The sequence below is a fragment of the Candidatus Saganbacteria bacterium genome, from assembly GCA_026387835.1.
Classification (GTDB): Bacteria; Margulisbacteria; WOR-1; order JAKLHX01; family JAKLHX01; genus JAPLKZ01.
The window spans coordinates 1-57,671 of sequence record JAPLKZ010000006.1 but is presented as its reverse complement, the minus strand read 5'-3'; the positions used below and the strand labels follow the sequence as shown (position 1 = coordinate 57,671).

The window sequence follows — 57,671 nt, the reverse complement described above, 5'->3', positions numbered from 1 at the left end:
AAATGGATCACATCTTCCGAAAATACCAGGATCGCGTTCTTTGCCGGAGTCGCGTCATTTACAAAATAGATCCCGTTCTTGAGGTCCATCCCTTTCGGCCGGCCGTATGTCTCCCTCCACTCATCGGGGATAAAACCGCCGCTTTTCTTTTTTCCCTTCTTAGGGATCGACGGCCCGAGGTTATACATTATCATTGTTTTTGTGCTTTCGTTTTTATTATACCATGCGTTAAAAAACCGTTGACAAACGACGGCCATCTGATAGAATTCGGACAGAAAGCTGCAAGGGAGGTGAGAAGCATGAACTGGATTTGGTGGGTAGTGATCGCCATAGTCATTATCGCTCTCATTTGGTGGTGGGCGGCGTCTTCTAAGTCTTAGGACATTTATATACGACAAATTGTACAATTTTTTGAATGAACAGACTCCCGGTCAAGCTTACCGGGAGTTTTTTTGTGATATAATTTTTTTACGCCATGAACATCAAGATCATCGTCAATCCCCGTGCGGGAGACGGAAAAGCGCGCGAGACGGGTTTCGAGGTCGAGAAATATTTCTGCGATAACGGCATGGAATACAGCCTCGACTCCACTTACAGGCCCCTTGGAGCCGTTTCACTTGCCAAAAAAGCGGCCCGCGAAGGTTTTAACCTTATCATCGCCGTCGGCGGGGACGGGACTGTCAACGAAGTTGTCAACGGCATGGCGGGATCCGCGTCAAGCCTGGCCGTCATACCTGCGGGAAAAAAGAATAATTTCTCGAGGATGCTCGGGCTGAACCCGCTTGATATCGGGGAATGCTGCGAGATCGCCGTCGGCAGCAATTCAAAAAAGATAGATCTCGGAAAGATCAACGGAAGGTATTTCCTGAACGGGATCGGCGTCGGGCTGAACGCCGACATGTCGGAGAAAAAACAGAGAGGCGGTATTGCAGCAAGGCTCCTGTCCGCTTTGAAGGATCTCAGGCCAGCGAAACTTAATATCAAGATCGGCGACCTCAATTTAAGCTCAAAGATGGCCGTTTTGAAAGTCGCCAACGGAATGTTCGACCTGTGCGTATTGAACGATATAGGGAAGCTGGGAATGCTTCTAAATCTGCCGAGGATCGCCTTTGGAAATCTTCCCGGTTCGCGGCATTACAAGATATACAGGGGATCGCATTTTATCATCGATTCTCCCGATCCGTTAAAAGCCGTGTATGACGGCGAAAATATCGGTGAAAGCGCTCCTTACCATATCAAAGTGGCCGAAGAAAAACTTCTGGTAAAAACCAAGTGAACCTATTTGAAAGGGAAAAAGAACTTCCTCTCGCCGCCAGGATGAGGCCTGTTTCGCTTGACGAATTTGTCGGCCAGCAGCACCTCACCGGCAAAGACTCTCTTCTCACAAGGGCCATAAAAGCCGACAAGATATTTTCGCTGATACTTTTCGGCCCTCCCGGATGCGGAAAAACCGCTCTCGCCCATATAGTCGCCTGCCAGACGAATTCCCATTTTGAGAAGATGAACGCCGTGACGGCAGGCGTTCCGGAGATACGCAAACTTATCGCCGAGGCAAAAGAAAGATGGGACCTTTCCGGCAAAAGGACCATAGCTTTCATCGACGAGATCCACAGGTTCAACAAGATCCAGCAGGACGCTCTCCTTTCCGACGTGGAAGACGGCACAATAATCCTTATCGGAGCCACGACGCACAACCCGTTCTTTTCCGTGATACCGGCCCTTGTCTCGAGATCGCAGATATTTGAACTGAAAGACCTGTCCGAAAAAGACCTTAAAACACTTCTTGACCGCGCGCTTAAAGATAAAGTGAAAGGCCTCGGACGTTTCAAGGTCAGGATCGATAAGGATGCCGAGGATTATCTTTTAAAAATATCCAACGGTGACGCGAGACGGCTTTTGAACGCTCTCGAGGTCGGGGCCCTGACCACCGATCCTGACAAGACCGGTAACATCGCCTTCACGCTTGATACCGCGAAAGAATCGATACAAAAAAGAACACTGGTATATGACAAGGACGAGGACGGCCATTACGATACTATTTCCGCTTTTATAAAAAGCATGCGCGGATCGAATCCCGACGCCGCGCTCTTCTGGCTCGCGAAGATGATCTACAGCGGGGAAGACCCGAGGTTCATCGCGAGGCGGATAGTGATCTGCGCGAGCGAGGACGTGGGCAATGCCGACCCTCTCGCGCTTGTGATAGCGAACTCCGCGATGCAGGCGGTAGAGCTTATAGGCATGCCCGAAGGAAGGATAATCCTGTCCCAGGCTGCGGTGTATGTTGCCTCCGCGCCGAAAAGCAACGCGTCTTACATGGGGATAGAAAGCGCGCTGTCCGATATCAAAAGCGGAAAAAGCACGGAAGTCCCCCTTCATCTCAGGAACGCCGTCTATGAAGGCGAAAAAAAGATGGGCAAAGGCAAAGGATATAAATACGCTCATTCCTATGACGGCGCCGTAGTAGAGCAGGAATACATGCCGCACCGGGGGAAGTATTACACCCCAACGGATAGAGGTTTTGAGAAAAAAATAAAACAAAGATTGGATGAGAATGAAAGCAAGACTAAAGAGTAAAGCGGAAAATGGATAAAAACAGGATAGAAAATATTTTAAGGGGCGTCAGGTCCGGAAAGATTCAGGTCAATGAGGCATTCTCGCAATTAAAATCTCTCCCTTACGAAGACATAGGTTTTGCCAAGATCGACCACCACAGGTCAATAAGGAAAGGTTTTCCAGAGGTCGTTTTCTGCCAGGGAAAGACGAGGCAGCAGATATCCGCGATACTAAAAAAGCTCCTTGCAAAAAATAAAGCCATCCTCGCCACAAGGGCGGACAAGGCCGTATTTGATCATGTAAAAAGAGAAATACCGGCGGCAAAGTATCATGAGATGGCAAGAATAATAACGATCACAAAAACAAAAGAAGCAAAGAACAAAAAGGGAAAAGGATATATTGCCGTTATCACCGCGGGGACAGCGGATATGCCTGTGGCGGAGGAAGCATGCGTGACCGCAGAGTTCCTCGGCAGTAATGTTAAGAGGACCTATGATGTCGGCGTTGCCGGTATCCACAGGCTGGTATCTAATATGAAAGATATATTAAAAGCCCGTGTCGTGATAGTCGCGGCCGGGATGGAAGGCGCGCTTGCAAGTGTCGTGGCGGGACTTGTCGAAGCGCCGGTCATCGCGGTGCCGACAAGTGTAGGCTACGGCGCGAGTTTTAAAGGCCTTGCCGCACTCCTCGCGATGCTCAACAGCTGCGCTCCTGGTGTTGCCGTAGTAAACATTGATAACGGTTTCGGAGCAGGATGTCTCGCGCATACGATAATGAATTCGACGGCAAAAAAATGAAAATAGCATATTTTGACTGTTTTTCCGGCATTTCAGGGAATATGATCCTGGGGGCTTTGATAGACGCGGGACTAAATCTCAATGAGCTTGAAAAACAATTAAAAAGTTTACGGCTTACAGGTTATAGATTGCAGCTAAAAAAGACAAAGAAGAACGGTATTTCCGCCGCATATTTTGATGTCAATGGCGGCAAAGACCAGCCTCACAGGAACCTTGACGATATAAAGAGGATCATCAATGGCTCAAAACTATCTAAAGAGGTAAAGAAAAGATCGGTCGGGATATTTACCAGGCTTGCAAAAGCGGAAGCCAAAGTCCACGGCACAAATACTGATAACATACATTTTCATGAAGTAGGTGCTATCGATGCGATCATTGATATAGTCGGGTGCGCTGTAGCTCTAGAAATGATGGGGATCAGGGAAGTATATTCCTCCCCTCTTCCGTTAAGCCGCGGTTTTGTAAAGACCTCTCACGGAAAGCTTCCGGTACCCGCACCGGCTACTATCGAACTTTTAAAAGGTATACCGGTTTATGACACCGGTATAAAAGGCGAACTTGTCACTCCTACCGGCGCTGCTGTCATTACTTCGATCGCAAGTTCCTTTGGCCTTCTTCCCGCGATGGACATCGGCGCCGTTGGATACGGCGCGGGAAAATATGACTACGGCCATCCCAACGTACTCAGGGTGATGATAGGAGAAAAAGCCAGGCAGCCAGGCAAAGAGACCGTTTTTTTAATTGAAACAAATATTGATGACATGAACCCGCAGTTCTATGATCATGTTATAGAAAGACTTCTAAAAGCTAAAGCTCTCGATGTCTGGCTTGAAAACATCCAGATGAAGAAGAACCGCCCGGGCATCAAGCTAAGCGTCCTTTTAAATAAAAAGGACCTTGATCCTATCAGCAGGATAATCCTCTCCGAAACGACTACTCTCGGTTTCCGTATCCGCGAAGTTGCCCGGATGACCGTTGAGAGAAAATTTAAGACTATCAAGACAAAATATGGAAATATCCGCGTAAAGGTTTCGTCCTTTAAAGATTTTCCAAAAAAAACCTCACCGGAATATGAAGACTGCAAAAAAGCAGCAAAGAAATTCAATGTCCCGTTAAAAGAGGTTTTTAAAATCGCCCTTACTCCCGCCCCATCCCATTCCCATTTACCCCTCAAGAGAGCAGACCGAATGTCTGGGGTGAGGGTTTAGGAGAGATCATGTTAACGGTCAACATCGACGGCGCGTCAAGAGGTAATCCCGGTGAATCGGGTATCGGGATTGTCATAAAGAAAAGCGGCCGTGTCATAAAAAAGATCAGCGAATACATCGGCAATACCACGAACAATGTCGCAGAATACACTGCCCTGGTCCGGGGGCTTGAAGAAGTGCTTCTTCTCGGCCATAAAGAAGCGGAGTTCATCTCTGACAGCGAGCTCGTCGTGCGGCAGATGAACGGAGCGTACAGGGTAAAGGACGAGGACCTAAAACTCCTTTTCAACCACGCCAAGGTCCTAATAGCCAAGTTCAAGCATTTTAGTATTAAACACGTCCTCCGCGACTTAAACCTTGAGGCTGACGCACTGGCCAACAACGGGATCGATTCAAAATAAGCTTTATTCCCAATCTTTTTTATTCTGCTATAATTAACTCTAGGGCAAGCCGGATGGTCGCCCCTTTGATTCATGCGCTTCGAGGGCTTGTCCCGAGCGAGCGCAGCGAGTCGAGGGAGAGGAAAGTCCGGGCTGCGCAAGGCAACGGTGGCCGATAACGTCGGCTGGGGAAAACCCTAAGGAAAGTGTCACAGAAAACATATGGCCGAATCCCGCTCTAAAGGCGGGATGGCAAAATTGAAATCGTGAGGTAAGAGCTCACGCTCTCTTATGGAGACATAAGGGAAGGCAAACCCCACCTGCAGCAAGGTTGAACAGAGGAAAGTCCTGCCTTGGACGTCATGATCCTCGAACAAACCGCATAGTCAAGAAATTGACTTTAGGTGGCGGGCAATCGTCATCACAGACAGATGATCATACAAATACAGAACCCGGCTTACAGGCTTGCCCTTTATTGTCCCTTCTTTTCCTGCCTTAAATTGGTCTTTTCTTGAATATACTGTTGCCGCTTTTGCTCCGTATCAGCCTTTAGCTGGTCTGCTTTGGCTTTGGAATCATCCAGCTGCTGCTGTGAAGGAACGACGTTGTTTATAATATATGTAGGGCTGTTCCAGGGCTGGTAGATGGCGCTGTCCCAGCTTTGTGGACTATAAAACGACTGCATCTGCCTTACATGGTCCATAAGAAGCTGGTTCTCGGCGTCAAGCAGGCTTTTCTGCCGCTCGTAAGCGATCTCTTCGGTCGTCATCCTCGTTTCCCTGCCAAATACCGGCCAGTCGATGGCAAGCATAATCGAGGCGGTCAGACCTCCAAAATTAGCCTGGTAATAATAGGTGGAATTGACCGGATCGATGAACGTCTGGCGGATTTCCGCCCTTAAGATCGTATCCCGCGTGAAATAGATGTCCGCCCCTGCGAAGATATGTTTTCCAAACTTTGTCGCTGTAAGATAATTAAAATCCGGATCGCTCTCGTTGATAAAATATTCTCCCACACCCGCTCCGAAATACGGGGATAATGTGCTGCCTTTAAAGAGATGGTAAGAAACCGAGGCCGTTATAGGGATAATGGTAAGGGTCGTGCCGGGCACGGCAGTGGAAGACATGTTTCCTTCTGAATAATAACTTATATCAAGGCCTGCTGAAAGCCCGCTCTCTGCAAGGAGTTCCAGAAAAGCTTTGTATGCCATTCCTCTGTGGTAATAATTCTGTATCTGGATATCTTTAGGGTACAGATAATAATAACCCGCGCCGATACCGCTTATCATGTCCAGCGAACGCTCCGCCGCCGCGGAAGAACATGGGATAGCGGCGAGAATGGCAGCAATTAATAAAAGGCTCAATATTGATTTATTCATTATATTTGATTTGATCGAAACTTCTATTTATTCGAACCGGGAGCCTTTGCTTCTCCCGCCTCCCCTTCCTCCGGCTTTTGCAGGAATGTAGTGAGTTTTTGCCTTTGCTCAGCGGTCAATTGCTCTCTTGTCCATAAAATATAGGATATCTTCTTTTGCTGTATCACCGTCATCTTTCCCGAAACGCTTTCTATCAATCTGTTGACCTTTGCCTTATCCGGATTTTCCGACGATAATTCCTTATTGAGCTCAGACCTTAGGTCCTGGATGGACTGCTTTAGCGGGAGAATATCCTTTTCCATTTCTTTCTCTTTAGCAGTTATCTTAGACTGCTGGTCCGCTGTAAGGCCAAGCCCCTGTACGATACCGGCACCGCTCATACTCCTGCCCTGATTTCCGAGCGCACTTGAAAATGACAAGATCACCGCCGCGCAGATCAAAACAGCCGTTACTGCCGATATTTTTTTCATTCTGATCTCCTTTACATAGAATTAGACAAAATTATAGCAGAAAAGTTCCGTTTTGATGTGATATTTACATTTTTGCAAGTTTTACTGATATTTCTTTGATTTTTTTACGATAAGTAAACAGATGGTAAAGGGATTTTTATCTATATGGATATTGTAAACAGAGAACATGTCAGGGCTATTCTTAGCTCGCCGGTCCGTATCCCTGGAACAAACAGAACCATACCTAATAGGATTGTCTATCAGGCCACGGGACTCAACTCAGGAACTGCATCCGGGGGAATATCCGAGAGGGATCTTTTCAACATGGAAAGGCAGTTCCGCGGGAAGCCCGGAATAAACTGGCTGCAATCGACCGTATTTATGCCTGAAGGAAGATGTAGATCGGACCAGTGGTGCCTTTCAGCTGAGTCGGCTCCGGACTTCCGGAAAATTACAGAGATGCACCGCGAGCTGAACCCGGACGGGCTGTTAATTGCCCAGATCACGCATTCCGGAAAATATTCTCTCAAACCAGTATCCCCATATCCAGTAAATATTCCTGGTGTCAGGCTTCTCACTGACGATGACGCAGCTGTCATGCAGAAAATGATAGTCGGTTCTTTTATTCAGGCAGAATACCTAGGTTTTCACGGTGCCGAGCTGAAGATATGCCATGGATATCTTATGGAACACATGTTGAGCAGGCTTAATGTCCGCAGGGATAATTGGTCCTATGGCGGAGCATCGTTCAGGGAAAGGGCAAGGTTTTACACTGAAACGATGGGATTGATCAGAAGAGCGCTGATACATCCTGACAGTTTCATTCTTGCGCTGAGGCTTTCCATGTTCAACGGACTTAAGGACGAGTTCGGTACACTTCCGGGGACAGATGAAGAAGATCGTTCATACAAAGAGCAGAGACAGCTTGTGGAACTGGCTTTAGCGCTCGGAGTAAAGCTCCTCAATGTAACCGCCGGGGATAACGACAGGACGGTGCATCTTATCAGTCCAAAGCCCGGAAACTGCTCAGGCATCTTTGATCATTTCCGATGGACAGAGGAAGTCAAAAGATGGGCCGGTGACAGGGCAATCGTGACGGGCTCCGCTTATTCATTGCTTGGCGACGGCGATAATCCGCTCCCCGGGGATGACGCTTTCAAAAAAAGTTTTTTATACTGGGCCACATATAACATCGCAAACGGCAAGGCCGACCTTGCCGGCATAAGCAGGCAGATGATCGCGGACCCGGAGACTGCCAGGAAGATAGTCGAGGGAAAGCTTGATGACATAGCCTGGTGCAAGATGTGCGGGAACTGTTCTTTCCTGGGGAATCACAAACAGCATATCGGGTGTGTCACGTACGATCCGTACGCGCAAAGAATCTTCGCAGCTATCAAAGATTAACCGTTTCTGAGTTCTTGGCTTTTTTCAACGACTTTTCTTGCGTGTGTTGTTTTATTGCCTGATACATCCTTTACCGTCTCGAAAACTGTCCTTGTTGTGCTGTACGGCACATAACCTACCTGCGCTGCGAGTTTCCTTAGGGTCAAATTCATCGCCAGGTTGGCACCGTGCTTTCCTCTTTGCATCGGATCGATCCTTCCGGCTCCGCCCGTAGAACTTAGAGCTCCCGCGGACACGGCAAACAAGGCAGCTTCAATAGGGTTCATGCGTTTTCCGATCGCCACGGCAAGCGCTCCTGCTTCGACAACTCGGACACCGTGTTCAAACATAGGTCGGCCGAAAGAAGCAATATGTTCCGACCATGGGATTATGAACGGGGACCCGAAATATTTTTTCGCCTGCCCCTGTAGAGGAGCAAATACCTTTGGGTCGGAAGCGTACATCAATCCGCCTCGGAGTCCCAGGGAAACGAAAAAGTTCCTGAACATGCCCCGCAGGGCTCTGACCCCACGACCATTTACGGTACGGAAAGACTCCTCTCCCGCCCCGGTAAGCAAAGCGGCATCCCTGAGATCAAGCACCGCCATATCGGTGTTATTAACGGCTTTTTCGGACATCCTGTAATATTTTGACGGATCATATCCTGTCGTCAGTACCGTAAAAGCTCCGCTCCGCTTTGCCGCTTCGAGTATCAAAGGCCATGTATCTTTCATGCCGCCCATCATGAACGGACCTCCGAGTGAAACCACATTCCTTCCGGATCTTCTGAAAGCAAGTCTTCCTGCTGCCAGATCGTGTATCGTCAGCTTGTCCAACGCTCCGGGATCAAAAAGGGTGGTCCTGACATAATCGTTCCCGCTTCCGGGGATTTTTTCCTGTATCACAAATCCGTAAGGGGTATGCAATGGCCTGGAAAATCTGATAAGATGCCTGGTATCGATCCCCAGCCCCCTCAGTTCCCTTATAAGCCATCCGGCAAAGTATTTGCCGTTTATCACCGCGTCAATTATTTGCTCCTGTTGAGGGTAATATTTTGAACTGAGGTCAAGGTCTGAGTCCATGTGCTCAAAGAAATTAGCCGTGGGCATCCCCCTTGCAATATAGTGTTTTCTTGTAAGGAGATGCAAAAGTTGCATCGCCCATCCTTTCCTTTCAGCGTACGCCATATCTTTATCCATAGGAGAAGCACAGACCAGGTCCTGCCATTCTATTCTGGTATCAGGCCCGATCGGCATCCTCAGTATCACCGAATCTTTTTCCCCCATGAGCTGGAACGCGGCAATGGCAGAGGGAAGCGCGTAGCCTCCTATATCCAACTTTAGTTCTGACATGTTTGAATTATTTCGATACAACAACTCGGCTATCCGCCTGCCGTGATCGCCCAGCAATGAATTTTCGATCTTGACGCCGCCTCTTTCGGCACCCTGTACCCCTGCCACTCTGTTTCTTGACAGCGCAAAACTTTTTTCGCTTGTCACAGGCATACTCCATTTCAAGTTAACGCTTCCGGAACCGCAGAAATAATATTTCACGCCCTGACTAGACATTATCTTCTCCTTTTTTTAAATAAAAAGTCTCTGATTATGTATCGAAATATATTCGAGGGAATTTCAGTTCTTTGGAGGAATGCAGTTAAGATAACTGTCGAGCAGAACTCTTCCGTTGTAGCCTGCTATGACTTTGAACATCGTCGGCACTTTTCTCAGCAGACCCGGAGCAAGAGCTCCTTCCCCTTGTTCATAATAATCAAGGTCGGTCGCGATATTGTGCGCCATTATACCAAGGCCCTTTATAAAACCGGCCCCAAGCCATCTTCTGGAATTTTCGACCGCTTCTCTGCTGTTCCAGAAGTGACGATAATAAGACTGTTCTCCTTCGACCATGGTAGGTCCGTATGTATGGACTGCTGGCAGTCCTTTCAGGCACCCCGCTCCTCCGTCATCCGGTCCCAATATCCAGACACCGTTGACAGAGGACTTGATATAACTTGGTCCAAAGGCCTCTGTCCCCTGAGACCTGCTGTCTGTCGGGTTCGTTGCTCCTATCCAGCAGCCCCTTTTTGCCAGTCCCTGGAAAAGCCACGCGGCTTTGTCATAATCATGGTTAAGAAGGAACTCCCCGGACAGCTTTCCTTTCTCCCCGTTGATACCGAATAAGAAGACCAGAAGATCTTTCAGTGCGTTCTTTGCGTTCCCGTCTTTGTGATGGGCTATACCACCCAACAGATATATTATCGGCCTGTTCTCTCTTCCGGCAATAGAATTTATCATGTCTCTTTTGTTAAGGAATTCCGTAAGCAGTTTTATTTTATATTCGCTTGCTCTTCTTAAAGAGGCAATAATGATCGCATCATCCGGTATCTCGGTACCGAACCTTCTGCCGAATTTCTGCAGAAGCTGGAAGAAAAAATTGTCTTGAGCATCAAATGCCTCTGCAAGATCGCCGAGGAATACGGAATTCCTTAATGCACTGTTTATCAGCCTGTCAGTACCTAGCATCTGCGGGTTCTGCCTCCATTCCGGAAAATGCTTGTCAAGCACGGCTTTGGTGCCGAGACCAAGCCAGTCATCCATGTCTATGGTATCCGTAAATATTTTTAGACCATCTACGACTTCCCTTGTAGGAGCAAGAGCGATAGATTCTTGTACTCCGTTTTGCAGGTCTGCCATCTCAGCTTTGACGACTTCCAGGTGTAAGGGTGAAACGACTCCGCTGTGTCTTGAAAGTTTTTCGGCTGCAGCTTTTGCATTGGTGGGTTTCCCCGGGTCCCAGCCGAATGAACCCCAGTCCCTGTCGTCTTCTTCACTGTAATGCTGCCTGAAATTTTCCCCTCTTGTCCTGGCCACAGTGCCCGCCTGCGGCGCATGATCGGTCGAGGCGCAAAGGTCCTGCGTGTCCCTCATGGCTTCGGTATGATCGCCGTTGTGCAATCTCTTGAACCAAAGATAAAGATTGAAATTGAACAATGCCGTATGCCCTTCATGACCGATGAAAAGATCGGCTATTGATTTTTGACTTTCGATAATAACCTGTCTTACAGGTCCGCGTTCATTTACGAATTCTTCGTCAAGTGTCAGGTCTTCCGGAGAGAAAATATCAAACACTTTTGAATGTTCGATGTTCCCCTGTGTGTCAGAGATTCCAAGTCTTATCAGATTATCCAAAAGTCTTTGCCGCTTTGCGCCGTCTCCGTATACGGACCTGAAGCTGTCGGCATTCATTTTCCCTGCCCCGCATCCGATGAGGCCGAGCTTTTGTGAAAGCCGGAACCCGCCCTGTCCGAGGACCTGCATCTGAGCAAGTATTTCCGGTGATGTGCAGTCCGGATAGAGCTCTCCAGTTACGCTGGGCACCGAAAATTTTATGGCGGGCACGAACCTTGCCGGGTCAAATCTATTCTGGTCGGAAAAACCTGTGAACATCCATGTATCTACGGGTCTTGGCTGACCATAAAGGTTTACTTCGATCATTTGGCCAAGGTAATGATAGTAATCGGCACCTGGAGCGTCCGGAGGCACATCAATAAAATCCAGATGCTGCATGAACCCTCCCCAGTCGACCGGGGTCTGGTGTTCAGGAAAAGACTGAACCCTTCTCTGCGTGTGCAAAAGACTCATATTGAATAGTCCGTATCCGTCGGCTTGTCCGTATCTCTGCGCGGTCCTGTTTATCGCGTGGCTGATGATACCAAGCCCTCCGTGTCCTCCTGGAGGATTGTTCTGGAGACGCATTATCTCATTGAACACCGCGTCGGGATTTGCATTCCTAAGCCCTGACGGCGATGCTAATATTTCTCTGCAAGTTTCGCTTCGGGAGCGTGCAAAAAAACGCTTTCCATGTCAGCATCAATCAGTACCCGGTACTGCCTTGCGCCTGGTGTGAGGCCCTTCATTGTCCGCTGGTGCATCACCCATGCTTTCAGCATGGTCCTGCCGGCCTGGCTTATCTGTGGCATAGTAATTCTCTTCCTAATATATAATCGTTGGTTTTTTTGCGAAATTTCACTAAATATATTTTTGGCTTTATATCATAAAATGGAGAGGGATAGGCTGATCAAGGCTCGAGGAATTGGACTCCGCTGTTAACAGTGTGAACCAAGCAAGATTTTGGGTATTTACTATCAATCGTTTTTAGAATATTTTTACCGCTCTTCTCATCCTCTACAGTCCCGAACACCGCCGACCCGCTTCCGGTCATTTGGGAATACGAACAACCTGCTTTGATCAAGTCTGTTTTGATCTTTTCTATGATGGGATATTTTGAAATTACCACAGTCTCAAGATCATTTTGAGATTTTGAATTTTGTTTATCCCATTCCTCATACGCCCATTTTGTCGGGATGGAAACATCGGGTTTGATTATTACATAATATTGAACTTTAGGGTCCGGTATCTTCTCAATGATCTCCCCTCTCCCCTTTACAAGAGCTTTTCCCCCGACAATAAAGAACGGCACATCGGATCCCGATTCTGCAGCAATATTTACCATTTCCTTTTCCGTCATCTTCAAATCCCACATCTTATTGAGTCCAATTATCACGGCTGCGGCATCGGAGCTTCCTCCGCCAAGGCCTGCACCCGACGGGATATTCTTTTTTATATGTATCTTTAATCCTTTATTGATCTTTTTTGATTTGATGACAGACAAAGCGGCTTTATAGCAGATGTTCTTTTCATTTATAGGGGTAGACGGGTCTGAACAGGAAATATGTATGTCTTTTTCTGTGTCTTCGATCGAAACTTCATCAAACAGGCTCACGTTCTGCATTACGCTTTCAATTTCGTGGAAACCATCCGGACGAAGTCCGAGGACCTTTAGGGAAAGATTTATTTTTGCGTATGATTTTAAAATAATTGAAGACATGTAATTTGATTGTTCGTCAGATCAGCCTTAATGCCAAATACGCTCCCATCGCTATTATCGCCGAAGCCGGTATCGTGAGCAGCCATGCCCATAAGATGCTGCCTGCCACTCCCCATTTTACGGAATTGATGCCTTTTGTGGATCCGACACCCATTATGGAACCCGTTATCGTGTGCGTCGTGCTGACCGGGATACCAAAATGAGTGGAAACAAATAATGTTATAGCTCCGGCTGTTTCCGCGCAAAAACCTCCGACCGGCCTTAGTTTTGTTATTTTTGTCCCCATCGTCTTAACGATACGCCATCCGCCAAAAAACGTGCCGAGTGCGATAGATATATAGCAGGCAAATACGACCCATATCGGGATATAAAAAGAATGCCCCAGATAACCCGTCGTAAATAATAATACCGCGATTATGCCCATTGTTTTCTGCGCGTCATTTCCGCCGTGGCCCAGGCTGTATGCGGCTGCCGAGATAAGCTGCATCCTGCGGAAACCGGAATCAAGTCTTTGGGGGGAAGCGTTCCTGAAAAGCCAGTAGACCGCGAGCATGAACAGATACCCGAGTATAAAACCTAATAACGGTGCAATAAATATAAAAAGGATTATCTTTAAAAGGCCCGGGACGATTATTACTGACCAGCCGCTCCTTATTACCGCGGCTCCCGCGAACCCGCCTATCAAAGCGTGTGAAGAACTTGTGGGAAGCCCGAAATACCATGTTATCAGGTCCCATATTACCGCGCCCACAAGTCCCGCCGCGATGACCTTTATGGTTACGGAGCTTGGATCGATGACCCCTTTTCCGATCGTCGTTGCAACCGCAAGCCCGAAAATAAAAGCCGCCAAAAAATTAAAAAATGCCGCCCAGATCACCGCTATTTTTGGCGATAAAACCCTTGTCGAAACTACGGTTGCGATCGAATTCGCGGCATCATGGAATCCGTTGATAAAATCAAATATAAGAGCGAGGAATATTATCGCGCAGACAGCGATAAAAGTGAAACTAAGCATTTTTCGCGAGTATCGCGCCTATGGTGTTGGCAACGCTTTCGCACATATCTATGGCGCTTTCGATATTTTCATAGATCTCTTTCCACTTGATCACGTCAAGAGGGTTCAAGTTGTCGTTGAACAATTTTGCTATCGCGTTCTTCAAAATATTGTCGCCCACGTTCTCAAGGCTGTTTATCTCTATGCAGTATTCATGTATCCTGTGCGAATGCTTCATATCCCGGAGGCTTTTTATGGCTTTTGACGTCTCTATCGATATCTTCACCAGCGTTTCCGCCTGATCGATCGATTCGTCGGTCGGCTTTTTGATATTATACAGGAGCAGCCTGTCGGAAGATGCTTTTACAAAGTCCAGCACATCGTCCAGTTCGCTCGCAAGAGAATGGATGTCCTCCCTGTCTATCGGAGTGATAAAAGTCCTGTTGAGCTTGTCAAATATCTCGTGCGTGATGATATCGCCTTCATGCTCGAGTTCTTCGATATCCCTTACTTTTTTCTCGACATCAGTGTAGTTCTTGAGCAGGTCCCGGAATTGAGCGGCTGTCACGATCACGTTCTCGGACGCGCGCTCGAACATCTCGAAGTATTTTTCTTCTCTCGGGAGGAAGTTGAAGAACATCAGACCGCCTTGCTTTTGTTGAATAATTTCATCAGTCTCGACTTTTTGCGCGATGCCGTCTTTTTGTGCACGACACCTTTGGAAACTGATTTATCTATCTTTTTTATCGCTTCAAGCACAGCTTTCTGCGCTTCGTCTTTTTTCAGGCCGATCAGCGATTTTGCTTTTCTAACGGCGGACCTCAAGGCTGATTTTACGGTCTTGTTCTTTGCCTCATTGCGCCTGGAGATCTTTATCCTCTTTATAGCGGACTTTATGTTGGCCAATTTTTCCTGCCTCTTTCCTACATGTTATAATAACATACATTAAAAGGTGCGTGCAATATGGCGATCGGTGATTGGATACAAAAGAAAAAGCAGGAAAAGGCCCTGGAATACAAGGCCGAGAAGCAGGATATTCCCGGCAATCTGTGGGTCAAATGCTTCAAATGCGGCGAGACCCTGTACAATAAGGACCTCGAGAGCAGCCTGAAAGTCTGCCCTAAATGCGGGTACCATTTCAAGCTTTCCTCAAAGGAACGCATCTCGATGCTGATGGACGAGGCCAGCTTTTCCCCTTATGACATTGGAATGCACTCGACGGATTTCCTTCATTTTGTCGATACGATCCCGTACGGACAGAGGATAAAAGATTACGAGAAAAAAACATCTCTTAACGAGGCCGTTGTGACCGGCGAAGGCACGATGAAGGGAAAACATGTCGTGGCAGGCATTATGGACTTTTCGTTCATGGGGGGAAGTATGGGGTCCGTTGTCGGCGAAAAGATAACAAGGGCTGTCGAGAGGGCCGTTGGGCTGAATTTGCCGGTGATCATCGTCTCCACCTCCGGAGGCGCAAGGATGCAGGAAGGCATAATGTCCCTGATGCAGATGGCAAAGACTTCGGGCGCGCTGGCAAAATTGAGGGAAGCGGGCCTTCCCTACATCAGTATACTGGCGGATCCGACCACCGGGGGTGTCTCGGCAAGCTACGCGATGCTCGGAGATATCAATATCGCGGAGCCGAACGCCCTGATCGGTTTTGCCGGACAAAGGGTGATCGAGCAGACGATCAGACAAAAGCTTCCGCCCGGATTTCAGCGGGCGGAATACCTTCTTGACCACGGGATGGTCGACATGGTCGTCGAGAGGAAAGACCTGAAAGATACTGTCGTAAAATGCCTGGCCTGGTTCGGGTTCTAAGGATAGATAATGCTGGAAACAAAACATCTGCTGCCGTTCGAAAAACCGGTCGCCGACCTTTATAAAAAGATCGAGGAGCTTAAAAAGCTCGCGAAGGGCGGCGATATAGATATGAGCAAAGAGACCCGCGTCATGGAAGAGAGGATCAACAACCTCCGCCGCGATATATTTTCCAGTCTTACTCCCAACCAGATAGTCGCTGTCGCTAGGCACCTCCAGCGGCCTACCACGCAGGATTATCTGGGGCTTATCTTCGATGATTTCACGGAGCTTCACGGCGACAGGAACTTTGCCGATGATAAAGCCATCATCGGAGGGTTCGCGAAATTCAACGGGGATCTTGTCATGGCCATCGGGCACCAGAAGGGTAAATCCACAAAAGATAATATCGCGAGATGTTTTGGCATGGCTCACCCGGAGGGCTACAGGAAAGCGCTCCGTCTTATGAGACTGGCTGACAGGTTCAACAGGCCCATAATCACTTTCGTGGACACTCCGGGTGCTTATCCGGGAATAGATGCCGAGGAAAGAGGCCAGGCCGAAGCTATTGCAAAGAACCTGAGGGAGATGATCCGGTTAAAGGTCCCGATAATAGTCGTCATCACCGGTGAAGGAGGCAGCGGAGGCGCGCTCGGGATCGGCATCGGCAATAAAGTCCTCATGCTCGAGTACTCCATTTATTCCGTCATTTCCCCGGAAGGCTGCGCGTCGATACTTTTCAGGGACTCGAAAAGGTCCGCTGAAGCCGCGGACAATATGAAGATCACGTCTAAAGACCTTTACAAATTGGGCGTTATTGATGAGATCATAAAGGAACCGCTCGGAGGAGCCCATAACGATTATCAGGCTGCCGCTGACAATATTAAAGCTTCTCTTCGGAAGCATCTTGCGGAACTGCTGAAGCTGTCTCCTGCTGATATACTTAATGACAGGTATCAAAAATTCAGGCAAATGGGCGAGTTCCTTGAATAGAGAACTATGAGAAGGGATGAGCTTCACGCCGGAGTGGCGGAACTGGCAGACGCGCGCGACTCAAAATCGCGAGTCCGCAAGGGCGTGGGAGTTCGATTCTCCCCTCCGGCATAATTAGCCGTCGTGGCGGAATTGGCATACGCGCACGACTCAGGATCGTGTGGGGCAACCCTTGGGAGTTCGACTCTCCCCGACGGCAGTTGATTTGCTGCGCAAAATAAATAGTAAGAAGTGCTGAAATTCCGTCTTTTTCTGTTCGATAACACTTCGTGATAGTCCAGATAAAATATGCGGCACCGTTTGAAATGCAATTGCGCAAAAGCGCGCTCACGGGACGCAACAGCAGAAGGGACCGTCCTTCGCAGTCCGAGATCTCGGCGGTATCCAGAACGATAGCGCGCGCGTCAATAATGCCGGATGTTACCGCGGGATTTGCCACTTTAAAGCCGCTGCCGAGCATGTTTGTCTCGAATCTTGATGCTCGCAGCGAATTCTGCTTTGTTGCTGCAGGAAATTCGGGCAGTAGAATAGTGCCAAATAAATTTAAAGCAATAAGGACCGGCCTCTTATCATCGGGCGTAGTCAGCGTCATGTTTGGGCGGTCAACTGCCGCAGAAGTGTCGGACACGTTGGGATTTATACTTAAAAGCAGACCGGCAGATGCCAAACGGCAATTATCTTCTGAAGACGCAAGCTTCGTCGAAGACCAAATACCTTTTACGATCACCGATCCGTCCGCACAGCTTAGAAAAGTTAGAGCGTGCAGGGATAAAATAGAGGGGGCATTGACCTCCGGGGCCGGCCTTGAAAATGAGACCGCAAAAGCCGCGACAAAGTTCGGGCTCAATACGCTTTCCGTCATGTATTACTATCGCCATTGTCTAAAGTGCGGTTTTGTCAGGGAAGAAGACTTTTCCCATGCCGGCATTGATCCGTTCTCCGGCGCGCTTTTGGGCCTTGAGGATCTGCCCAGGCGGTCCGTGATTATGATATTCGCAAATTCAGTAAGATCCTGCCTTCCTGCCTACGAAAAGCTGAAAGACTGTCTGACAAGTCAGGAACTCCATTGGTTGTACGAGGTTTTTCGGGGAAGGATAAGGGATCACTCATTTTTTAGTTTCGGAAATGACAACGGATCAAAAGTCCTTGAAAGTATTATCAGACATCCTGGAACTGATCATCAAACGCTGAGAGATTTCGTGCTTGATTCGCCGGTGATCGAAAACCGGGTATGTTCCAAAAGGTTCCCGCTTTCTGAATATGCTGTCAAGAGAATTTTCAACAGGATGACCCCTGAGGATATTTCGCAATATTTTGATAATTTCTGCTGTTTTTTTAGCAGATCGATCCGTGAGGTCAGGGCCGCTATGATAAAAAAAGCAGCGCAGTATCCCGGATTATTAACGGCCCTGCTGGAAAAAGACAAGATCAATCCGTTTGAAATGCCCTTAAGCGAGGGGGGTACTTACGCTGAGCTGAAAGGCAAAAGATGTCCTCACTGTGACTATCACCCTTTTGCAAAAAAAACATTGGGATTGCTGCAGCGTAAAAGCGGCCTCAGTACAGAAGAGACACTATCTTTAATAAGGATAGTGAAAGAGTGGGATTTATTCAAGGACTATTCAGGTCCGGAATGTGTAAAAACTGCTGTCCTTGGCGCGGTTAGAAGGGCTCAAGGGAGCCTCACCGAAGAACTTGCAAGAACAATTTTCCCTACAAAGATAAGAGCGGCCGACGCGATATTGAAGAAAATACTAAGTTGAAGAAAAAATCCGAAGTATATCTGAAATTTCTCATATAACCGTCGATATATAAATATGAGCATTTCAGCAACACGCTCCTGTGTTTTGCCGGCGCGGGCCTTGCCGCGGCACGGGGCTTTCCGCGCGACAAACCGCGAAGTCGCGTCTTTCTTGAACGATTCGATCGACAGGCTGGAACAATCAGCCGCGCTGATAGATGTTCTCGCGATGAAAAGACAGAACCTTTGCAGGAACTGCTCTTTCGCTTTCAGCTCCGGCTTCGCGGACGGCATCAGGAGGGAGGTCCTGGAATTTATCCCGGTGTCGGACAGCTTTTTCGATGAATTGGAAGACATGCAGGAAGAAGTGGAAGCCGCCCGGAGGCAGCGCAAAGCCTTTCTTCCGCTCCTGGCAGAAACGCGCGAGTTCGCCGAAGATACGCTCATCCGCCTGATCGATGAAGAACTCTCCGGAAAATTTGAACAGGCAAGGAATTATATGAACGCTCTTTTGGACAGACCAATATGCGGATTTCTTTCCGGAGATATCATAGAAAAGATCCAAGCTTCACTGCCGTCCAGGCCGACAAGGCAGGATGCGGGGAAAATAGGACAGTTATTACCCTGTCTTGACGCCGAGGTGGATACATTTATGCTGCATATCGCTACTGATTATAGATTAAGAGGCTTTACTGCGGTACGGGGACGAACTTCTTACGGGGCAGAGCAGATCACCCTGCAGCCTCATGACCTCGGGATCGGAATAAGTCCTTATGACGGTTCCGTTACAAAATTATTCCGCGGAAAAGACACAAAGCACGCTTCTGTTGATACCGCCATGCGTTCCCTGGTCCATGCGATCGACAGTGAAGACACGGACCGAAAGGACGTGGCTGACGGGTACACGCGGCAGATGACAGAAATGATCTCTGTCATAGATGAGGCCGTGAGAGACAAAACATGCCTTCAATGGGAGCAGGTTGGTCCCCTTTTGGACAGGATGTACGATATCCTGGGTGATATCGGAAGAGGGCGTATTCAGGCCCATTACAAGATCAGGGCGGCGTTCAGGGCCGAAGCCGCTTTAAGAGCGCTCAATTGCTACGTTCCGCCGGACCGGGTATATCTTGTCCCGCAAAAGACCGCTATCGATAATCTGGATACGGCAAAAGCGCACCTGGCCAGCAGAAGGCGCGAAACATCGGACATTGTCCGCCACCTTCAAAGAAAATATGCCTCCCTGTTCTGGTTCAGGGAAAGGGACAGACAAAGACATGATTATCTTTCCGATACAGTACAAAGAGCTCTAGAGATGCTCTCGCCCGCTGATCCTGCGGAAAGAAATTACAGGGGATCGCGCAATATCCTGGACAGGGCTGTGCGCAGCTTACCTAAGACTACATACTATGGATACAACCGGGCCAGGCAAAGGATAGACGCAAATACAAAAATGCTGGCGGAGATCGATGCCTCGATCGCCTCTGTTCTTGAACAAAGGGACAGGGCTCTGCTGTTTGAATGGCGGAGACTTCTCGACAAACAGACGGTGATCGCGGAGATGCTTTCAACTTCAAGAAGATCCGCATCAAAAGGCAGAGAAGATTATATCTCATATTGTATAAATTCTGCAAAAGGTTTCCTGAACGTATTATTGGCAAGAGAATATGTAAAAAATGAAAGCTGGATCACGCAACTGATAAGATCCGCGGTTGCAAAAACCGGAGCCGCGTTTACGTTACAAAACGCAGGTGAAATCATTGATCAGCTTAATGACGCTCAAAGAAGGTTCTTTCCGCAAAACGGGGTGCGCTGGCAAAAAGACGGCCGCAGGCTGGTGAACGGCGCGATAGAATGTCTGCAAAAAGCTATAAAAGCAAGCGCGATATCAGATGATGGATTGACCGGGACCATCGGGGAAGACTTTTCGGATACTCAGGCCGCTATTACCGGCCTTAATAAAACCGCGATGCAGAATTCCCCTGAACTTGCGGACAGGATCGGAAGCCTGACCGTTTCTATCAGAGACAATCTTGCTCTTGCAGGTACCGACCTTGCCGGCAGGACCGGAAAATAACAGTGTTCCTTCGAGTGTTGTTGACAAGTTTTTTATAATAATGTATAGTTGATATTGGTCAGCTACATTCTTTGTGTCGAACCGATCAAAAAGATCTCAAAAATTGAACTATTTTTCACCAAATATAATTTCAAAATAGAAGGGGGATAGCCTGATGGACATATCCGAGCTGCAGAAAAATACGATCCCGGAACTGTTCGAGATCGCTAAGGAGCTGAAGATCCCGAATTTCAGGCAGTTCAGGAAACACGACCTGATATTCAAGATACTCGAGGCAAAGACCGAGAGCAACGGGCTTATATTCGCAAAAGGCGTGCTCGAGATACTTCCCGAAGGTTACGGATTCCTGAGGACGGAGACATACCTGCCGAGCGCGGATGACATATATGTATCCCAGACCCAGATCAGAAGGTTCGACCTCGCGAACGGGGACCTGATACAGGGCCAGGTCAGGCCGCCTAAAGAGGGTGAAAAATATTTCAGCCTGCTTAAGATCGAAGCCGTGAACGGCCAGGACCCGGAATCGATCCGCGAACGCATTCCCTTCGATGCGATGACCCCGATATTCCCTGATCAGAGGATGGTACTTGAATATAGCGGCTGTCCTATCGCCGCAAGACTGATAGACCTTATTTCCCCTATCGGCATGGGCCAGCGCGGCATGATCGTATCACCGCCAAAAGCCGGAAAAACAACGGTATTAAAAAATATCGCCAACAGCGTCGCCGTTAATTATCCCGAGTTTATTATAAAAGTACTTCTGGTCGACGAGCGTCCGGAAGAAGTGACCGACATGGAACGCTGCGTAAAGGGCGAAGTTGTCAGTTCTACCTTCGACGAACCCCCTGAAAATCACATAAGGGTCGCCGAACTGGTGCTTGAAAGCGCAAAACGCCTTGTCGAAGCCAACAAGAACGTTGTTATACTGCTTGATTCCATAACAAGGCTTGCAAGGGCGTATAATCTCGTGACCCCGCCGTCTGGAAGGACTCTTTCGGGAGGCCTTGACCCTACCTGCCTTCACAGGCCAAAGAGATTTTTCGGTGCCGCAAGGAACATTGAGGGCGGCGGTTCCCTGACGATCCTGGCAACAGCCCTTGTCGAGACGGGGAGCAGGATGGACGATGTCATATATGAAGAGTTCAAGGGCACGGGGAACATGGAGCTTCATCTGAACAGGAAACTTTCGGACAGGAGGATATTCCCTGCACTTGACGTCCGCATGTCCGGCACAAGGAAAGAAGAACTTCTCCTTACGGAAGAGGAACTCAAAAAAGTCTGGCTGCTGAGAAAGGTCCTGGACAGCTTCGAAGGCACAGAGGCTGCCGAACAGCTGATAGACAGGCTGAAGGAATACAAGTCGAACAAGCAGTTTCTTGACAGCGCGGATGTGAAGTAATCATATTGAAGGGGCGGGTTTTAAACCCGCCCGTACAGACAGATCCATTTATTCTAATTAAATGTTTATTTTAAAAGAGATCTTAAAAGCCGTCAAAGGCAGGACATCCTGTAAAAACAACATTACTTTCACCGGCATTTCCACCGATACAAGGACCATTAAAAAAGGTTCGCTGTTCATCGCGCTTATCGGAGATACGCATGACGGGCATAATTTTATCAACGAAGCCTTCAGGAAAGGCGCTTCCGCCGCAATAGTCTCAAGACCTGTAAATAAAATTCCCCGCGGCAAGATCACAATAAAAGTTTTTGACGCTTTAAAAGCGCTTCAGGATATCGCACATTTTCACAGGAATAAGTTTAAGGCCAAAATAATAGCCGTTACGGGCAGCAGCGGCAAGACCACGACAAAAGACATGATCTCGTCTGTCCTGTCACAGGCAGGAACAACGCTGAAGACAAAAGAGAACCTTAATAACGAGATCGGCGTCCCTCTCACTTTGCTCATGCTGGCTAAAAAACACCGTTTCGCGGTGATAGAGATGGGCATGCAGGGTCTTGGAGAAATTGGCTTTCTTTCAAAGATAACATCACCCGATATCGCTGTCATCACAAATACCGGCAAAGCCCATCTGGGAAAGTTAAAGACGAGAAAAAATATAGCAAAAGCAAAAGCGGAAGTGCTTGGCTACCTTTCAAAGACCGGCCGGGCGATATTGAACCGGGATGACGACTATTTTGATCTGATGAAAAGATCCTGCGGGAAAAGAAGGATCGTCACTTTCGGCATAAAAAAACGCGCTGACATGACGGCTGAAAATATCAAAGACGACGGCACTGCGGTCAGTTTCGACCTGGTCAATAAGGACGGGAGAAATAAGATAGTGCTTCCTTTGCCGGGAAAACATAACGTTTACAACGCTCTTTCTGCTATCGCAGCCGCAAAAGTCCTGGGGATATCAGAAGATAAAATAAAGGCCGGACTTCTCAACTTCAGACCTTCCGGCAAAAGAATGGCTATTTTTGTCAATAAAAATGGCGCTAAAATAATAAACGATACTTATAATGCCAATCCGTATTCGATGAAAGCCGCACTGGATGTCCTTGCAACACAAAAAGGCCGTAAGATCGCGGTCCTCGGGGACATGTTCGAGCTCGGCAGATCCGCAAAAAAAGAGCATGAACTCATCGGAAAGATGATACCGGGGCTTTGTATAGATGTCCTTCTCACATCGGGCACCCTGTCTAAAAACATTTACCTGTCAGCCGTATCGATCAACCCCGGCGGCAAGTATTTCCATTTCAAAGATAAAAACGCTATTATAAGGAAGCTGAAACATGTGATTTCTAAAGGTGATATTGTCCTCTTTAAAGCCTCACGTGGGATGAGATTTGAAAAAATCGCGGAAAATTTCTTGACATAACATCCCAATATATAATATTATTGTCATATAGCCGGACCGATGGCTTGCCGCGGTGGTGGAACTGGTATACACGTACGTTTGAGGTGCGTATGCCTAACGGCTTGAGAGTTCGAGTCTCTCCCGCGGCATTGAAAACATATTGATTTTTTTCGATACATAGTATATAGTTATTGCAACGATGAGTCTATTGAAGAGGGAAATAAATGAATGACCCCAAAATAATGACTAATCAGGCCTTTGAACACAGTATTTCAGACGCCGTTAGTTATAGATCTCCTGTTATCACCGATCATCCTCCTGATTTTGATAAAAACTTGAAAGACTCACAAAAGAAGATCGATGAAAAAAAAGAGACGCCGGATGAGCTGTCCGATATTACCTCTTTCTTGCCGATAGGTTATGTCAGTGCGATGTTTAATCTTAGTTTTGATCGTGATCGTCTTTCCGATTCCTTCAAAAATGATCTCGACGACAACGGTTTTTTGAGCAACTATGCGGCCAGGCCAAGCGCAAAAACATCTTTTGTCGAAAATAACGCAAGAAACTTGCAGGGACAGGATAAGGATATTTCAAACGGCGATAAATCAAAATATTCGGGCCGGGCCGTTGAAGATCTCCAGCAAATAATGCAAAAAAACAGGAATTCTCTTCTGAGCGCAAATATGATACCTTTTAATGAGTTTATCCGGAACATCGAGAAGTTTTCAGCAAGGATAGATATCCAAAGCATCATCGATAAGATCGTGGAAACAATAAAACTGGTAAAGTCCGGGGAAAAGACGGAACTTGTCTTAGACCTTAAGCCGGAATGGCTCGGCAATATGACGCTGAACATTTCCTCCGACAAGGGTGTTCTCACTGTACAAATATTTGCCGGTGAAAACGCGAAATCTCTTCTTGATGCAAATATCAAGAAGCTGCAGGAAGCTTTAAAGACGGCAAACCTTAACATCGGCTCGCTCTCGGTCTCGGTCAACAGCCAGCAGAACAGAGAGACGCCCTCAAAAGACCAGGACAGCGTTAAAAATATCCTTAGTGCCGGCGGCCTTGAAAAAAATACCGTCAGTGCAGGGAACAGTTTTGATCTCAATAATTCATATTTTCAGCTTGCATTATTGCTTAATAAAGGCGATTCGATGGTCTATAATCAAATATAAAAAGGAGGAATAATTATGGTGGATCCACTTTTGCCGGTCTCGCTATTGACCCAGTCTACGGCCTCTCCTGCGTCTTCGTCTTCTCCTGATCCCAGGACAAAAGTGAGCAGCACGGATTTCATGAAGATACTTATTGCGCAGATGTCTTCTCCGGACCTCAGTTCTCTTTTCGGCAGTAATTCGAACGATCAATCGTCTTCGATATTCGGTTCATCGACAAATTCGCTTTTCGGTTCAGATACGTCGCTCCTGACCCAGGCCCTGGGCGGTCAGAGCACTTCAGGCATCGGCCTGCCTACGATCCCCCAGATGGAGCTTACCGTCTGGAGCAACTTGATCGGAAAAACAGTGGATTATTTAGACCCCGCAACAGGAGCAGCTGCCTCAGGAGCGGTGAAAAGTGTGGTGCTTGAGAACGACGCCACTATGCTAGACCTTGGGGACAGGACCATTAAACCGTCGATAATAACGAAAGTATCTTAATAAGAAAGGGGGGGCCGTTTTATGTTGGATGTAATGTCCCAGGCAAACAACGCGATAGATGCTTATAACACCAAGCTCAGGACGATCTCATCGAATATAACGAACCTATCTATCCCCGGATATAAAAGGACTGATATTTCTTTCGAGGAAGTGTTCTCACACGTCGTAAAATCCGGGACCGGAAGCTCTTTTTACGGAGAGGAAGGAGGGACAAACCCTCAACAGACCGGAGGGACCACGGCTGTCGCAAATTCTCTTATTGATTTCAGACAGGGTGATGTGGTCGGAAGCACAAATATGGATCTTGCAATATCGGGAAATGGCCTTTTTATCCTGTCTCCGGACAACGGCAATTCATTTCTTTATACCAGGAACGGACAGTTCACGGTCAATAACAACAAATTGTTATCGGTCAACGGCATGCAGGTATATGGTTTCAAAAGGAACGGAGGCGTATCTTCTGCCCAGCTTGAAGCAATAGACCTTACCGGACAGACATATGATCCCACAAAGGTAACTTTTGACGCCAATGGGGTTTTGAGGAAATCTTATGATTCCATAACCGGCATATACGGAGATGAACTTAATCACCAGATAGCTTTGACTTCATTCCCCAACCCTTCCGGACTTGAATACAGGGACGGGACAAATTTCTCGCAGACGCTTTCATCCGGCGATCCCGCAAATCCTTCTGCCCCCGGCAACGAATCCGTAGGGATCATCAGCCCCAGGAGTAAAGAGCAGTCGAATGTCATCTATACTTCAGAGGTCGTTGACTCTCTCGAGATGCAAAGGGCGGAGAGCGCATGCCTGACGGTTATCAGGCTGGTAAACGATACTATAACTCAGTTCATACAGAGAACAAGCTGATAATAATGGCAAACGGCAAAAAGAATAAGATCACCTTGCTTCTGCAGCCGGCAATAGGCGACTGGACTGTTTATAAACCTGACCATCACAGGGCTAAAGAAGACTCGCCCGTTATCAGAGGCCCTGCAAAACTTGCCGACAGCGAGCGATACTCCGCGCTGCTTCTTTTCCTGAATTTTTCCGAAAGTTTTGCGTCTTCTCTCAATAAAGCATCGGAAGCGAACCTTATTGTACGGGCTATTTCCGCCGAACAGCTGAACCCGCCTATGATCCTGAAAAGGATCCAGCGGCCGGTCGCGCAGTTCCAGTTCAACGATCCGGATTTTGGAAGCATTTTCCTGTATATCGAATCAAATATCTGCAATTATCTGATCGATAAATGCATAGGCAGCTATGAAGCGCTGGGATCCGCAAAAGAGCTTACGGAAATAGAAAAGAGCATTCTCTTCACCTGTATAAATGCCGACGCTTCAAAGTTACTGGGTGACGCGGCTCTGTCCGACTTGATCTTGTCCGGGTCTCCCGTGCCCTATTTTGACCAGTCTGTCATCGATTCAGCTGTTTTTGTTTTCTTTGACATCGATATCGGCTTTGACCAGAATAAGACCGGCAGGATCTTTTTGGCCGTCCCGGCCAGGCTCGTGAAAGAGCTGTTAAGAAAAGCAGATCGTTCAAGACCCGCCCCCAGGATTGAAAAAATAAAGTATTTGAACACGGAAAAGATCACTTTCAATTTAGTTTCCGACCTTGGCTCGACATATATATCGGCCAAGGACCTGTACGATATGGAGGCCGGGGACGTCATCGTCCTGGATAATTCAATTTATAATCTGATAAATATTTCTATCGGAGGACACTTGAATCTTTTCGGCCAACCTGCTATAAAGGATAATAAGATTTCGCTGCAATTAATGAGGAGCGGCACAAGCAGGGTTGAAAAGATCAGAGAGTCCGTAGTTGAGCAGGAAAAACCGCCGGCCGAAGAAATGTCTGTTCAGGAAAGCGGTCAGGCAGCGGACGAAAATGCAGAGGCATTTGGCGGTCTTATTGCGGAACAAGAATCATCGGCTGATGAAGATTTTTCGGATGGCGGCAATACAGCTTATTAAGGAGGGATAAAATTGGCAGAAACCGAAAGTTTCGGCGTTGACAAAATAAAATTCGCTCAGATCACGGAAAGCCAAAGCGGACCCCGTCTGGACCAGCAGATGCTTGCTGAGATCCCCGTGGAAGCAACTGTCGAACTCGGGAAAGCCAAGATCGCGTTGAGAGAGATCCTTGATCTCGCGGAAGGTTCTATCATCAGCCTGGACAAGGTCGCGGGGGAATCACTTGACATAAAAGTGGGAGGGCAAGTTGTCGCCCAGGGAGAAGTCGTCGCTGTCAATGATTGCTACGCCATCAGGGTCACCAAAGTCTGCATAAATAAATGAAAAAATACCTCTGCCATTTGTCAGTGATCCAACTGCTGCTTTCCTGCAGGGCTTTTGCTGTTGATGCGGCTTATTTTTCAACTACAGAAAGTTCCGCCGCGGCCGGTCCTTCCTCAATAATCTCTTTCGGATATATCGTGCAATTGATATTTTCGCTGCTTGTGGTCTTCGGGTTCATATATCTCGCGGCAAAATACGTATTCCCTAAATTCCAGAGCGGGACTAAAGGCAGGTTCATAGAAATAGTGGACAGACTGACTATTGAACCTCAGGTATCTTCGTATATCATCAAAGCCGGCAAATCCGCATGGCTTATTGTTGTCAGCGGAAAAACGGTCGCAAAGATCGACAAGCTGGAGGAGGATTTTCAGCTCGATAAATGAAAAAATATATAAGTATCCTTGCCGCATTGTTTATTACGGCAGGTCCCGCGTTCTCGGCGCCGGCAATATCACCCGGCGGCATTAATATTTCGACCCTCCTGACCCCTGAAAGGTTCAGTAACTCAGTTCAGCTTCTGATAACTCTCTCGCTGATAACTTTAGCCCCTTTTTTCCTTATATCGGTGACTTCTTTCCTGAGGATGATAATCGTTCTCGGCCTTATCAGGGTCGCAGTCGGAACACAGCAGGTGCCTCCGAACTCGGTCATCATCGGGCTTTCGCTTTTTATGACCGTATTCGTTATGACGCCGGTATGGCAGGAGATCAACACAAAAGCTTTAGTCCCCTATAACCAGAAAAAGATCAGCCAGGTCAAGGCTTTCGAAGTGGGGATGGAACCTCTAAGAAAATTCATGTTCAGGCAGACCAGGGAGAACGATCTCAGTCTTTTCATACAGTTCTCGCGTATCCCCAGGCCCACAAGTTTTTCGCAGGTACCTACCTATGTCCTCATCCCCGCTTTCATGATAAGCGAGCTTAAGACCGCTTTCCAGATCGGGTTTCTTATATTTGTCCCGTTCATCGTTATTGATCTTGTGGTCGCCAATATATTACTGTCGCTGGGTATGTTCATGCTGTCCCCTGTAATGGTCTCTCTTCCTTTTAAGATACTCCTTTTTGTACTGGCCGACGGGTGGAACCTTATCACCAGAGGCCTGATGATGAGCTTTAGCTGAACATGACACAGGATTTTGTGACCCAGGTGATATACAACGGGGTCATGCTTGTCCTCCTGCTGTCGCTTCCTTCCGTAGGATTAGGTCTTTTGGTCGGTTTTATCATAAGCCTGTTCCAGGCGGTCACCCAAATACAGGAACAGACCCTCACTTTTGTGCCAAAGATGGTGACCGTCATGATGGTGATCGCTTTCACTTCCCCGTGGATGGCATCGCTTATGGTCGATTTTATGACGACGCTCTGGGCCAATATACCGAATATGGTGAGATGATATGGTACTGACTCTTCCCCAGATAGAAGTGTTCATGTTCGTATTCGCGCGCATCACAGGGATATTCCTGATAGCTCCTGTATTCAGCACCAGGACATTCCCCATACTGGGAAAGATCTCTCTTATTATTTGGATGGCCGTCGTGCTCTGGTTCGTAGTCCCTGTCTCACCGGGGATCCCCAGCGGACCGATCGGCATATCGCTGTTTTTGATCAAAGAACTTATTATCGGACTAATAATCGGGTTCAGCTGCCATATCCTCTTTGCCGCGATACAATCTGCCGGCGATATAATCGACCTTCAGATGGGAATGAGCATCGCGACCGCACTTGACCCGACCACCGGCACGGTCACATCAATAGTCGGTAAATTAACGTTCTATATAGCATTGACCGTTTTCCTGATCCTGAACGGGCACCACATGCTGCTTTCAGCCATACATCAGAGCTTCAGGACGATCCCCGTCGGAGCCCCGATAATAATATCGCAGGATCTGGTGCTGCAGATGATAAACTTGGGGTCAAACATGCTGCTTATCGCGGTACAGCTTGCTAGTCCCGCCCTGCTTTTGATATTCATTTCGGATTTTTCGTTCGGGATAGTCTCGAGGGTGGCCCCGCAGGTGAACGTTTTCATGCTGGGGTTTCAGGTCAAGCCGACACTCGGCCTTTTGGCGATCCTGTTCAGCCTTCCTCTCATGATAACCAATATCTCGTCGATAATAACGCAGATGACGCAGGAAATCATCAGAAGTTTTAGTATAATGAAATTATAAGATCGGGGGCTTTAAAAAATGGGAGAACAGGGCGGAGATAAATCCGAGGAACCGACGCCGCACCGTCTAAGAGAAGCTCGCGAAAAAGGCCAGGTCGCGAAAAGCAAGGAAATTACGACTGCTTTTCTGCTACTGACCTCATATGTCATTTTCAGGTACACGGGGGACATGATATGGAGGGAGCTGGCAGGTATGACGCAGTCGGTCTTCCAGCTCATCCCAAATATTTCTGATTTCAGCCTCGATTTTGTCGGCAGCGTACTTTTGATAGCCCTGAGAGCTTTTGCTATCTCCGTAACGCCGATTTTCATCGTCACTGTTATAGTGGCGCTCCTTGCCGAAGCTCTGCAGACGGGGTTTGTCGCCGCTGTCGATCCTCTATCGCCAAAACTCGAAAGGATCAATCCTTTGGAAGGGTTTAAAAGGATGTTCTCTATGACCGGCTTTGTCGAACTTGTCAAATCGATAATAAAGATCCTCATAGTGTTCTATATCACCTGGTATGCTGTAAAGGACGATCTCCCCAGCGTGATAGGCGTAATGAGCGCTGATCCGTGGCAATCGCTTGTGATAGGCGGATCGATCGCTTACAAGATCGCGATACGCGTCGGGATATTTTATCTTGCTGTGGCCATCCTCGATTATTTTTACAGGCGATGGGAATACATGAAGAACCTGAAGATGACAAAACAGGAGATAAAAGAGGAATACAAAAGGCTCGAAGGCGACCCGCAGGTCAAACAGAGGATGAGAGACCTCCAGAGGGCGATGTCAAACCAGCGGATGATGGCTGCTGTCCCGGGAGCTGATGTCGTCGTCACCAACCCGACGCACCTGGCTGTCGCTATTCTTTATGACGCGTCAAGGATGAAGGCCCCTTCCCTGGTGGCAAAAGGCCGGCATATGATAGCGGAAGAGATAAAAAAAATAGCGGAATCAAATAATATCCCGGTGATCGAGAACGAACCGCTTGCGAGGTCCATATTCAACTCGACAAAGGTCGGACAGGAAATTTCATCGGAAATTTATCAGGCAGTTGCAGAGATACTCGCGTTCGTGTATAAGATTAAGAAGAACCGCTTAAATCGGAAAAAAGAATGGCTCGGGCCTCTTAAGGGGATAAGGGCGCAAAAGACAGTTGCCGCGCCGTCAAGGAGATAGGGATTTGGCGTCATCGATAAATTTGAACTCGTTAAAAGCTCTGTTCTCTGTCAACGACTTTGCCGTGGCAGGAGTTGTGGTCGTCATCATCGGTTTGATGATACTGCCGCTTCCGGCTTTTATCCTTGATATCCTTGTGACGCTGAACGTCGCGATCTCTTTGATAATACTCCTGGTTGCTATGTACCTCAAAGAGCCTCTTGAATTCGCCGCGTTCCCTTCCATACTCCTGATAGTCACCCTGTTCAGGCTTTCGATCAATATCTCGGCGTCGAGATTGATACTTTTGAACGCCTACGCGGGAGAAGTGATCGCTTCTTTCGGCAATTTTGTGGTCTCCGGTAATTATATCGTCGGCGCAATAGTTTTTATAATCATCATGATCGTGCAGTTCATCGTCATAACCAAAGGTTCCGAGCGCGTGGCAGAGGTGGCCGCGAGGTTCACTCTTGACGCGATGCCGGGAAAACAGATGTCGATAGACGCCGACCTGAACGCGGGGTTGATAGACGCTAATGAAGCAAAAGCGAGAAGAAAAAAGATCGAAAGGGAAGCCACTTTCTTCGGCGCCATGGACGGCTCGAACAAGTTCGTGAGAGGAGATTCGATCGCTGCCATTATTATCACGCTCGTTAACATCATCGGAGGGATCCTTGTCGGATGGCTCCAGCAAGGGATGGGTGTTATGCAAGCTGTCTCAACATTCGCCCTTTTAACGGTAGGCTGCGGTCTTGTGACACAGATACCCGCGCTGCTGATATCGATAGCGACCGGCATGGTCATAACAAAAGCCGCCACGGACGTGAGCATAGGGACCGATATAGCAAACCAGATATTCGCTCAGCCGAGGGCGTTCGCTTTTGTGTCGATGATCCTGATGTTATTTGCTTTCATCCCGGGCCTTCCGACGATCCCGTTCCTGTCCCTTGCCATAATGTCAGGGATCGCTGCGATATTCCTTATACAGGCGCAGATGAAAAAGGAAGAAGTGTCCGTTGTGCAGGAAGAAGGCGCCCAAAAAGACATGCTTAAAAAACCGGAAAGCATAATATCCACGCTGGGTCTTGACCCTCTGAGCCTGAAGACCGGCAGGAACCTTATCCCCCTGATCGATCCGGCGCAAAAAGGGCCGCTGCTGGAAAAGATAACGCTCATCCGCTATCACATCGGGCAGGAACTTGGATTTGTGATACCCGGCGTCAGGGTGATGGACGATCTGAGCCTGCCGCCTAACCAGTACGTGATCGAGATAAGAGGGACCAAGGTCGCGACAGCGGAGGTCCTTATGAACAATTATAAAGTCGACCGGACCTTGGATGAGATCAAATCCGCAAAGATCACCGGGGTGGAAGGCAAAGACCCCCTGACCGGTGAAATTATGACCTGGGTCCCTAAAGAGGAGGAACAGAAACTGAAAGCAGCGGGCATTACCGGCATAGACACTGTCGATGTAGTGGCCAACCATTTCTCAGAGACGGTAAAACGGTACGCGGACGAGATAATCACCAGGCAGAACGTGCAATCGCTGATCGAGCTTGTCAAGAACACCAATGCGGCGATAGTCAGGGAATTGATCCCCGACATGCTTTCGCTCGGCCAGGTGCACAAGGTCCTGCAGCTGCTTGTAAGAGAGAGGGTCTCGATCAGGGACCTTTCTACGATACTTGAAAGGCTGGCGGATTACGCGCACCTGAGCCGCGACATCAACATCCTAGCCGAATATGTCCGGCAATCCCTCGCAAGGCAGATATGTGAAAGCTACACCAGCAAAGAAGGGGTCATAACCGTCGTCACGATAGACCCTAATCTGGAAGAGACCATGATCGGCGCTGTCCACCAGAGCGAGTACGGCTCGTTCCTTGCCCTTGACCCTAATATCGGTGAAAGGATACTCGGCCAGATATCCAGCCAGATACAGGCTTTCAGGAAGATGAACCTGTCTTCGATAATACTTTGTTCTCCGAGGCTCCGGCCGCATCTAAAGAGATTCATCGAAAGAAGTTTTCCCGACGCGGCAGTGCTGTCGTATAATGAGATCGTGCCCCAGGTAAAAGTGCAGTCCGTCGGCATGATATCTCTTGATTGAACGGAAAAATATGGCAAGTCTGTTAAATAATAATATCGACGGGAAGAAAGACAGGATAGAGTTCGTCAAAAGTGCAGTATTGTCTTCCGCGATACAAAAAGACATGAAAAAGGAGCCGCCTTCAAGCAGTTTTATCTTCAGAACGGACAACATAGGCAGGTACCATGAGAGATTGTCGGGACTTCTTTCGCCAAACCTCCCTGCCAAAGAACTTATTTATCTGATGATAAGGTCGGCCCTGGAGATCGAATTCGGCCCATCCTTTACATTGAACAAGGGTTTTGATAAAATGGTAAATAAATTAGCGGATTCTGTCATGACCAATCCCGACCTGCGGCGGCAGGCTTTGTCAGTGGTCGGTACTGTTCTGGACAAAAAGACCGGGACCGGAAAGAAAAACTAAAATATGGTTGAATCAGGAAAGGTTTCTTCTTCTGTTCCAAAAGTAAAGACCTCCGGGACATTGATGTCGTCCGCCATACAGAACATACCTCCCGCTCTCAGGAGATTTGAACGGTTCATTAAGGATATGGCGCAGAAGTTCAGCAGGCACCTTGCAAAGGACCGCACAAAAGAATTCATCGAGGCTGTCATAAAGGGGTACAGAGACCATGTCTGACAAGGATTCCGAAGACAGGATAGTTCAGCTGCTACGCCAGCATTTTTTGAAATATTCTGACGAGGTAGTAGAAAAGTACAAGAGCCAGATAGATTCCACCGTAAAATGGTATATCAGCAACCTTCCTCATAATGTAGCCAGGAACGAAGCTGATGACCTTATTTCGGAAGCTAAGATGGCTTTTGTTGACGCGTTAAAGACCTGGGACCCGCGCAAAGGGGATCTTTGGCCTTATGTGAGCATACGCCTCAAAGGGTCCATGCAGGATTACCTGAGGAAAAGAGGCACTGACCCCGTTACCGGCATCTACGAATGGGTGACCCAGGCGGCAAATGTCTATCTCGCCTTCAACAAGGAGCTTGCTCACAGTGAATCTACCGAGATCGCCACGCAGATCGACAGCGCCTTAAAGGACCTGTCGGATAATGAAAGGGCCGTGATCGTAGGGTACTATCAGGACGATAAGACCTTTAAAGAGATTGGAAAAGAAATAGACCTTTCTGAATCCCAGGTCAGCAGGATCTGCAAGACAGCTACGCATAAATTAAAGAAGCTCCTTAATAAATAGACCGCGATCTTGTTTGTTGCTGTCTGGGGGTTGTTACTTATATCGTTTTATTGGTATCTTTATTTTTGGGAACCATCACTCCGTCCCACTCGTGATGTGCCTTTAAGTTGTTTATTACCTGTTCAAATTGGTTTTTCAGATCCTTGAACACAGGGCTATCTGCATATTCTTGATTATTTTTTATTCTAAAATTTACTGGATCTATTGCCATTTATTTCTCTTCCCCAACAGGCTTTATTATTGAATAAACGCGACTCTATATTTCTATCGTTTTTGGATGGAGGAAACTTGCATGTAAGGATGGAGAATTTCAGGTATAAGTACGGAACCGTCTTCCTGCTGGAAGTTCTCCAGTATTGCCGCCATGGTACGTCCGACCGCCAGGCCGGAACCGTTCAAAGTGTGCACGAACTGCAGCTTGGATTTTGGATTTGTTTTGAACTTGATGTTCGCCCTTCTCGCCTGAAAATCCGTAAAATTAGAACAGGATGAGATCTCCCTGTATCTGTTCTCCGACGGGAACCATACTTCAATATCATATGTCTTAGCGGCCGAGAACCCGAGATCCCCGGTGGACAACACGATGACCCTGTAGGGAAGCTCGAGAAGCTGCAGGACCTTTTCCGCGTCGGCCGTCAGCGATTCCAGTTCATTATAAGAATCTTCCGGCCTGCAGAACTTCACAAGTTCGACCTTATTGAACTGGTGCTGCCTGATTATTCCCTTCACATCTTTTCCGTAAGAGCCGGCTTCCCTCCTGAAACACGGGGAATAAGAGACGTATTTCAGCGGCAGGGCCTCTGCGGAAAAAACATCGTCCCTGTGGATGTTGGTGACCGGCACTTCCGCTGTTGGGATCATATACAGATCGTCACTTGTCTTGTACAGCTCTTCCCCGAACTTCGGGAGCTGGCCCGTGCCGAGCATGCTTTCGGAATTGACCATGAACGGCGTCATCACCTGCTTGTAGCCGTTCTCTTTTGTCTGGACGTCGAGCATGAAGTTTATGAGCGCCATTTCAAGCTTCGCGCCCAGCCCGTGATAGACGACGAACCTGGACCCTGATATTTTCGCGGCCTGCTTAAAATTAAATATCCCGAGGCGGTCCCCTATCTCGTCATGAGGTTTCACTTCAAAAGAAAGATTTTTTTTCTCCCCCCATTTCCTGATCTCTTTGTTCTCTTTTTCGCCTTTTCCGGCCGGTGTCGTTTCGCTCGGGATATTCGGGATGACCAGCAGTATGTCTTTTGCCTTTTTTTCAAGGATGCCTGCTTCTTCGGTAAGGACCTTTTGACGTTGCGAAAGAGCTTTCATCTCCTCGAAGAGTTTTGAGACGTCCTCTCCCCTCTTTTTCATGCCCGCCACCTGAGAAGATATCTCGTTCTGCTTATTCTTCATCTGTTCCGATTCGAACACTTTCCTGCGCCATTCCTCATCCGCGGAAAGGAATGAATCCACCAAAGCGGGATCATTCCCCCTGTTTTTCAGGGCTTTTTTTATGGCTTCCGGCTCATTTCTCATTAATTTTGGATCCAGCATATATCTTTCTGTCCTTCTAAATCCTCACCCCTGCCTCCCCCGCTTTTTGCGGGGTCGGCTTTCCCCTCTCCACTTCGTGGAGAGGGGTGGCTCGCGGAGCGAGACGGGGTGAGGATTTCTATTTCTTTTTCCCGAACCCGAACGGATCGGCTTTCTGTTTAATTTCCTTTTCCTCCGGTTTTGCCGCCTCTTTTTTCTTTACAAAACTCCCGAACGGCGTGTCTTCTATTATATAACCTTTTCCCTCGATTTCCACTCTGAGCTTGTCGGCAAGGACAAAGTCGTTCTTTTTTCTTGCCTCGACCCTACGTTCGACAAGCGCGCTTATGTCTTCTTTTATCTCTATCTTGTTTTCTTTCAGGCCCAGCTGCAGGACAGAGTTGAATTCCTCCAGGAGATATTTGACATTGGTGATGTCTTCTCCCGCCAGCTTAAATTTATGCTCGTGGAAGAACTTTATCATCTCGAATATGACCGCAAGGGCGGCCGAAGTGTTACAATCATCATCCATCGCTTCGATGAATTTTTCTTTGAAGTATTTTAAGTCGAATTTTTCTTCCGATCTGTCGTTTTTGGTGTTCTTTAGCATGAATATTGTATCCTGATAGGCATTCTTTATGCCGTTCAGAGCCGCTTTTGCCTCATCAAGATCGTCGTAGCTGAAGTTTATCGGACCTCTGTAATGGGTCCTTAAAAGAAAATATCTGATGACCATAGGGTCGTACTTCTTTAATACTTCCGAAACAGTAAAAAAATTGCCGAGCGATTTTGACATCTTTTCTTTGTTTATCGTGATGAACCCGTTATGCAGCCAGTATTTGACGAAGGGTCTGTCGGACAGGCAGGAAGCCTGGGCAAGCTCGTTCTCATGGTGCGGAAATATCAGGTCGGCTCCGCCTCCGTGGATGTCAAACGGCTGTCCGAGAAGCTTTTTTGACATCACCACGCATTCCGTATGCCATCCCGGCCTTCCTTTCCCGAAAGGGCTGTCCCATGAAGGCTCCCCTTCTTTGGCGGCCTTCCAAAGCACGAAATCGAGCGGGCCCTTCTTGTCGGAGTTGATATCCACCCTTGCGCCGGCTTTCATCCCTTCAATATCCCTGCCGGAAAGTCTTCCGTAGTCTCTTGCTTTGTTGATATCAAAAAAGACATCCCCGCCGGCTTTATATGCAACGCCTTTTGCCACCAGTTCGGAGATCAGTTCGATCATCTCGCCGATATATTCTGTCGCTTTTGGATATCTGGCGGCGCGTTTTACTTTGAGAGCATCCATCACTTCAAAAAATGAAGCGGTATAGTGTTCTGAGACTTCTTTGATCGATTTGTTTTGTTCGTTCGCCTTTTTTATTATCTTGTCATCGATGTCCGTGATGTTCTGAACATGATCGACTTTGTACCCGCTGTACTCAAGGTATCTGCGTATGACATCGAACGCCACATAAGCCCTCGCGTGGCCGAGATGCGTCTCATCGTAAGGAGTTATGCCGCATACATACATTAAAACGTTCGGCGGGTTTAGCGGGATGAACTCTTCTTTCCGTCTCGAAAGAGTGTTGTAGATGACAAGGGACATTATTTTCCCTCGAGCTTCTTTTCCAAAGCTTCTATCCTTTTCTGCAGGTCTTCCAAAGCATTGCCTACAGGATCCGGAAGGTCGGCATGCTCGAGATCGCCGACTTTTTTGCCTTCACGCACGATCACCCTCGCAGGATTGCCGACGATGGTGCAATCAGGACATACTGATTTTGTGACCACGGCTCCGGCGCCTACCCTTGAATTATCGCTGATATTGATGTTGCCGAGTATTATCGCTTCCGCCCCGATGATCACGTTATTTCCTATCGTGGGATGGCGTTTCCCTTTTTCCTTGCCGGTGCCGCCAAGGGTCACTCCCTGGTATATAGTGACATGGTCTCCTATGACAGTGGTTTCTCCTATGACAACTCCCATGCCGTGGTCGATGAAAAAACTTTTCCCGATCCTGGCACCCGGGTGGATCTCTATCCCTGTTAAGAACCTGCTTAACTGTGAAATAAAGCGCGGAATAAAAGGAACCCCTAATTTGTATAGAAAATGTGTGGCTCTATGGATATAAATCGCCCAGACTCCCGGATAAAACAGTACTTCCAATATGTTCTTTGCAGCCGGATCGCGCTCAAAGACAGCTTTGATATCTTCAAACATGTTTTGCTCCTATTTCCTGTTCTCTTAAGATCATTCACGCCAACTTTTGCAACCGTTCAAGCTGCTCGCCCGTGCCAAGCGCGATTATGATGTCGCCAACGTTCATTCTGCTGTCCGCTTTCGGAGTGACCTCGAACTTGCCGTCCTTCTTTTTTATCGTAAGGATTATCGCTCCTGATACCTGCCTTATCTGCGCTTCTCCCAGGGTCCTGCCTGCAAGGTGGGTATTTTCTTTGACCGTGATCTCTTTCATACAGAGCTCTACGTTCTCGGTCCCGATCACATTGTCCAGAAAATCAACGGATACCGGCCTTATCGCCATTGAAGCCATCTTGCTCCCGGCAATGAAATACGGCGAGATCATCTTGTCCGCGCCCGCTTTTTTTAATTTGTTTTCAGTCTCTTTGTGGCCCGCTCTCGCGATGACAAAGAGCGAGGGGTTCATTACCTTTGCCGTCAGCGTGACATAGACATTCTCGGTATCGGAGTCAGCTGCCGCTACCAGACCTTTGGCTCTTTTGATCCCGGCTTTTTCCAGCACTTCATCGGATGAGACATTACCTATCACGAAAGGTATGCCTTTTGGTTCAAGCTCGTTGGCTGTTTCCGGTTTCGCATCTATTACTACGAACGGAATTCTTTCCGCTGCAAACTGCTGGGCTATCGTGTGCCCTACTCTTCCGAAACCCGAAATAATGTAATGGTCTTTGATACTTTCAAGCATTTTATCCATTTTTCTCCTCCTTCTTAATCCGATCATGTTCCCCTCGACGATGAACTCAATTATTGCTCCTGCCGCGTAGATCACCGTGAAGACCGCGATGAACACGAAAAGCACTGAAAACATCTCTCCTGCAACGGAGAAAGGTTTGATCTGGATATGAGCGCTTGTGGTCGAGATCGTCGTCAATGTCACGTAAACGGCATCCAGGAACGACATTTTCTCGATGATGATATATCCGACCGTACCGATAGAGATCGTCCCCAACACCACGCAAAAAGGCACAAGCACCCTTTGGAGAAAATCCACATATGGGGACTTTTTTATTAAATATTCCTTCCTCATAAAAGCCCCTGTTCTATCATTTCTTCGGCTATCTGCACGGCATTTGTCGCCGCGCCTTTTCGCAGGTTGTCGGAAACGATCCAGAGGTCGATCCCGTTCGGAACAGACGGGTCTTTCCTTATGCGGCCGACAAGAGCATCGTCGATCCCGACACAATCTATGGCAGTCGGATATTCCTTATTTTTTGGGTCGTCGACGACTTTTACCCCGGGCGCTTTGCGCAAAAGGTCCCTGACAGCTTCCGCCGTGACCGGCCTTACGGTCTCGATATTGACCGCTTCGCTGTGACCGATGATAACGGGGACCCTCACGGTCGTGGCCGTCACCGCTATAGAATCATCTTCCATTATTTTTTTGGTCTCGTTTATCATCTTCAGTTCTTCTTTTGTGTAGCCGCTTTCGACAAAGGAATCTATCTGCGGTATGACATTCAGAAGTATCTGCTTTGGCAGTATTTTGACCTCAATAGGCTTTTTGTCGAGCCAGGCTTTCATCTGGGCATAGAGCTCATCTACCGCTTCTTTTCCCCATCCTGACACCGATTGATAAGTGGAAACGACTATTCTTTTGATCTTGAACGCGTCATGGATGGGTTTCAGTACAACCACCATCTGCGCGGTCGAGCAGTTCGGATTCGCTATTATCCCTTTATGCCTTTTTATCGCCTGAGGGTTCACTTCGGGCACGACCAGGGGGACTTCCGGGTCCATCCTGAAAAATGAAGTGTTATCGATGATGACCGTTCCTCTTTTGACCGCTTCCGGAGCGAATTTTTCGGATATCGATGCTCCGGCCGAAAAAAGGCCTATCTGTATGCCTTTGAAGGAATCAGGTTCTGCGAGTTCGACTTTGAGCGTTTGCCCTTTAAATTTTACGGCCGAGCCTGCGGTCCTCTGAGATGCCAGAGGCAATAATCTTCCAACGGGAAAATTTCTTTCCTCAAGCACTCTTAACATCTCCTGGCCGACCATTCCGGTCGCGCCAAGCACGGCTATATCGTATTTTTTTGCCATATATAATACCTTTTTAAAGATTATATCATGACCTTGTTATCGAGGTCTATTTGATCGTTGTCACTTTGACCGATCTGCCGTCACTGGTAAGGATTATCGCTCCGCGCATGTCGGTCCGGACGATATTGATCCCCAGTTTTTCGAGCAACATGACGGTCCTTTTGCTGGGAAGATTATACCTGTTGTTCAGACCTACGGATATCATCGCCGTCCCGGGCGACACAGCCTTTATGAAATCATAGGATGATGAGGTCGCGCTTCCGTGGTGCCCTATTTTCAGGATGCCGCTTTTGATATTTTTGAACCTGCTAAGTATTTCGTTCTCTTCCTCGAACGCGGCATCTCCCGCAAAAAGGAACGAGGTATTGCCGTAAAGCAGCCTCATTACTATAGAATTGTTGTTGGGATCCGAAATAGTGCCGGTGATCTCCGTATTAAAAGGAGCCAGGACCTCGAGAGTCGCTCCGCCGAACCTGTAGATCTGGCCGGCCCTCCCCTTCAGATACTTTATCTTGTTGGACTGCACAAGCTGCAGGAAACTGTAATAGAAACCCGAAGTTTCCCCGTAACCGCTGTCCATAATGGTATTGACCTTTACTTTCCCGATAATATTTAAGAGCCCTCCGAGATGGTCCTCATGCGGGTGCGTCAGTACCGCATAGTCCAGCATGTTCACCCCCTGTTTTTGCAGGAAAGGAAGGACGATATTCTTGCCCGCTTTGCCGGTCCCGCCGTCGATCAGTATGTTCTCGCCGTCAGGCATTTTAATAAAAATACTGTCGCCCTGCCCGACGTCTAGGACGGTCACCTTAAGGTCCTGCTTCGCAAGGACGACAGGTGAGATCGAAAATAAAAGAAAGCCGAGCAGCAGAAGAACGGCCGCGGTATGCTTGAATTTTCCGATCATTTTGATGAGCCTTTCTTTCCGGATCTCTTCAATTAAATATACAACAAAACAATAATATATCAAGACTAGTATTATATGCGGCTGTCTTACGTACGCGCACGCCGAAGGTACTGACGCGAACGACCGGGCAAGCACGCAGAGAAGTTTTGTAAGGATATAGTTGATCCCGTCGACAGCGGCCGCGGCCGGCTCGAAAAAAGCGGAGACCGCGGTCGATATGAAGCCTATCGTCGTAAGAGCTTCGGCAAGCGGCACCACTAATATATTCGAGATGAACGCGATGAAAGTCATCTGCGAAAAATAGAACACGGATATCGGGATCGTCACCAGTACGGGTGCCGCGGCGACCGAAAGGGACGAAGAAAGCAGCTTGTGCATATGTTTTGAGAGCTCTGATTCGATGACAGGAGCCGCGTACACGAGCGACCATGTCGCGAGGAATGACAGCTGGAAACCGATATCGAACAGGTTGAACGGGTTGATCACGAGCAGGATGAGAGCCGAAAGCGCGAAAGAGCTGTAAAAATCGCTTTCCCTGCCGAGTATCGGCGCCGCGATGACCACCTGGCCCATTATTGCGGCACGCAGTATCGAGGACCCGAACCCGGCCATCGCCGTGAACGACCATATTATCAAAGAAGTGATAACGGCCGTAAATCCTTCGGAAAGGCCGATCAGCCTCCCTGCCGCCATCGTAACTCCGATGAGTATCGATACCTGCTGTCCGGATGCGACAAGGATATGCATCACTCCGGACCTTTGAAAATCACTTTTTATCTCGTCGGATACCGGAGAGGCCTTTAATCCGAAAATGACACTGCCAAAGACCGAGGCATAAGGTTCGGGCATATTCTTTTTATGCGCCGCTATCAGGCGGTCCTTAAGCTTCAGGCTTTGCGAGATAAAGATATTACCTTTATCTTTTGCCATTACTTTAAAATTATTTTCTGACGGATCAAAAACCGATAATTGTCCGGCAACTCCCGATCTTTCCAGAAAGCCGCCGTAATCAAACTGGTCCGGATTGGACGGCTCTTTTGCGCTGCTAATGATGCCTTTTAACCTTACAAGGTCTCCGTATGATACCTTAGCGCCCTTGTCCAGCAGAAAAACAACTATTTTTTTGCCAAAAGGGACTTGCTTCTTGTTCTTTATTAAGTATTTAGCCTTCAACACAAAAGATATGGTCTTTTCACCGAAGACAGGCTCGCTGTCGACAGTGCCGGCAAGGGTCACATACCTTGAGAACTCTTTTTTACTTCCGCCTCCAAAAGCACCGGTCAGTTGATGCACCGCTATTATAATGGTTATATATATAAGAGTTATGACGACCAAAGGGCGGTTCATATTACTACCCCGGATCAGTTGACCGTGATGTACGGCCTAAGTTTTTCAAACTTCTTATCCCCCACCCCAGGAACATTTTTAAGGTCTTCTATATTTTGGAAAGGTCCGTTTACGGTCCTGAAGTCCGCTATCTTTTTCGCAAGAGAAGGCCCGACGCAGGGGATATTTTCAAGCCCTTTCTCATCTGCACTGTTTATATTTATTATTTCGGCTCCTTTTCCGGTCTTTTTTTCTTTTCCGGCTTCTTTGGCCTTTGTTGTCAGCGGAATTTCTCCCGAAAACGGTATATCCAATTTTTGCCCATCCTTCAGTGGCTGCGCAAGATTTATCTTTCCTTCATCAGCGTTCCGCACAAAACCTCCCGCGGCAATGACAGCGTCAGCTGCCCTGCATGACGGGTCAAATCTGTATAATCCGGGCCTTTTTACCGCCCCCGCGATATGGACATAGATCTCCAGAGGCTTTTGTTCCTGCACCTGAATATTATTGAATCCCTGTGTTTCGTCCGGGATTGTAGGATTTTTCGACATCCTGTTGTACACTGTGACCAGCCCGCCGAGAATAAATAAGGCGATGGCTAAGCCGTAAAAAAGTTTTTTATTGTTCTTGAAGAGTTCTTCGAGCATCCTGCGTGGATCATGAGCAATTTGCCTGCCATAAACCTAAGCGAAGCGCATGGTTCATGGCCCGCCATGATAATGCTATTTTATAGAATTACAAATATTGATAATATCCCGGATATAACCGGCAGTCGCTTCCGAGTAAGCCGCTCCGTTCCTGCTGACCTGGTTTGGGCCTTCGGCGTAAGAAGCAAGCGCCAGTGCGACCTGGTTCGGGTATCCCGGCCATCTGTCCATCATCATCCTGAGATAAAGGGCCGATCCTTTAACGCCTTGATCAAGGTCGAACGGGTCCCTTATCCCGATACCGGCTGCCGTTGAAGGTAGTAGCTGCGCAAGGCCCTGGGCATTGGAAGGCGAGACGCATGTCGGGTCAAAGCCGGATTCTCTTTCGATCATCCCCGTCAGCAACTTAGGGTTTATGTCATATTGTTGGCAGTATTTTATCACAGCGTCAGAGATCGTTCTGGCATCATCCTGAGAGATCTTTTTAGCATGTGAAGCGATATACCTGGAGACAGCACTTTCCGTCTCCGGATCCAACGCCTGTGTATAAGTTGCCGGAGGGAGCGTTGAAACATCTATCTGTATGACCTGCGCCGTAGGTGTGGGAACTGGCCGTTCCGGGGCTTTCCCTCCCATGCTTGAAAGGATAGTCACTACAAATATCAGAAGTACTACTATGCCTGTTGCTTCCAATTTAAGCTCCCATTATATCGGAAATTGCGCTCTTATATGCAGTGGAAAGTCTGTTGACCGGCATGTCGATGAGCTTTTTCTTTCCGTTACTGATCTTCAGGCTTTTTCCCGAGACCTTTCCTATGATATCGACAGGGGTCTTGTTAAGCATCGCGATATCATTTAGGACGAATATCTGGGAAGGATCTATCGTCAGGATTATCCTGGACTGTGTCTCGTCAAATAGAAGAGACCCGTTGTCAATTTTTTCGTCAAACGTTACCACCGCTCCCCTGCCGCCCTCTATGCAGCATTCGGAAAGAGCCGCGGCAAGGCCGCCTTCCGAAGTATCGTGGGCGCTTTTTACGGCGCCGATCTTTATAGCTTCATACGCTGTTTTTTGCACGCTTTTTTCAAGTTCTATGTCGATGTCAGGGCACTCTCCCTGTTCCTCTTTATTGACCCCCAAAAGCACGATGATGTCTCCATTATCCCTGAAAGCCATATCGCAGCACGCGTTTTTGTCTATTCTGCCAAGCATCCCTATGACGGGCGTCGGATAAATGGCGGCTTTGTCAGTCTCGTTGTAAAAGCTTACATTCCCCGACACGACAGGCGTTTCAAAGGCCCTGCACGCGTCAGCCAGCCCCTTCACGCAAAGCTTAAACTGCTGCATTATCTGCGGTTTTTCAGGGTTCCCGAAATTGAGGCAGTCGGTCACCGCCATCGGCTTGGCTCCGACACAGACAAGGTTCCTTGCCGCTTCGGCAACAGCTATCATCCCGCCTTTATAGGGATCAAAATAGCAGTATCTGCCGTTACCGTCCGTGGTGAGCGCGATCATCTTATCGGTCCCTTTTATCCGGAGCACCGCCGCGTCACCTTTGCCCGGAAGCACGGAAGTATTCGTTTGGACCATATGGTCATACTGCTCATAGACCCACGCCTTGCTCGCAATATTAGGATCAGATAAAAGCGATAACAGGTGTTTATTATATCCGGATTTTGAATTTATTATTTTGGATTTGTTTCGAATTTCGGATTTCGCTTGCCCTGAGCGGAGTCGAAGGGGATTTAGGATTTGCTCAACAGGTCTCTCATAAACTGGCGCATCATCCGCAAGGGAGCGCGCAGGGACCTGCGCGACCACCTTGTCCTTGACCTTTATCGTCAGGCTCCCGTCATCCGTAACTTTTCCCATTACGACGGCGTTAAGCCCCCATTTTTTGAATATCCTGAAGGCATCGTCTTCTGTCCCTTTTTTCATCACGACGACCATTCTTTCCTGCGATTCGGAAAGCATTATCTCGTAAGGGGTCATGGCCTCTTCTCTCTGGGGGACCCTGGAAATATCGATCTCCATCCCGCATCCTCCCCTGGAAGACATTTCGGATGTTGAGGAAGTCATCCCTGCCGCGCCCATGTCCTGCATGCCGATGACATTGCCGGTCTTGAGAAGCTCAAGACAGGCTTCGATCAATAATTTTTCCGTGAAAGGGTCGCCTACCTGGACATTGGACCTTCTCTCGGTAGAATCCTCATTCAACTCCACCGATGCGAACGTCGCCCCGTGTATCCCGTCCCGTCCGGTCGAAGAGCCCACATAAAGTACCGGGTTTCCTATTCCTTCTGCTTTTGCCTTTACTATCACATCGGGTATTTCCGATTCTTCATTTGGATTTTGAGTTTTGGATTTATTTTGGATTTTTACTATCCCCACACACATCGCATTCACCAGGCAATTCCCGCTATATGAAGGGTCAAAATAGACCTCTCCCGCGACTGTCGGCAGCCCCAGACAATTCCCGTAGGAAGAAATGCCGGCCACTACACCATCGAACAGATATCTATTATGTGGTTCCGAAAGCGGACCGAACCTGAGTGAATTTAATGAGGCTATCGGCCTGGCTCCCATCGTAAAAACATCCCTGACTATCCCTCCTACTCCTGTCGCCGCGCCCTGGAAAGGTTCCACCTGGCTGGGATGATTGTGGGATTCTATCTTCATAGTGATCGCGTAACCGTCGCCGATATCGATTATCCCCGCATTTTCTCCCGGCCCCTGAAGAATATGCGGCCCTTTTGTGGGAAATTGCTTGAGGTATATTTTAGAGCTCTTATATGAGCAGTGCTCGCTCCAGAGGACGCTGTACATTCCCAGTTCTACGATATTGGGCTCTCTTCCGAGGATCGTCTTTATTTTATTGAATTCTTCTTTGCTGAGACCGTGTTCGGCAACGATTTTTTCGTCCATTTCAACTTTATTTTATCATTTTAACGGCAGTTGTGCAAAAATAATATTTTGGAAATCTTCCGGTCTTTACATGAAGATTTATAAAAATGCGTGAAATTTCGGCAAGGAGTTAACGATAGATAATTGAGGTGAAAAAAGCCTAATTATTCAGAGGCCCAGTTCGAATTAAGATGAAATTACAAAGGAGGATTTGATCATGGCAACAAGTATAGTCGCGGCAGAAAATCCTATGGCGACGCATGTTAAGCTGGGGAACGCAGCCGGATTTGGGAATTTTATCCGCATTAATAAAAACAGAGTGGGCATCAAAGCTCTTGAGACATATTTTGATCATGATAATAAGGCAAAACGCCCGGATATCATCAGAACGGTGCTAAACAGCTTCGATCCAAGTAGAAGAAAATCCTCATTTAATGGCCCTTCCTATAACACCGATATAGTTGCGTTCGCATGCATGGCATCACCGATACATATATCAGAGGCTTTGAATGATGGAAGCGTGCATCCGGAAAAGATCTCAGGAGTTCTGGCGCACGAGCTAATGCCCGTAGCATTTGGTATGGCCCTGCTGGGTACTATGGAACAATCTGCGAGACAATCGCTTTTGCGACCAACATTAAATATTATTAAAGGAAGGGACGTAGACCAAAACACAGCTAACTGGTTCCATTTTGATACGGGTCAAGGGATGATAACCAGACATCAGGACCTTATAGCAAACGCGATCGGCCTGTCATTGGCGCTGGATACAGAATATTCTAAAATTGAACATGAAGAACACAAAAGCCATTCTCTCCATGTAGGAGTGACTGACGGAAAACAGTTGCCGCTTCAGGTCTTTATCCGTGGGGTCTCGCTTTTTCAGGAAGTCCATGGAGAAGAAAGATGGACAGGCCTGATGGAGAGGTTCGACGTGCCTACAGCACTTTTATACCTGTCAACCTCAGATATTGATAGATTTTACAATCTGGGCGGTGTTTTCGGACTGTTCAACCTTATCACGGGCAAACTGCAGTTCGGCGATTAGATTATTAACTTTTGAGTTTTAGTCCGCCAGCTGGCGGATTAGCGTTTAACTTCTTATATCACCATCGTGATCTTGATCCGGCCCTGGGCGTCTATCTCGGTCACTCTGACATCGACTTTATCGCCAATGTTCTTTAAGTTTGCAGCTTTTTTCGGCTTTTTTAAGAAAGTATTGTGCAAAAATGATGCTGTTAAAGATTTATAAAATTGGCTGAAATTTCTCTGATGAATTGCCGATAACTAATCAGAGACGATTTTACTATATTTAAAGGAGAATACATAATATGTCTACCAGACCAACTCTTGCTGTCGCAGGATCGATAAAGCACCTGCCGCATATCACAAGGGCCGCGGAGACTTTGCACAGGCTGACAGACGTAAGAGGACGCGTATACCTTGGGCTTAACGAAAGGCCTGTGACGCCGGAAACAACGGTGCTCGGCCCTGAACACCTGCCCAACGGATGTGATGGTTTTAGGAATGCCCAGCTTGCTTTTCTGGCCGGGGCCGCGAGAGTGGAAAGAGGAAAGGAAAATCTGCTCGTCTCATTCGGTAACAGAACAATATTATCCGTGCAGGACATGATAGCGATGTTCTCTGCCCATGAGATGGGGGAATATGCTACAGGAGGGATTGGCTGGCCCACTTGCGGAAGGACAATGGAAGACCTGAACGATCTTAACAGCCACATGCTGAACAGGATCTTCTGGTGGCTGAACGACATGGCTTATCGTATGCCTCACGTCTTGGATCATTCATTACAGGTTCCTGTCGCTCATAAACCTACCGCCGTTCAACAGGCGTCCAGGGGACGTGCACTTGTGACACCCGCGATAGCAAGAAAGCTTCTTGCTTTATCAGACAAATATATGGTCATGGGCTTGAACATAGCAACGAGGAGAAGCACTTATGAAGCCAGAAGGTTCTCTATGGTAGATTCACACAGATTTACTGACACCATAAACGAAGGCCGCTGGGTTGACAGCCTCGGATTTTGGCCAACTACTGATTTAGGGTTTATTGCAGATAAAGCTTTTGTAACTACCGGACGGAACGGACAAGCAAAACATGAAATACCTATTGGTTCGATCAGTGCTGTAATGGTCACCAAAAAAATATATCCTGTAATAACAGATTAAGGATAAGACTGTCTGGCATAAAACTTTGTGAGCTAAATCACCATCGTGAGGTTGATCCGGCCCTGGGCATCTATCTCGGTCACCCTGACATCGACTTTATCGCCGACGCTCACCACATCTTCCACTTTATTCACCCTGCGGTTCGCGAGTTTTGAGATATGGACCATCCCGTCTTTTCCGGGAAGTATCTCGACAAAAGCCCCGAAATTCATGATCTTTACGACCTCGCCGTGATAGACCTTGCCGATTTCCGCGTCCATCGCTATCTCGTCGATGCGCGCTTTGGCTTCTCTGGCCATCGCGGCATCTACCGAGGTGATGAACACCCTGCCGTCGTCCTCGATGTCTATCTGGCATTTAGTGTCTTCGATTATCTTTTTGATGTTCTTTCCGCCCGGTCCGATCACCATGCCGATCTTCTCGGTATTGATCGAGAAGGAGATGACCCTCGGCGCGAACTCGGAAAGATCTTTTCTCGGTGATGAGATCGCTTCGAGCATTTTATTTAATATAAAGTCGCGGCCCGTTTTTGCCTGGGCGAAAGTCTTTTCGACTATCTCCATAGAAAGCCCTTTTATCTTTGTGTCAAGCTGGATGGCAGTTATCCCTCTCGCGGACCCGGCTATCTTAAAGTCCATATCGCCGAGAAAATCCTCGAGCCCCTGGAGATCTGTCAGTATCTTGAACTTTTTGCCCTCTGTCACAAGTCCCATGGCTATTCCGGATACAGCCGCTTTGATCGGCGCTCCGGCGTCCATCAAAGCAAGAGAGCTTCCGCATGTAGAGGCCATCGAAGATGAACCGTTGGAACCTAGAATTTCCGAGACGAGCCTTATAGTATAAGGGAACTCTTCTTCAGGCGGTATTACCGGCAGAAGTGCTTTTTCGGCTAAAGCCCCGTGCCCGATCTCGCGCCTTCCGGGGCCTCTGAGAGGCCTTACCTCTCCTACGCTGTAAGCAGGCATATTGTAATGGTGCATGAAGCACTTTTCGCTTTTTTCCGCGTCAAGGCCGTCGATTATCTGCGCGTCGCCTTTTGCTCCAAGAGTAACTACCGTCAGGGCCTGCGTCATGCCCCTCGTAAAGACCGCGGACCCGTGCGCCCTCGGAAGGATGCCTATCTCGCAGGTGACCGGCCTTACCTCATCCATCTTTCTGCCGTCCGGCCTTTTATCCTCGTTGATTATCATATGGCGGACAAGTTTTTTCTCTATTGATTTCATTATCGCGTACAGGTCGGACACCTTTTCTTTTATGACCGTTTTAAGATGCTCGTCCGGGCCGTCTTTTATTTTTTCCACCAGCTCGTTCTCAATCACCGCAAGCCTGTCCTTTTGTTTTTCATTATTGGTGATATAAAGCGCTTCTTTTATTTTTCCGGTCGCTTCCTTAACGACATAAGCCTCGAGTTTTTCGTCAGGCATTGTGACTTTGAACTGCATCACCGGGACCCCGGCCTTTTTCTTGAATTCTTCCTGGAAGTCGATCACCTGGTTGATATATTTATGGCCGAATTTTATCGCGTCTATTACGACCGCTTCGGGGATCTCGTCTCCCTTTGCCTCTATCATGGAGATCTCTTCCCTGTCACCCGCGAATACCAGGTCAAGGTCGCTTTTTTCCATTTCTTCGTTCGTCGGATACGCGATGAATTTCCCGTCAATACGCGCCACTCTCACCGCTCCGATCGGCCCCTGAAATGGTATCTCTGAGATAGAAATAGCCGCGGACGCCGCGATTATTGCTATGACATCGGGCGGATTGCTCTCATCCACAGAAAGCGGAGTGACGACGATCTGAACATCGTTCTTGAAACCGTCGGGGAACAGCGGCCTTATCGGCCGGTCTATCAGCCTTGAGGTTAGGATCGCCTTTTCGGTAGGCCTGCCCTCGCGCTTGAAAAAGCCTCCGGGGATCTTCCCGACAGCGTACATCTTTTCTTCGTAATCAACTACCAGAGGAAAATAATCAATGTCTTTGCGGATCTTTTCCGAGACAGTGGCTGTGGCTATGAGGACGGTATCTCCGAAACGCACTACGACGGAACCTGAAGCCTGCTGGGCTAATTTGCCTGTTTCAAACTTGAGGTTGCGGCCCGAAAGCTCGATACTTGATTCGTGGATCATTTAATTCCCAGATTTCCGGCAAGTTTAGCGTACCTTTTGGGTTCGGTCCTTTTGAGATAGCTGATAAGCCTTTTCCTTTTTCCGACCATGAGCAGCAGCCCGTGCCGCGTGTGATGGTCTTTTAGGTGAGTGGAAAGATGGCCGGAAAGCTCGGCTATTCTTTTGGTCAGCAGGGCTATCTGCACATCGGCCGAACCGCAGTCTTTTTCGTTGATCTTGCTGCTGTCAATTACCGCTTTTTTCTCTTCTGTCCTCATATTTTCTTCCTTTATAATTATTTTATCACACAAGGATTCTTTCCGCAATCTTGGCATCATGCCCTATAGCCCTGATCAAAGTCTTTACATTATTGAACTTTTTTTCGGACCGGAGCCTCTTCTCAAGAAAAAGGCGGAGTTTCTTTCCCCTGATATCTGACCTGAAGTTCAGGATAAAGACCTCTATCGTCCTGTCTTTCTCAATGAAGGTCGGGCGCCTGCCGATATTAACGGCCCCTTTGTATTTTTTGCCATTTATCATGACATGACAGGCGTAGACACCGTCACACGGGACAAGCTTCTCAGGCCCGACCGCCACATTAGCCGTAGGATATCCCAAAAGAGCTCCTCTCCCTCTTCCGGAAATGACTTTCCCGCAGATAAGATAAGGATGCCCCAGAAGGTTCAAAGCATGAGAGAATTCGCCTTTTTCTATAAGATGCCTTATCAAGGTGCTTTTTACGACCCTTCCCGCTTCTTTTTTGTCCGTGACGCCCGTGACGCTGAACCCGAATTCTTTTCCGAGTTTTTTTAATTTAGACAGGTTCCCTTCTTTTCCCCTGCCGAAAACATAATCTTTTCCCACAAAGATATGCTTTACCTTCAATTTTTTGAGAAGGATATCATTTACGAATTTTTTATAATTCATGCTGCTGAAGTTCCTGTCGAACTTTGCCACCACAAAATGATCCGGAGACAGGGCTTCGACCAGGCAGGCTCTTTCATCTGCCGTGGAAAGCATCTTTATCTGCCTGCCGGGGTGAAGCGCTTTTTGCGGGTGCGGATCAAAGGTGAGCACAACCGAGGGAAGTTTTTTCGCCTTTGCGAAAGCGACCGCCGAGGCTATGACTTTTTTATGGCCGAGATGAAAACCGTCAAAAGTGCCGATAGCGACAACTGAGGAGCTTTCTTTGAAATTTTTCAGGTCTTTTGTCGTCTTCATCGCACAAACATTGATTTAACGAACATTGTTGTATTTTTAATGTATTCGGAGGCCGGCCAGAATAACAGTTGTGATAAGATAAGCGTCCCCAGTATCCTGCCCAAGACAATATAGAACACCATTGAACGCACGTCGTTCTCGCTCCTTTTGCCCCTTACCGCCTGGTCGGTTATGAACGCGCAGGTCGGGTCGACCATCAGAGCAAGCAATATCGTGGCCATGCCGTTGACTATACCGGACAGCTGGGATGCCGTGGTCCTGAACTCCGGCACCTGCGCTCCCGCGAACAGTGACGAAAGGACGCCTATGGCATATATCGATACCATAAAGAAATTAAGGATCAGGAATGTGGGAGATATGTTCTTTAAAGATATATTACTGAAAGAACCCGCGTCCGGCAGCCTGAAAGATCTGATGACCTTTTTTATATTTCTTGGTTTTAGAGATTCGGCCATCAGTTTTGGGATGGAACCTTTTCTTTCGAAGATATAGATGGCTTCCTCGAAGATATTGACGAAAAACGGGATCAATAAAGCGCCTGCCACGTTCCCTATAAAAGCGCAGAAGATGACTATCCTGAATTTATTGGCAAGGTCTCCCGGATTGTTGTTGAGTATCGCCATGTCCACCATGCCGCCGAGAAGCGGGGCCTGGAGCATGTTAGACATCCTTGCTATCAAAAAAGCCGTGTTGACAAAAGCCAGCGAAGTCGCTATCTGCTTTGTCCTTACCCCGGCCAGCCTCATGGATGATGACAGCGTCTCAAAAAAATGTATCAGACCGGTAAATATGCAGACAAATACAAGGGCGTTCATCTGACACCTTTCACTTTCGCTCTTGACGCCATGATCGAGCGCATTTCATCAATGTACTTTTTTATCACTCGCTCCCCGAGTTTTTTCGGGTCGATCCCGTACTCGCTAAGACTTGCTGTCTTTACCGGGGTGTCCTTTGAAGAAATATTTACCCCGGCGTGGATCAGTGTCGAGACATTTGAAGCTGTCGCAACTGCCACGGTCAATTTTCTGTCCTTTTGGTATAAGCCGTTATCTTTCCTGAGAAATATCAGCTTTCCGGCCATCCTGTGGGTTTCTTCCATGATAATGGATATCAGCAGCCTTTTCCTTAGGATCGTCTTTTCCAGGTCATTATCGAAATGCTCGGCAAGAAAATGGAGCATCAGGGAGCTGCGGATGAATTCTTTCTTTTTGCTGTCAGCAAGGTCTACCATATGCTGTTTGACTTCGCATTTTCCCGTGAACGAGATTATAGCATCACCTTCCAGATCGAAATTCTCATAGATATAATGCGGCCTCAACTGTTCGCCTGTGTAATCGATCTGCTTGTTGATGAATTTACATTTCATATTTTTTCTTCGATAAAAAATTTATCTTTCATCAGTTCCCAGTTACCGGTCTGTTTGAGCGCCCTGATACTTCTTGCGCAGCTTTCGCACTCGGAACACATCTTTCCCGCTCTCCCGCTACCGTAGCATGACCATACCAGATCGAACGGGACCCCGAGCTTTACCCCCATGTTGATGATGCCGCCTTTGTTATAGCTCTGCACGTAGCTCGTCACTTTCGGTTTGTTCAAAGTCGACAGCCTGAGGAGCTGGTTTTCGATGTTCACGAACTGGAGGGAATTATCTGGAAAGGTGGCGGCTTCTTCGCTGTTAAACCCGGTGATGATCAGGTCCGCGGCCGCCGCTTCCGCGAAAGACGCGGCGATGCTGATAAATACCGCGTTCCTGTTGGGGACCCATACCGCTTTTGCGCTCTCCTGTTTTATCTCGAGCTGCCTGCCGAGCGTCACTTCGGTTATCACGGGAAGCTGGACATTTTTATTGACAAGGGCGGTCTTTGTTATGGATTGGAGCCAGTCCAGTTTTATCGGTTTGAACGGCACGGCATAATGTCCGGCGATAGCTTCCGCTGCCTGGCGCTCCCTGGCAAGCGCTTTCTGCCCGTAATCAAAGAACAGCGCAAGGACTACTTCTGTTTCGTTCTTTGCCTGCGCAATTGAGACGAGGGAATCGATGCCGCCTGATAAAAGGACTATGCTTTTCATAACCTTATTATTTTGCCGCGCTCCGCTCCTATTGAAACCAGCGATATAGGCACTCCGGCGAGACCGGAGATCCTTTCAAGATACTTTTTGGCATTGTCCGGGAGATCGGAGAACGATCTTGCCGAAGTGGTGTCTGTCTTCCATCCGGGCATCTCTTCGTAAACAGGCTCGCATTTTTCAAGTATCCTGAGGTCCGACGGAAATTCGCTCATTTCCTTTTTATCATATCTGTAGGCCGTGCAAAGTTTTATCGAAGGCAGGCCGTCCAGGACATCGAGCTTTGTGACAGCCAGGTGCGTAAGGCCGTTTATCCTGGCGGCATATCTCAGGACCACCGAGTCAAACCATCCGCAGCGCCTCGGCCTTCCCGTAGTCGCCCCGTACTCGCCGCCCTTTTCCCTCAAAAAGTCGCCGATATCCGAGACGATCTCGGTCACAAAAGGACCGGACCCTACCCTCGTAACGTAAGCTTTTACCACTCCGATCACGTTGTCGATCAGTTTCGGACCAATGCCTGCACCGGTGCAGGCCCCTCCGGAAACCGGATTTGAAGAAGTCACATAAGGATATGTCCCGTGATCGACATCAAGCATTGTTCCCTGCGCGCCCTCGAGAAGGATATTTTTGCCGTTCCGGCATGCTTCCGACACGAGCACTGAAATATCCTCGACGACATATTTTTTTATCATCCTGGCGTGTCCCAGGTAATCGTTCAGGATCTCGTCGAAATCCAGAGGGAAATCCATATTATAAAAGTTCTTCAGTAGAAATCCCTTTTCGTCGATGTTCCACCTGAGCTTTTCCTTAAGGATCTCTTCGTTGAAGAGGTCTCCTATCCTGATGCCCCTCCGGTTGAATTTGTCGACATAACAGGGACCTATCCCTCTTGAAGTGGTCCCGATGCGTCCGGCTTCGCGTTTTTTTTCCTGCGCCTGGTCGATAAACCTGTGATAAGGAAATATCACGTGCGCTTTGGCGCTGATCTTCAGATTGCTGGGTTCTATCCCCTGCGCGCGCAGGGTCTCCATCTCGTCAAGGAGCACCGCTGGGTCCACCACGACGCCGTTGCCGATGACGCAGGTCACTCTGGGATAGAAAATCCCCGACGGTATAAGATGGAGCTTGAAGACCTTGTCATCGATGACGACCGTATGGCCCGCGTTGTTGCCTCCCTGATAGCGCACCACCATGTCCATATCCTTTGAAAGCAGGTCCGTGATCTTTCCCTTGCCTTCATCTCCCCACTGGGACCCAACTATTATCGTTACCGGCATGATATCTCCTCTATACGCATAAAAAGGGCCATTTTTGACCCCTTATTATTCTATCATATATAACTAAACTATTTGTTCATGACCCGAAACAGCGATCCGGCATTATTAAGGTCCGGTTGCTTCCTTAGAAGGTATCGTCGCCGCGGATTCAGCCGAAGCGGTCAGCAAATCAATAAGAGAGGCCTTTAAACGTACATATAAAGGGTCCTGTTCAGTCCCGCCGGTCAACGGGACATGCTTTTTCAGTTCTTTGAGCATCGCCGGTTTTTTATTTTCTATGATCTTAGGGTTTATCATTAATTTTTCATTGTTTTTCACAATATCCGACAGCATGAGCGAAAAATATGTGGTCGCGGAAGAAACATCAGCGACCACTTCTGAAGTCACTTCTTTTTTTATATATACTGGGGCGAATATTATGAGAGATTCTTTACTTGCCGCCATAGTGACCCTCACGAAATAAAGCCTGTCTACAGCTTCCGGACTTATATAAAGGATATAAGAAGCGTCCGCCGCCAGGGATGTCGCAACAGTCGTGACGGCAAAACCGCCCTTTGCTTCCAGAGAACAAAGCACGGCCTCTCCCGACACAGGCTTCATCTTTGCCATTTCGCTGTCTGAAAGAATAATCCTGCCAGATACTTTTGAGCTTTTAGCCGGAACGACCGCGGACAGCGAAGAAGACAAAGCCGGCGTCGCGGATTCCGGGACAACCCCTACAGGGCTCTTCCCGCAGCCAGAGGAGAGCACAAGAAAAATAAAAACAGGTAAAATAAATATTAATCTTTTCATAATGCCGGTTTTATGTGCAACTCTTTCAGCTGCTTCGTGTCAACCTCTGACGGAGCTTCCGAAAGCGGGCAATAAGCCGATTGTGTCTTCGGAAATGCAATGACGTCCCTTATTGATTCAGCACCCACTAGCATCATCACGAACCTGTCGACACCGAGAGCTATTCCTCCGTGCGGGGGCGCGCCGTATTCTAGTGCGTCAAGGAAAAAACCGAACTGCAGGCGTGTCAGTTGCTCTGGCAGGCCAAGAATATTGAATATCTTATGCTGGATATCGCTCCTGTGGATCCTGATGCTGCCGCCGCCTAGTTCGACGCCGTTCAAAACAATATCGTAAGCTTTTGCCCCGACCCCTCCCGGGTCTTTTTTATATCTCTCTTCGAGAGCGTCAAGGTCTCCGTCAGGAGAAGTGAACGGGTGATGCCGCGATGACCATCTTTTTTCTGTCTCGCTGTACTCGAACAGCGGAAAATCGACTACCCAGAGGAAGCTGAACTTTTTCGGGTCTATGAGCGCAAGTTTTTTGCCGAGGCTGAGCCTTATCGAGCTCAGGACACTGCAAGCCATATGGTAAGTATCCGCAACAAATATCAATAGATCTCCCACCTTTGCTTTTGCCTTGTTTTTAATAGCCTCTACCTCTTCCGGCTTAAGGAACTTTGCGATAGGTCCTTTCGAGTCCTCTTCTCCTATTACGATCCATGCCAGCCCTTTTGCGCCGCATGTCTTTGCTTCCTCTTCAAGAGCGGTTATCTCGCTCCTCGAGAATTTTCCTCCGCCTTCGATATTGATGCATTTGACGACCCCTCCGGATCTTACCGCACCGGAAAAGACTTTAAACTCGGAATCCTTTGCGATATCTGAAACATCGACCAGCTCAAGACCGAATCTCGTATCCGGCTTATCATTGCCAAATCTGTCCATAGCTTCTTTATACGACATCCTCGGGAGCGGAAGTTTCACGTCAGGAAAGTCTTTATTTCTATAACCGGTCTTTTTAAGAGTATCAATGATATGAAAGACCATCCGTTCGGTGAGAGAAAGGACGTCTTCCGCATCGACGAACGACATCTCAAGGTCTATCTGAGTGAACTCCGGCTGCCTGTCCGCCCTCAGGTCCTCATCCCTAAAACACCTGGCTATCTGGTAATATTTTTCGAGCCCGGAGATCATGAGGATCTGCTTATATAACTGGGGTGACTGCGGGAGCGCATAGAACTTGCCGGGATTTACCCGGGACGGGACGAGATAATCCCTGGCCCCCTCGGGGGTGCTCTTCCCGAGAAAAGGGGTCTCTATAGCAAGGAAACCTTCGGTGTCAAGAAAATCAGAAGCCGCTTTTAATATCCTGTGCCTTAAGACCAGATTATCTTTCATGAAGTCTTTCCGCAGGTCGAGGTAGCGGTATTTCAATCTGGTATTCTCATCCACCGGCTGGATTGCATCGGCTATTTCAAAAGCAGGGGTCTTGGCTGTGTTCAAAATCTCTATGTCCGAAGGTATAACTTCGATCTCGCCTGTCGGGATATTTTTATTGACTGACTGGGAAGAACGGGCTTTGATGACGCCTTTGACCGCGATAACAAACTCGGGCCTTATTTTTTCCGCTACAGCATGGATATTTTTTTTGTCGGAATCCACCACGACCTGGACTATGCCGGAGCGGTCCCGGATATCTAAAAATATCAGGTTCCCGTGGTCTCTCCTTCTGTGCACCCAGCCGTTGATGGTTATCTCTTTATCGATATCGCCTTTTTTCAGATCGCCGCAGTTCCTTGTACGTTTTATCATAACAGTTCAAGTGCTCTTTCTTCTTTCATCTCTTCCTGCTGGTTGGTCATCATGTTTCGGACTGTAAATACCCCTCTTTTCAGCTCATCCTCCCCTAACATTAAAACATATTTTGCCCCCAGGCTGTCAGCCGCTTTTAACTGGGAGGAAAGGCTTTTAGCGTCATAAGTAATATTTACTGTGATACCGCGTCCTCTTATCTTCACCGCTGTTTCGAACGCCTTATCCTTTGCTTCCTCCCCTATCCATGCAATATAAATACTATCAGGCTTAGAATCTTTAGGGAGTATGTTCTGTGCTGTCATAACAGAGATCAGTCTCTCAAGACCGATAGCAAAACCCACGGCCGGGACAGACGGCCCTCCGAGTTCTTTAACAAGGTCATCATACCGCCCGCCGCCTGCAACCGCGTTCTGGGAGCCTAGCTCTCCGGATATTATTTCAAAGGTCGTCCTTGTGTAATAATCGAGACCGCGCACCAGCCTGTCGTTTATCTTGACTTTTATCTTCTGTTTTTCCAGCGCTTTAACGATATTATCAAAATGAGAGGAACATTCCTTACAAAGCATTTCTTTCAGGGCCGGAATGCCTGCCAGTTCTTTTTTGCAGCCTTCTTCCTTGCAGTCGAGCACTCTTAAAGGGTTCT

Annotated in this window: 59 protein-coding genes, 3 tRNA genes and 1 other RNA gene (1 of these 63 running past the window's edge); 32 read left to right on the top strand and 31 right to left on the bottom strand. The window is 48.0% G+C overall.

What is annotated here, in order from left to right; genetic code table 11:
• On the bottom strand, positions 1–194 hold the 5' portion of the coding sequence (locus NTZ10_02595; protein ID MCX5749119.1) for a hypothetical protein. It extends 421 nt beyond the left edge of the window; only the first 194 of its 615 coding nucleotides appear in the window; its start codon is at positions 192–194; the stop codon falls past the left edge of the window.
• 281 nt (positions 195–475) lie between these two features.
• On the opposite strand from NTZ10_02595, the gene NTZ10_02590 reads away from it, so the two are divergent.
• From NTZ10_02590 to rnpB, 6 genes are all read left to right on the top strand, one after another.
• Positions 476–1,276 (top strand): diacylglycerol kinase family lipid kinase, encoded by an 801-nt coding sequence (locus tag NTZ10_02590; protein MCX5749118.1) that lies wholly within the window; start codon positions 476–478, stop codon positions 1,274–1,276.
• Positions 1,277–1,317: 41 nt separating this feature from the next.
• Positions 1,318–2,574, top strand: a complete 1,257-nt coding sequence (locus tag NTZ10_02585; GenBank protein MCX5749117.1) for a replication-associated recombination protein A — start codon at positions 1,318–1,320, stop codon at positions 2,572–2,574.
• Positions 2,575–2,582: 8 nt separating this feature from the next.
• Entirely contained in the window at positions 2,583–3,350 is a 768-nt protein-coding gene (larB, locus tag NTZ10_02580; protein ID MCX5749116.1) for a nickel pincer cofactor biosynthesis protein LarB, read from the top strand.
• Positions 3,347–4,558 (top strand): nickel pincer cofactor biosynthesis protein LarC, encoded by a 1,212-nt coding sequence (larC, locus tag NTZ10_02575; GenBank protein ID MCX5749115.1) that lies wholly within the window; start codon positions 3,347–3,349, stop codon positions 4,556–4,558. Before larB ends, larC begins: the two co-directional genes overlap by 4 nt.
• A gap of 8 nt (positions 4,559–4,566) precedes the next feature.
• Positions 4,567–4,959 (top strand): ribonuclease HI family protein, encoded by a 393-nt coding sequence (locus tag NTZ10_02570; protein MCX5749114.1) that lies wholly within the window; start codon positions 4,567–4,569, stop codon positions 4,957–4,959.
• A gap of 41 nt (positions 4,960–5,000) precedes the next feature.
• Positions 5,001–5,414, top strand: an RNA gene (gene rnpB / locus NTZ10_02565) — RNase P RNA component class A.
• Here rnpB and NTZ10_02560 read toward each other — a convergent pair.
• Positions 5,411–6,316 (bottom strand): outer membrane beta-barrel protein, encoded by a 906-nt coding sequence (locus tag NTZ10_02560; protein MCX5749113.1) that lies wholly within the window; start codon positions 6,314–6,316, stop codon positions 5,411–5,413. The two genes, rnpB and NTZ10_02560, sit on opposite strands and share 4 nt — an antisense overlap.
• Before the next feature lie 23 nt (positions 6,317–6,339).
• A complete protein-coding gene (locus tag NTZ10_02555; GenBank protein MCX5749112.1) occupies positions 6,340–6,786 on the bottom strand; it encodes a periplasmic heavy metal sensor in 447 nt (148 codons plus the stop codon).
• A 144-nt stretch (positions 6,787–6,930) separates the two neighbouring features.
• Here NTZ10_02555 and NTZ10_02550 point away from each other — a divergent pair, with 144 nt between their 5' ends.
• Positions 6,931–8,169 carry a hypothetical protein gene (locus NTZ10_02550; protein ID MCX5749111.1) on the top strand — a complete coding sequence of 413 codons (1,239 nt, stop codon included), beginning with the start codon at positions 6,931–6,933 and terminating at the stop codon, positions 8,167–8,169.
• On the opposite strand, the gene NTZ10_02545 is transcribed toward NTZ10_02550, so the two are convergent.
• From NTZ10_02545 to rpsT, 7 genes are all read right to left on the bottom strand, one after another.
• On the bottom strand, positions 8,166–9,716 hold the full coding sequence (locus tag NTZ10_02545) for a hypothetical protein (GenBank protein ID MCX5749110.1): 1,551 nt from the start codon (positions 9,714–9,716) through the stop codon (positions 8,166–8,168). The genes NTZ10_02550 and NTZ10_02545 overlap by 4 nt on opposite strands.
• 63 nt (positions 9,717–9,779) lie before the next feature.
• Positions 9,780–11,915 (bottom strand): hypothetical protein, encoded by a 2,136-nt coding sequence (locus NTZ10_02540; GenBank protein MCX5749109.1) that lies wholly within the window; start codon positions 11,913–11,915, stop codon positions 9,780–9,782.
• A 38-nt stretch (positions 11,916–11,953) separates the two neighbouring features.
• Positions 11,954–12,124 (bottom strand): hypothetical protein, encoded by a 171-nt coding sequence (locus NTZ10_02535; GenBank protein ID MCX5749108.1) that lies wholly within the window; start codon positions 12,122–12,124, stop codon positions 11,954–11,956.
• A gap of 98 nt (positions 12,125–12,222) precedes the next feature.
• The gene (gene ispE, locus NTZ10_02530; protein ID MCX5749107.1) at positions 12,223–13,032 is read right to left on the bottom strand and encodes a 4-(cytidine 5'-diphospho)-2-C-methyl-D-erythritol kinase; all 810 of its coding nucleotides are present in this window, start codon (positions 13,030–13,032) and stop codon (positions 12,223–12,225) included.
• A 16-nt stretch (positions 13,033–13,048) separates the two neighbouring features.
• Complete coding sequence (locus NTZ10_02525; protein MCX5749106.1) at positions 13,049–14,047, bottom strand: inorganic phosphate transporter; 999 nt, start codon at positions 14,045–14,047, stop codon at positions 13,049–13,051.
• Positions 14,040–14,666, bottom strand: a complete 627-nt coding sequence (locus NTZ10_02520) for a DUF47 domain-containing protein (GenBank protein ID MCX5749105.1) — start codon at positions 14,664–14,666, stop codon at positions 14,040–14,042. The genes NTZ10_02525 and NTZ10_02520 overlap by 8 nt, the downstream gene beginning before the upstream one ends.
• Positions 14,666–14,932 carry a 30S ribosomal protein S20 gene (rpsT, locus tag NTZ10_02515; protein MCX5749104.1) on the bottom strand — a complete coding sequence of 89 codons (267 nt, stop codon included), beginning with the start codon at positions 14,930–14,932 and terminating at the stop codon, positions 14,666–14,668. Before rpsT ends, NTZ10_02520 begins: the two co-directional genes overlap by 1 nt.
• A 57-nt stretch (positions 14,933–14,989) precedes the next feature.
• Between rpsT and accD the strand changes: the two genes are divergently transcribed.
• The 23 genes from accD (at position 14,990) to NTZ10_02400 (ending at position 34,000) form a co-directional block, all read left to right on the top strand.
• Positions 14,990–15,847, top strand: a complete 858-nt coding sequence (gene accD, locus NTZ10_02510) for an acetyl-CoA carboxylase, carboxyltransferase subunit beta (protein ID MCX5749103.1) — start codon at positions 14,990–14,992, stop codon at positions 15,845–15,847.
• A gap of 12 nt (positions 15,848–15,859) precedes the next feature.
• Positions 15,860–16,819, top strand: a complete 960-nt coding sequence (locus NTZ10_02505) for an acetyl-CoA carboxylase carboxyltransferase subunit alpha (protein ID MCX5749102.1) — start codon at positions 15,860–15,862, stop codon at positions 16,817–16,819.
• 27 nt (positions 16,820–16,846) lie between these two features.
• Positions 16,847–16,930: transfer RNA gene (locus tag NTZ10_02500), tRNA-Leu, on the top strand.
• 6 nt (positions 16,931–16,936) lie between these two features.
• Positions 16,937–17,018 (top strand) — tRNA-Leu (locus tag NTZ10_02495).
• A 106-nt stretch (positions 17,019–17,124) separates the two neighbouring features.
• On the top strand, positions 17,125–18,582 hold the full coding sequence (locus NTZ10_02490; GenBank protein ID MCX5749101.1) for a hypothetical protein: 1,458 nt from the start codon (positions 17,125–17,127) through the stop codon (positions 18,580–18,582).
• Between the two features lie 54 nt (positions 18,583–18,636).
• Positions 18,637–20,634 (top strand): hypothetical protein, encoded by a 1,998-nt coding sequence (locus NTZ10_02485; protein MCX5749100.1) that lies wholly within the window; start codon positions 18,637–18,639, stop codon positions 20,632–20,634.
• A gap of 154 nt (positions 20,635–20,788) precedes the next feature.
• Positions 20,789–22,033 carry a transcription termination factor Rho gene (gene rho, locus NTZ10_02480; GenBank protein MCX5749099.1) on the top strand — a complete coding sequence of 415 codons (1,245 nt, stop codon included), beginning with the start codon at positions 20,789–20,791 and terminating at the stop codon, positions 22,031–22,033.
• A gap of 61 nt (positions 22,034–22,094) precedes the next feature.
• On the top strand, positions 22,095–23,456 hold the full coding sequence (locus tag NTZ10_02475; protein ID MCX5749098.1) for a UDP-N-acetylmuramoyl-tripeptide--D-alanyl-D-alanine ligase: 1,362 nt from the start codon (positions 22,095–22,097) through the stop codon (positions 23,454–23,456).
• 46 nt (positions 23,457–23,502) lie between these two features.
• Positions 23,503–23,584: transfer RNA gene (locus tag NTZ10_02470), tRNA-Leu, on the top strand.
• A 75-nt stretch (positions 23,585–23,659) separates the two neighbouring features.
• Positions 23,660–24,613 carry a flagellar hook-length control protein FliK gene (locus NTZ10_02465; GenBank protein MCX5749097.1) on the top strand — a complete coding sequence of 318 codons (954 nt, stop codon included), beginning with the start codon at positions 23,660–23,662 and terminating at the stop codon, positions 24,611–24,613.
• 15 nt (positions 24,614–24,628) lie between these two features.
• The gene (locus tag NTZ10_02460; GenBank protein ID MCX5749096.1) at positions 24,629–25,096 is read left to right on the top strand and encodes a hypothetical protein; all 468 of its coding nucleotides are present in this window, start codon (positions 24,629–24,631) and stop codon (positions 25,094–25,096) included.
• 21 nt (positions 25,097–25,117) lie between these two features.
• Positions 25,118–25,966 carry a flagellar hook basal-body protein gene (locus tag NTZ10_02455; GenBank protein MCX5749095.1) on the top strand — a complete coding sequence of 283 codons (849 nt, stop codon included), beginning with the start codon at positions 25,118–25,120 and terminating at the stop codon, positions 25,964–25,966.
• Between the two features lie 5 nt (positions 25,967–25,971).
• The gene (locus NTZ10_02450; protein MCX5749094.1) at positions 25,972–27,075 is read left to right on the top strand and encodes a FliM/FliN family flagellar motor switch protein; all 1,104 of its coding nucleotides are present in this window, start codon (positions 25,972–25,974) and stop codon (positions 27,073–27,075) included.
• Between the two features lie 12 nt (positions 27,076–27,087).
• Entirely contained in the window at positions 27,088–27,399 is a 312-nt protein-coding gene (fliN, locus tag NTZ10_02445; GenBank protein MCX5749093.1) for a flagellar motor switch protein FliN, read from the top strand.
• Positions 27,396–27,782 (top strand): hypothetical protein, encoded by a 387-nt coding sequence (locus NTZ10_02440; protein ID MCX5749092.1) that lies wholly within the window; start codon positions 27,396–27,398, stop codon positions 27,780–27,782. The genes fliN and NTZ10_02440 overlap by 4 nt, the downstream gene beginning before the upstream one ends.
• Entirely contained in the window at positions 27,779–28,519 is a 741-nt protein-coding gene (gene fliP, locus NTZ10_02435; protein MCX5749091.1) for a flagellar type III secretion system pore protein FliP, read from the top strand. The genes NTZ10_02440 and fliP overlap by 4 nt, the downstream gene beginning before the upstream one ends.
• A 2-nt stretch (positions 28,520–28,521) precedes the next feature.
• The gene (gene fliQ / locus NTZ10_02430) at positions 28,522–28,791 is read left to right on the top strand and encodes a flagellar biosynthesis protein FliQ (GenBank protein MCX5749090.1); all 270 of its coding nucleotides are present in this window, start codon (positions 28,522–28,524) and stop codon (positions 28,789–28,791) included.
• 1 nt (position 28,792) lies between these two features.
• A complete protein-coding gene (gene fliR, locus NTZ10_02425) occupies positions 28,793–29,566 on the top strand; it encodes a flagellar biosynthetic protein FliR (protein MCX5749089.1) in 774 nt (257 codons plus the stop codon).
• Positions 29,567–29,584: 18 nt separating this feature from the next.
• A complete protein-coding gene (flhB, locus tag NTZ10_02420; GenBank protein ID MCX5749088.1) occupies positions 29,585–30,727 on the top strand; it encodes a flagellar biosynthesis protein FlhB in 1,143 nt (380 codons plus the stop codon).
• Positions 30,728–30,731: 4 nt separating this feature from the next.
• Positions 30,732–32,813: a flagellar biosynthesis protein FlhA gene (flhA, locus tag NTZ10_02415; protein MCX5749087.1), complete on the top strand. Its 2,082-nt coding sequence runs from the start codon at positions 30,732–30,734 to the stop codon at positions 32,811–32,813.
• A 10-nt stretch (positions 32,814–32,823) separates the two neighbouring features.
• Positions 32,824–33,216 carry a hypothetical protein gene (locus tag NTZ10_02410; GenBank protein MCX5749086.1) on the top strand — a complete coding sequence of 131 codons (393 nt, stop codon included), beginning with the start codon at positions 32,824–32,826 and terminating at the stop codon, positions 33,214–33,216.
• A gap of 3 nt (positions 33,217–33,219) precedes the next feature.
• Complete coding sequence (locus NTZ10_02405) at positions 33,220–33,432, top strand: hypothetical protein (GenBank protein ID MCX5749085.1); 213 nt, start codon at positions 33,220–33,222, stop codon at positions 33,430–33,432.
• Complete coding sequence (locus NTZ10_02400; GenBank protein MCX5749084.1) at positions 33,425–34,000, top strand: sigma-70 family RNA polymerase sigma factor; 576 nt, start codon at positions 33,425–33,427, stop codon at positions 33,998–34,000. Before NTZ10_02405 ends, NTZ10_02400 begins: the two co-directional genes overlap by 8 nt.
• Positions 34,001–34,037: 37 nt before the next feature.
• Here NTZ10_02400 and NTZ10_02395 read toward each other — a convergent pair whose 3' ends face one another.
• From NTZ10_02395 to purL, 10 genes are all read right to left on the bottom strand, one after another.
• Entirely contained in the window at positions 34,038–34,211 is a 174-nt protein-coding gene (locus NTZ10_02395) for a hypothetical protein (GenBank protein ID MCX5749083.1), read from the bottom strand.
• A 53-nt stretch (positions 34,212–34,264) separates the two neighbouring features.
• Complete coding sequence (serS, locus tag NTZ10_02390; protein ID MCX5749082.1) at positions 34,265–35,539, bottom strand: serine--tRNA ligase; 1,275 nt, start codon at positions 35,537–35,539, stop codon at positions 34,265–34,267.
• 118 nt (positions 35,540–35,657) lie between these two features.
• Positions 35,658–37,112 carry a cysteine--tRNA ligase gene (gene cysS / locus NTZ10_02385; protein MCX5749081.1) on the bottom strand — a complete coding sequence of 485 codons (1,455 nt, stop codon included), beginning with the start codon at positions 37,110–37,112 and terminating at the stop codon, positions 35,658–35,660.
• Entirely contained in the window at positions 37,112–37,723 is a 612-nt protein-coding gene (gene cysE / locus NTZ10_02380) for a serine O-acetyltransferase (protein ID MCX5749080.1), read from the bottom strand. Before cysE ends, cysS begins: the two co-directional genes overlap by 1 nt.
• Positions 37,724–37,757: 34 nt before the next feature.
• Complete coding sequence (locus NTZ10_02375; protein MCX5749079.1) at positions 37,758–38,789, bottom strand: potassium channel protein; 1,032 nt, start codon at positions 38,787–38,789, stop codon at positions 37,758–37,760.
• Positions 38,786–39,802, bottom strand: coding sequence for an aspartate-semialdehyde dehydrogenase (locus tag NTZ10_02370; GenBank protein ID MCX5749078.1), 1,017 nt, complete (start codon positions 39,800–39,802; stop codon positions 38,786–38,788). The genes NTZ10_02375 and NTZ10_02370 overlap by 4 nt, the downstream gene beginning before the upstream one ends.
• A gap of 46 nt (positions 39,803–39,848) precedes the next feature.
• A complete protein-coding gene (locus NTZ10_02365; GenBank protein MCX5749077.1) occupies positions 39,849–42,056 on the bottom strand; it encodes a DNA internalization-related competence protein ComEC/Rec2 in 2,208 nt (735 codons plus the stop codon).
• A 14-nt stretch (positions 42,057–42,070) separates the two neighbouring features.
• A complete protein-coding gene (locus NTZ10_02360; protein ID MCX5749076.1) occupies positions 42,071–42,682 on the bottom strand; it encodes a helix-hairpin-helix domain-containing protein in 612 nt (203 codons plus the stop codon).
• 75 nt (positions 42,683–42,757) lie between these two features.
• Positions 42,758–43,375, bottom strand: a complete 618-nt coding sequence (locus tag NTZ10_02355) for a transglycosylase SLT domain-containing protein (protein ID MCX5749075.1) — start codon at positions 43,373–43,375, stop codon at positions 42,758–42,760.
• 1 nt (position 43,376) lies between these two features.
• The gene (purL, locus tag NTZ10_02350) at positions 43,377–45,608 is read right to left on the bottom strand and encodes a phosphoribosylformylglycinamidine synthase subunit PurL (protein MCX5749074.1); all 2,232 of its coding nucleotides are present in this window, start codon (positions 45,606–45,608) and stop codon (positions 43,377–43,379) included.
• Positions 45,609–45,804: 196 nt separating this feature from the next.
• Here purL and NTZ10_02345 point away from each other — a divergent pair, with 196 nt between their 5' ends.
• Positions 45,805–46,635, top strand: a complete 831-nt coding sequence (locus NTZ10_02345; protein ID MCX5749073.1) for a hypothetical protein — start codon at positions 45,805–45,807, stop codon at positions 46,633–46,635.
• Positions 46,636–46,688: 53 nt separating this feature from the next.
• Here NTZ10_02345 and NTZ10_02340 read toward each other — a convergent pair whose 3' ends face one another.
• The gene (locus NTZ10_02340) at positions 46,689–46,814 is read right to left on the bottom strand and encodes a hypothetical protein (GenBank protein ID MCX5749072.1); all 126 of its coding nucleotides are present in this window, start codon (positions 46,812–46,814) and stop codon (positions 46,689–46,691) included.
• A 104-nt stretch (positions 46,815–46,918) separates the two neighbouring features.
• Between NTZ10_02340 and NTZ10_02335 the strand changes: the two genes are divergently transcribed.
• Positions 46,919–47,773: a hypothetical protein gene (locus NTZ10_02335; GenBank protein MCX5749071.1), complete on the top strand. Its 855-nt coding sequence runs from the start codon at positions 46,919–46,921 to the stop codon at positions 47,771–47,773.
• A 32-nt stretch (positions 47,774–47,805) separates the two neighbouring features.
• Here NTZ10_02335 and NTZ10_02330 read toward each other — a convergent pair whose 3' ends face one another.
• The 10 genes from NTZ10_02330 to NTZ10_02285 all read right to left on the bottom strand — a co-directional run.
• Positions 47,806–49,899, bottom strand: coding sequence for a polyribonucleotide nucleotidyltransferase (locus NTZ10_02330; protein MCX5749070.1), 2,094 nt, complete (start codon positions 49,897–49,899; stop codon positions 47,806–47,808).
• On the bottom strand, positions 49,896–50,156 hold the full coding sequence (gene rpsO, locus NTZ10_02325) for a 30S ribosomal protein S15 (protein MCX5749069.1): 261 nt from the start codon (positions 50,154–50,156) through the stop codon (positions 49,896–49,898). Before rpsO ends, NTZ10_02330 begins: the two co-directional genes overlap by 4 nt.
• Positions 50,157–50,181: 25 nt before the next feature.
• Complete coding sequence (locus NTZ10_02320) at positions 50,182–51,099, bottom strand: bifunctional riboflavin kinase/FAD synthetase (protein MCX5749068.1); 918 nt, start codon at positions 51,097–51,099, stop codon at positions 50,182–50,184.
• Positions 51,096–51,914, bottom strand: a complete 819-nt coding sequence (locus NTZ10_02315) for a lipid II flippase Amj family protein (protein ID MCX5749067.1) — start codon at positions 51,912–51,914, stop codon at positions 51,096–51,098. Before NTZ10_02315 ends, NTZ10_02320 begins: the two co-directional genes overlap by 4 nt.
• The gene (locus tag NTZ10_02310) at positions 51,911–52,465 is read right to left on the bottom strand and encodes a DUF366 family protein (GenBank protein MCX5749066.1); all 555 of its coding nucleotides are present in this window, start codon (positions 52,463–52,465) and stop codon (positions 51,911–51,913) included. Before NTZ10_02310 ends, NTZ10_02315 begins: the two co-directional genes overlap by 4 nt.
• Complete coding sequence (gene queC, locus NTZ10_02305) at positions 52,462–53,169, bottom strand: 7-cyano-7-deazaguanine synthase QueC (protein ID MCX5749065.1); 708 nt, start codon at positions 53,167–53,169, stop codon at positions 52,462–52,464. Before queC ends, NTZ10_02310 begins: the two co-directional genes overlap by 4 nt.
• On the bottom strand, positions 53,166–54,443 hold the full coding sequence (locus NTZ10_02300; GenBank protein MCX5749064.1) for an adenylosuccinate synthase: 1,278 nt from the start codon (positions 54,441–54,443) through the stop codon (positions 53,166–53,168). Before NTZ10_02300 ends, queC begins: the two co-directional genes overlap by 4 nt.
• A 105-nt stretch (positions 54,444–54,548) precedes the next feature.
• Positions 54,549–55,235: a hypothetical protein gene (locus tag NTZ10_02295; protein ID MCX5749063.1), complete on the bottom strand. Its 687-nt coding sequence runs from the start codon at positions 55,233–55,235 to the stop codon at positions 54,549–54,551.
• Positions 55,232–57,025: an aspartate--tRNA ligase gene (gene aspS, locus NTZ10_02290; GenBank protein ID MCX5749062.1), complete on the bottom strand. Its 1,794-nt coding sequence runs from the start codon at positions 57,023–57,025 to the stop codon at positions 55,232–55,234. The genes NTZ10_02295 and aspS overlap by 4 nt, the downstream gene beginning before the upstream one ends.
• A partial coding sequence (locus NTZ10_02285) for an ATP phosphoribosyltransferase regulatory subunit (GenBank protein ID MCX5749061.1) occupies positions 57,022–57,671 on the bottom strand: 650 nt, incomplete at its 5' end. The genes aspS and NTZ10_02285, both read right to left, overlap by 4 nt.

Coding starts and splice junctions, on each gene's coding strand:
- queC (MCX5749065.1), bottom strand. CDS start 53,169: ATGAAAAGCATAGTCCTTTTATCAGGCGGCATCGATTCCCTCGTCTCA.
- NTZ10_02400 (MCX5749084.1), top strand. CDS start 33,425: ATGTCTGACAAGGATTCCGAAGACAGGATAGTTCAGCTGCTACGCCAG.
- NTZ10_02300 (MCX5749064.1), bottom strand. CDS start 54,443: ATGCCGGTAACGATAATAGTTGGGTCCCAGTGGGGAGATGAAGGCAAG.
- purL (MCX5749074.1), bottom strand. CDS start 45,608: ATGGACGAAAAAATCGTTGCCGAACACGGTCTCAGCAAAGAAGAATTC.
- cysE (MCX5749080.1), bottom strand. CDS start 37,723: ATGTTTGAAGATATCAAAGCTGTCTTTGAGCGCGATCCGGCTGCAAAG.
- NTZ10_02465 (MCX5749097.1), top strand. CDS start 23,660: ATGAATGACCCCAAAATAATGACTAATCAGGCCTTTGAACACAGTATT.
- NTZ10_02370 (MCX5749078.1), bottom strand. CDS start 39,802: ATGGCAAAAAAATACGATATAGCCGTGCTTGGCGCGACCGGAATGGTC.
- NTZ10_02490 (MCX5749101.1), top strand. CDS start 17,125: ATGCAATTGCGCAAAAGCGCGCTCACGGGACGCAACAGCAGAAGGGAC.
- NTZ10_02590 (MCX5749118.1), top strand. CDS start 476: ATGAACATCAAGATCATCGTCAATCCCCGTGCGGGAGACGGAAAAGCG.
- NTZ10_02360 (MCX5749076.1), bottom strand. CDS start 42,682: ATGCTCGAAGAACTCTTCAAGAACAATAAAAAACTTTTTTACGGCTTA.
- NTZ10_02560 (MCX5749113.1), bottom strand. CDS start 6,316: ATGAATAAATCAATATTGAGCCTTTTATTAATTGCTGCCATTCTCGCC.
- NTZ10_02365 (MCX5749077.1), bottom strand. CDS start 42,056: ATGAACCGCCCTTTGGTCGTCATAACTCTTATATATATAACCATTATA.
- NTZ10_02295 (MCX5749063.1), bottom strand. CDS start 55,235: ATGAAAAGATTAATATTTATTTTACCTGTTTTTATTTTTCTTGTGCTC.
- NTZ10_02520 (MCX5749105.1), bottom strand. CDS start 14,666: ATGTTCTTCAACTTCCTCCCGAGAGAAGAAAAATACTTCGAGATGTTC.
- NTZ10_02320 (MCX5749068.1), bottom strand. CDS start 51,099: ATGAAGACGACAAAAGACCTGAAAAATTTCAAAGAAAGCTCCTCAGTT.
- NTZ10_02310 (MCX5749066.1), bottom strand. CDS start 52,465: ATGAAATGTAAATTCATCAACAAGCAGATCGATTACACAGGCGAACAG.
- larB (MCX5749116.1), top strand. CDS start 2,583: ATGGATAAAAACAGGATAGAAAATATTTTAAGGGGCGTCAGGTCCGGA.
- NTZ10_02570 (MCX5749114.1), top strand. CDS start 4,567: ATGTTAACGGTCAACATCGACGGCGCGTCAAGAGGTAATCCCGGTGAA.
- fliQ (MCX5749090.1), top strand. CDS start 28,522: ATGACACAGGATTTTGTGACCCAGGTGATATACAACGGGGTCATGCTT.
- fliP (MCX5749091.1), top strand. CDS start 27,779: ATGAAAAAATATATAAGTATCCTTGCCGCATTGTTTATTACGGCAGGT.
- NTZ10_02315 (MCX5749067.1), bottom strand. CDS start 51,914: ATGAACGCCCTTGTATTTGTCTGCATATTTACCGGTCTGATACATTTT.
- NTZ10_02410 (MCX5749086.1), top strand. CDS start 32,824: ATGGCAAGTCTGTTAAATAATAATATCGACGGGAAGAAAGACAGGATA.
- aspS (MCX5749062.1), bottom strand. CDS start 57,025: ATGATAAAACGTACAAGGAACTGCGGCGATCTGAAAAAAGGCGATATC.
- NTZ10_02585 (MCX5749117.1), top strand. CDS start 1,318: ATGAGGCCTGTTTCGCTTGACGAATTTGTCGGCCAGCAGCACCTCACC.
- NTZ10_02405 (MCX5749085.1), top strand. CDS start 33,220: ATGGTTGAATCAGGAAAGGTTTCTTCTTCTGTTCCAAAAGTAAAGACC.
- NTZ10_02545 (MCX5749110.1), bottom strand. CDS start 9,716: ATGTCTAGTCAGGGCGTGAAATATTATTTCTGCGGTTCCGGAAGCGTT.
- accD (MCX5749103.1), top strand. CDS start 14,990: ATGGCGATCGGTGATTGGATACAAAAGAAAAAGCAGGAAAAGGCCCTG.
- larC (MCX5749115.1), top strand. CDS start 3,347: ATGAAAATAGCATATTTTGACTGTTTTTCCGGCATTTCAGGGAATATG.
- rpsO (MCX5749069.1), bottom strand. CDS start 50,156: ATGAGGACAGAAGAGAAAAAAGCGGTAATTGACAGCAGCAAGATCAAC.
- NTZ10_02525 (MCX5749106.1), bottom strand. CDS start 14,047: ATGCTTAGTTTCACTTTTATCGCTGTCTGCGCGATAATATTCCTCGCT.
- NTZ10_02550 (MCX5749111.1), top strand. CDS start 6,931: ATGGATATTGTAAACAGAGAACATGTCAGGGCTATTCTTAGCTCGCCG.
- NTZ10_02535 (MCX5749108.1), bottom strand. CDS start 12,124: ATGCCACAGATAAGCCAGGCCGGCAGGACCATGCTGAAAGCATGGGTG.
- NTZ10_02375 (MCX5749079.1), bottom strand. CDS start 38,789: ATGAGGAAGGAATATTTAATAAAAAAGTCCCCATATGTGGATTTTCTC.
- NTZ10_02450 (MCX5749094.1), top strand. CDS start 25,972: ATGGCAAACGGCAAAAAGAATAAGATCACCTTGCTTCTGCAGCCGGCA.
- flhB (MCX5749088.1), top strand. CDS start 29,585: ATGGGAGAACAGGGCGGAGATAAATCCGAGGAACCGACGCCGCACCGT.
- ispE (MCX5749107.1), bottom strand. CDS start 13,032: ATGTCTTCAATTATTTTAAAATCATACGCAAAAATAAATCTTTCCCTA.
- NTZ10_02460 (MCX5749096.1), top strand. CDS start 24,629: ATGGTGGATCCACTTTTGCCGGTCTCGCTATTGACCCAGTCTACGGCC.
- NTZ10_02455 (MCX5749095.1), top strand. CDS start 25,118: ATGTTGGATGTAATGTCCCAGGCAAACAACGCGATAGATGCTTATAAC.
- NTZ10_02330 (MCX5749070.1), bottom strand. CDS start 49,899: ATGATCCACGAATCAAGTATCGAGCTTTCGGGCCGCAACCTCAAGTTT.
- serS (MCX5749082.1), bottom strand. CDS start 35,539: ATGCTGGATCCAAAATTAATGAGAAATGAGCCGGAAGCCATAAAAAAA.
- NTZ10_02335 (MCX5749071.1), top strand. CDS start 46,919: ATGTCTACCAGACCAACTCTTGCTGTCGCAGGATCGATAAAGCACCTG.
- NTZ10_02440 (MCX5749092.1), top strand. CDS start 27,396: ATGAAAAAATACCTCTGCCATTTGTCAGTGATCCAACTGCTGCTTTCC.
- rho (MCX5749099.1), top strand. CDS start 20,789: ATGGACATATCCGAGCTGCAGAAAAATACGATCCCGGAACTGTTCGAG.
- NTZ10_02345 (MCX5749073.1), top strand. CDS start 45,805: ATGGCAACAAGTATAGTCGCGGCAGAAAATCCTATGGCGACGCATGTT.
- cysS (MCX5749081.1), bottom strand. CDS start 37,112: ATGTCCCTTGTCATCTACAACACTCTTTCGAGACGGAAAGAAGAGTTC.
- fliR (MCX5749089.1), top strand. CDS start 28,793: ATGGTACTGACTCTTCCCCAGATAGAAGTGTTCATGTTCGTATTCGCG.
- NTZ10_02395 (MCX5749083.1), bottom strand. CDS start 34,211: ATGGCAATAGATCCAGTAAATTTTAGAATAAAAAATAATCAAGAATAT.
- NTZ10_02555 (MCX5749112.1), bottom strand. CDS start 6,786: ATGAAAAAAATATCGGCAGTAACGGCTGTTTTGATCTGCGCGGCGGTG.
- NTZ10_02485 (MCX5749100.1), top strand. CDS start 18,637: ATGAGCATTTCAGCAACACGCTCCTGTGTTTTGCCGGCGCGGGCCTTG.
- NTZ10_02475 (MCX5749098.1), top strand. CDS start 22,095: ATGTTTATTTTAAAAGAGATCTTAAAAGCCGTCAAAGGCAGGACATCC.